54 protein-coding genes (2 of these 54 running past the window's edge) are annotated in these 56649 nt (G+C 60.5%); 21 read left to right on the top strand and 33 right to left on the bottom strand.

Translation table 11 applies throughout. From position 1 onward, the window contains the following. The 7 genes from O3S81_RS09695 to O3S81_RS09665 form a co-directional block, all read right to left on the bottom strand. A protein-coding gene (locus O3S81_RS09695; protein WP_269342715.1) for an ABC transporter substrate-binding protein crosses the window boundary here: on the bottom strand, positions 1 to 116 show its 5' end (the start). The gene continues 820 nt to the left of window position 1, outside the view; the window shows 116 of its 936 coding nt (coding positions 1–116); the start codon lies at positions 114 to 116; its stop codon lies off the left edge, out of view. Positions 117 to 240: 124 nt separating this feature from the next. Beyond that, on the bottom strand, positions 241 to 1179 hold the full coding sequence (locus O3S81_RS09690; RefSeq protein ID WP_269342714.1) for an ABC transporter substrate-binding protein: 939 nt from the start codon (positions 1177 to 1179) through the stop codon (positions 241 to 243). Between the two features lie 22 nt (positions 1180 to 1201). After that, positions 1202 to 3013: an amino acid ABC transporter permease/ATP-binding protein gene (locus O3S81_RS09685; protein WP_269342713.1), complete on the bottom strand. Its 1812-nt coding sequence runs from the start codon at positions 3011 to 3013 to the stop codon at positions 1202 to 1204. Positions 3014 to 3026: 13 nt separating this feature from the next. Continuing rightward, the gene (locus O3S81_RS09680) at positions 3027 to 3572 is read right to left on the bottom strand and encodes a GNAT family N-acetyltransferase (protein WP_269342712.1); all 546 of its coding nucleotides are present in this window, start codon (positions 3570 to 3572) and stop codon (positions 3027 to 3029) included. A 21-nt stretch (positions 3573 to 3593) separates the two neighbouring features. Continuing rightward, entirely contained in the window at positions 3594 to 4781 is a 1188-nt protein-coding gene (locus O3S81_RS09675) for a M20 aminoacylase family protein (RefSeq protein ID WP_269342710.1), read from the bottom strand. 83 nt (positions 4782 to 4864) lie between these two features. Further along, entirely contained in the window at positions 4865 to 6205 is a 1341-nt protein-coding gene (locus O3S81_RS09670; protein WP_269342709.1) for an LLM class flavin-dependent oxidoreductase, read from the bottom strand. Between the two features lie 23 nt (positions 6206 to 6228). Beyond that, a complete protein-coding gene (locus O3S81_RS09665; protein WP_269342707.1) occupies positions 6229 to 7230 on the bottom strand; it encodes an LLM class flavin-dependent oxidoreductase in 1002 nt (333 codons plus the stop codon). A 306-nt stretch (positions 7231 to 7536) separates the two neighbouring features. Between O3S81_RS09665 and O3S81_RS09660 the strand changes: the two genes are divergently transcribed. Beyond that, positions 7537 to 7986 carry an RrF2 family transcriptional regulator gene (locus O3S81_RS09660; protein ID WP_269342705.1) on the top strand — a complete coding sequence of 150 codons (450 nt, stop codon included), beginning with the start codon at positions 7537 to 7539 and terminating at the stop codon, positions 7984 to 7986. A gap of 37 nt (positions 7987 to 8023) precedes the next feature. Here O3S81_RS09660 and O3S81_RS09655 read toward each other — a convergent pair whose 3' ends face one another. From O3S81_RS09655 to O3S81_RS09640, 4 genes are all read right to left on the bottom strand, one after another. Next, positions 8024 to 8968 (bottom strand): acyl-CoA dehydrogenase family protein, encoded by a 945-nt coding sequence (locus O3S81_RS09655; RefSeq protein WP_269342704.1) that lies wholly within the window; start codon positions 8966 to 8968, stop codon positions 8024 to 8026. Positions 8969 to 9019: 51 nt separating this feature from the next. After that, a complete protein-coding gene (locus tag O3S81_RS09650; RefSeq protein ID WP_269342702.1) occupies positions 9020 to 9565 on the bottom strand; it encodes a flavin reductase family protein in 546 nt (181 codons plus the stop codon). A gap of 318 nt (positions 9566 to 9883) precedes the next feature. Then, a complete protein-coding gene (locus tag O3S81_RS09645) occupies positions 9884 to 10081 on the bottom strand; it encodes a hypothetical protein (RefSeq protein ID WP_269342700.1) in 198 nt (65 codons plus the stop codon). A 141-nt stretch (positions 10082 to 10222) separates the two neighbouring features. Next, positions 10223 to 10840: an alpha/beta hydrolase gene (locus tag O3S81_RS09640; RefSeq protein WP_269342698.1), complete on the bottom strand. Its 618-nt coding sequence runs from the start codon at positions 10838 to 10840 to the stop codon at positions 10223 to 10225. A gap of 386 nt (positions 10841 to 11226) precedes the next feature. Between O3S81_RS09640 and O3S81_RS09635 the strand changes: the two genes are divergently transcribed. After that, positions 11227 to 12297 (top strand): LLM class flavin-dependent oxidoreductase, encoded by a 1071-nt coding sequence (locus O3S81_RS09635; protein ID WP_269342696.1) that lies wholly within the window; start codon positions 11227 to 11229, stop codon positions 12295 to 12297. A gap of 57 nt (positions 12298 to 12354) precedes the next feature. On the opposite strand, the gene O3S81_RS09630 is transcribed toward O3S81_RS09635, so the two are convergent. From O3S81_RS09630 to O3S81_RS09620, 3 genes are all read right to left on the bottom strand, one after another. Continuing rightward, positions 12355 to 13533, bottom strand: a complete 1179-nt coding sequence (locus tag O3S81_RS09630) for an acyl-CoA dehydrogenase family protein (protein WP_269342695.1) — start codon at positions 13531 to 13533, stop codon at positions 12355 to 12357. Beyond that, a complete protein-coding gene (locus O3S81_RS09625) occupies positions 13530 to 14561 on the bottom strand; it encodes an ABC transporter substrate-binding protein (protein WP_269342694.1) in 1032 nt (343 codons plus the stop codon). Before O3S81_RS09625 ends, O3S81_RS09630 begins: the two co-directional genes overlap by 4 nt. A gap of 69 nt (positions 14562 to 14630) precedes the next feature. Further along, positions 14631 to 16238 (bottom strand): ABC transporter substrate-binding protein, encoded by a 1608-nt coding sequence (locus O3S81_RS09620; RefSeq protein WP_269342693.1) that lies wholly within the window; start codon positions 16236 to 16238, stop codon positions 14631 to 14633. A gap of 269 nt (positions 16239 to 16507) precedes the next feature. Here O3S81_RS09620 and O3S81_RS09615 point away from each other — a divergent pair, with 269 nt between their 5' ends. The 7 genes from O3S81_RS09615 to O3S81_RS09585 all read left to right on the top strand — a co-directional run bounded on the left by O3S81_RS09615 (position 16508) and on the right by O3S81_RS09585 (position 23787). Then, complete coding sequence (locus O3S81_RS09615; RefSeq protein ID WP_269342692.1) at positions 16508 to 17497, top strand: ABC transporter permease; 990 nt, start codon at positions 16508 to 16510, stop codon at positions 17495 to 17497. Continuing rightward, a complete protein-coding gene (locus O3S81_RS09610) occupies positions 17494 to 18489 on the top strand; it encodes an ABC transporter permease (RefSeq protein ID WP_269342690.1) in 996 nt (331 codons plus the stop codon). The genes O3S81_RS09615 and O3S81_RS09610 overlap by 4 nt, the downstream gene beginning before the upstream one ends. Beyond that, positions 18486 to 19484, top strand: coding sequence for an ABC transporter ATP-binding protein (locus O3S81_RS09605; protein ID WP_269342688.1), 999 nt, complete (start codon positions 18486 to 18488; stop codon positions 19482 to 19484). Before O3S81_RS09610 ends, O3S81_RS09605 begins: the two co-directional genes overlap by 4 nt. Continuing rightward, positions 19462 to 20397, top strand: coding sequence for an ABC transporter ATP-binding protein (locus tag O3S81_RS09600; protein WP_269342687.1), 936 nt, complete (start codon positions 19462 to 19464; stop codon positions 20395 to 20397). The genes O3S81_RS09605 and O3S81_RS09600 overlap by 23 nt, the downstream gene beginning before the upstream one ends. 18 nt (positions 20398 to 20415) lie before the next feature. Continuing rightward, positions 20416 to 21471, top strand: coding sequence for an aldo/keto reductase (locus O3S81_RS09595; protein ID WP_003524705.1), 1056 nt, complete (start codon positions 20416 to 20418; stop codon positions 21469 to 21471). 68 nt (positions 21472 to 21539) lie between these two features. Beyond that, complete coding sequence (locus O3S81_RS09590) at positions 21540 to 22778, top strand: acyl-CoA dehydrogenase family protein (protein ID WP_269342684.1); 1239 nt, start codon at positions 21540 to 21542, stop codon at positions 22776 to 22778. Positions 22779 to 22815: 37 nt separating this feature from the next. Beyond that, complete coding sequence (locus O3S81_RS09585) at positions 22816 to 23787, top strand: LysR substrate-binding domain-containing protein (protein WP_269342682.1); 972 nt, start codon at positions 22816 to 22818, stop codon at positions 23785 to 23787. A gap of 16 nt (positions 23788 to 23803) precedes the next feature. Here the strand turns inward: O3S81_RS09585 and O3S81_RS09580 are convergent, their stop codons facing one another. The 8 genes from O3S81_RS09580 to O3S81_RS09545 form a co-directional block, all read right to left on the bottom strand. Further along, positions 23804 to 25156: an LLM class flavin-dependent oxidoreductase gene (locus tag O3S81_RS09580; RefSeq protein WP_269342680.1), complete on the bottom strand. Its 1353-nt coding sequence runs from the start codon at positions 25154 to 25156 to the stop codon at positions 23804 to 23806. 52 nt (positions 25157 to 25208) lie between these two features. After that, entirely contained in the window at positions 25209 to 26804 is a 1596-nt protein-coding gene (locus tag O3S81_RS09575; RefSeq protein ID WP_269342678.1) for an ABC transporter substrate-binding protein, read from the bottom strand. 39 nt (positions 26805 to 26843) lie between these two features. After that, positions 26844 to 27194 carry a DUF3088 domain-containing protein gene (locus O3S81_RS09570; protein WP_269343496.1) on the bottom strand — a complete coding sequence of 117 codons (351 nt, stop codon included), beginning with the start codon at positions 27192 to 27194 and terminating at the stop codon, positions 26844 to 26846. Between the two features lie 431 nt (positions 27195 to 27625). Further along, the gene (locus O3S81_RS09565) at positions 27626 to 29215 is read right to left on the bottom strand and encodes an ABC transporter substrate-binding protein (RefSeq protein ID WP_269342677.1); all 1590 of its coding nucleotides are present in this window, start codon (positions 29213 to 29215) and stop codon (positions 27626 to 27628) included. Between the two features lie 34 nt (positions 29216 to 29249). Next, positions 29250 to 30449, bottom strand: coding sequence for a M20 aminoacylase family protein (locus O3S81_RS09560; protein ID WP_269342674.1), 1200 nt, complete (start codon positions 30447 to 30449; stop codon positions 29250 to 29252). A gap of 90 nt (positions 30450 to 30539) precedes the next feature. Then, the gene (locus O3S81_RS09555) at positions 30540 to 31709 is read right to left on the bottom strand and encodes an LLM class flavin-dependent oxidoreductase (RefSeq protein WP_269342672.1); all 1170 of its coding nucleotides are present in this window, start codon (positions 31707 to 31709) and stop codon (positions 30540 to 30542) included. Continuing rightward, a complete protein-coding gene (locus O3S81_RS09550; RefSeq protein WP_269342671.1) occupies positions 31700 to 32593 on the bottom strand; it encodes an NmrA family NAD(P)-binding protein in 894 nt (297 codons plus the stop codon). Before O3S81_RS09550 ends, O3S81_RS09555 begins: the two co-directional genes overlap by 10 nt. A gap of 7 nt (positions 32594 to 32600) precedes the next feature. Further along, complete coding sequence (locus O3S81_RS09545; RefSeq protein WP_269342670.1) at positions 32601 to 33668, bottom strand: ABC transporter substrate-binding protein; 1068 nt, start codon at positions 33666 to 33668, stop codon at positions 32601 to 32603. A gap of 349 nt (positions 33669 to 34017) precedes the next feature. On the opposite strand from O3S81_RS09545, the gene O3S81_RS09540 reads away from it, so the two are divergent. The 4 genes from O3S81_RS09540 to O3S81_RS09525 all read left to right on the top strand — a co-directional run bounded on the left by O3S81_RS09540 (position 34018) and on the right by O3S81_RS09525 (position 39352). Further along, the gene (locus O3S81_RS09540) at positions 34018 to 35325 is read left to right on the top strand and encodes an NtaA/DmoA family FMN-dependent monooxygenase (protein WP_269342669.1); all 1308 of its coding nucleotides are present in this window, start codon (positions 34018 to 34020) and stop codon (positions 35323 to 35325) included. A gap of 562 nt (positions 35326 to 35887) precedes the next feature. Then, complete coding sequence (locus O3S81_RS09535; protein ID WP_035221218.1) at positions 35888 to 37036, top strand: mandelate racemase family protein; 1149 nt, start codon at positions 35888 to 35890, stop codon at positions 37034 to 37036. Between the two features lie 6 nt (positions 37037 to 37042). Continuing rightward, positions 37043 to 37672 carry an SGNH/GDSL hydrolase family protein gene (locus O3S81_RS09530; protein WP_269342665.1) on the top strand — a complete coding sequence of 210 codons (630 nt, stop codon included), beginning with the start codon at positions 37043 to 37045 and terminating at the stop codon, positions 37670 to 37672. Between the two features lie 81 nt (positions 37673 to 37753). Continuing rightward, the gene (locus O3S81_RS09525; RefSeq protein WP_269342663.1) at positions 37754 to 39352 is read left to right on the top strand and encodes an ABC transporter substrate-binding protein; all 1599 of its coding nucleotides are present in this window, start codon (positions 37754 to 37756) and stop codon (positions 39350 to 39352) included. Between the two features lie 278 nt (positions 39353 to 39630). Here the strand turns inward: O3S81_RS09525 and O3S81_RS09520 are convergent, their stop codons facing one another. The 4 genes from O3S81_RS09520 to O3S81_RS09505 are packed head-to-tail and all read right to left on the bottom strand — an operon-like array spanning position 39631 to position 43139. After that, entirely contained in the window at positions 39631 to 40389 is a 759-nt protein-coding gene (locus O3S81_RS09520) for an ABC transporter ATP-binding protein (RefSeq protein ID WP_269342662.1), read from the bottom strand. Continuing rightward, complete coding sequence (locus O3S81_RS09515; RefSeq protein ID WP_269342661.1) at positions 40389 to 41225, bottom strand: ABC transporter ATP-binding protein; 837 nt, start codon at positions 41223 to 41225, stop codon at positions 40389 to 40391. Before O3S81_RS09515 ends, O3S81_RS09520 begins: the two co-directional genes overlap by 1 nt. Positions 41226 to 41229: 4 nt before the next feature. Continuing rightward, the gene (locus tag O3S81_RS09510) at positions 41230 to 42117 is read right to left on the bottom strand and encodes an ABC transporter permease (protein ID WP_269342659.1); all 888 of its coding nucleotides are present in this window, start codon (positions 42115 to 42117) and stop codon (positions 41230 to 41232) included. Further along, positions 42117 to 43139 (bottom strand): ABC transporter permease, encoded by a 1023-nt coding sequence (locus O3S81_RS09505; protein WP_080829574.1) that lies wholly within the window; start codon positions 43137 to 43139, stop codon positions 42117 to 42119. Before O3S81_RS09505 ends, O3S81_RS09510 begins: the two co-directional genes overlap by 1 nt. Positions 43140 to 43439: 300 nt before the next feature. On the opposite strand from O3S81_RS09505, the gene O3S81_RS09500 reads away from it, so the two are divergent. Further along, positions 43440 to 44075 (top strand): LysE family translocator, encoded by a 636-nt coding sequence (locus tag O3S81_RS09500; RefSeq protein WP_269342657.1) that lies wholly within the window; start codon positions 43440 to 43442, stop codon positions 44073 to 44075. A gap of 27 nt (positions 44076 to 44102) precedes the next feature. On the opposite strand, the gene O3S81_RS09495 is transcribed toward O3S81_RS09500, so the two are convergent. Further along, positions 44103 to 44831: a FadR/GntR family transcriptional regulator gene (locus tag O3S81_RS09495; protein WP_269342655.1), complete on the bottom strand. Its 729-nt coding sequence runs from the start codon at positions 44829 to 44831 to the stop codon at positions 44103 to 44105. 101 nt (positions 44832 to 44932) lie between these two features. Continuing rightward, positions 44933 to 45916: a GlxA family transcriptional regulator gene (locus tag O3S81_RS09490; RefSeq protein ID WP_269342653.1), complete on the bottom strand. Its 984-nt coding sequence runs from the start codon at positions 45914 to 45916 to the stop codon at positions 44933 to 44935. Positions 45917 to 46044: 128 nt separating this feature from the next. On the opposite strand from O3S81_RS09490, the gene O3S81_RS09485 reads away from it, so the two are divergent. The 7 genes from O3S81_RS09485 (at position 46045) to O3S81_RS09455 (ending at position 50849) form a co-directional block, all read left to right on the top strand. After that, positions 46045 to 46872, top strand: a complete 828-nt coding sequence (locus tag O3S81_RS09485) for an alpha/beta fold hydrolase (RefSeq protein WP_269342651.1) — start codon at positions 46045 to 46047, stop codon at positions 46870 to 46872. 26 nt (positions 46873 to 46898) lie between these two features. Beyond that, complete coding sequence (locus O3S81_RS09480; protein ID WP_269342649.1) at positions 46899 to 47690, top strand: SDR family NAD(P)-dependent oxidoreductase; 792 nt, start codon at positions 46899 to 46901, stop codon at positions 47688 to 47690. Positions 47691 to 47701: 11 nt separating this feature from the next. Next, positions 47702 to 48187, top strand: a complete 486-nt coding sequence (locus tag O3S81_RS09475; protein ID WP_269342646.1) for a hypothetical protein — start codon at positions 47702 to 47704, stop codon at positions 48185 to 48187. Between the two features lie 181 nt (positions 48188 to 48368). Continuing rightward, positions 48369 to 49664 (top strand): bifunctional sulfur transferase/dioxygenase Blh, encoded by a 1296-nt coding sequence (gene blh / locus O3S81_RS09470; RefSeq protein ID WP_269342644.1) that lies wholly within the window; start codon positions 48369 to 48371, stop codon positions 49662 to 49664. Then, positions 49658 to 50011 (top strand): sulfite-sensing transcriptional repressor BigR, encoded by a 354-nt coding sequence (gene bigR, locus O3S81_RS09465; RefSeq protein ID WP_269342642.1) that lies wholly within the window; start codon positions 49658 to 49660, stop codon positions 50009 to 50011. The genes blh and bigR overlap by 7 nt, the downstream gene beginning before the upstream one ends. Next, complete coding sequence (locus O3S81_RS09460; RefSeq protein ID WP_269342641.1) at positions 50008 to 50415, top strand: YeeE/YedE family protein; 408 nt, start codon at positions 50008 to 50010, stop codon at positions 50413 to 50415. Before bigR ends, O3S81_RS09460 begins: the two co-directional genes overlap by 4 nt. Next, positions 50412 to 50849, top strand: coding sequence for a YeeE/YedE family protein (locus tag O3S81_RS09455; protein WP_269342640.1), 438 nt, complete (start codon positions 50412 to 50414; stop codon positions 50847 to 50849). Before O3S81_RS09460 ends, O3S81_RS09455 begins: the two co-directional genes overlap by 4 nt. Positions 50850 to 50917: 68 nt before the next feature. Here O3S81_RS09455 and gpmI read toward each other — a convergent pair whose 3' ends face one another. The 5 genes from gpmI to O3S81_RS09430 all read right to left on the bottom strand — a co-directional run. After that, positions 50918 to 52435 carry a 2,3-bisphosphoglycerate-independent phosphoglycerate mutase gene (gene gpmI / locus O3S81_RS09450; RefSeq protein WP_269342639.1) on the bottom strand — a complete coding sequence of 506 codons (1518 nt, stop codon included), beginning with the start codon at positions 52433 to 52435 and terminating at the stop codon, positions 50918 to 50920. 266 nt (positions 52436 to 52701) lie between these two features. After that, the gene (locus O3S81_RS09445; RefSeq protein WP_269342637.1) at positions 52702 to 53985 is read right to left on the bottom strand and encodes a dihydrolipoamide acetyltransferase family protein; all 1284 of its coding nucleotides are present in this window, start codon (positions 53983 to 53985) and stop codon (positions 52702 to 52704) included. A gap of 2 nt (positions 53986 to 53987) precedes the next feature. Continuing rightward, the gene (locus tag O3S81_RS09440) at positions 53988 to 55001 is read right to left on the bottom strand and encodes an alpha-ketoacid dehydrogenase subunit beta (RefSeq protein ID WP_269342635.1); all 1014 of its coding nucleotides are present in this window, start codon (positions 54999 to 55001) and stop codon (positions 53988 to 53990) included. Between the two features lie 3 nt (positions 55002 to 55004). Continuing rightward, positions 55005 to 56243: a 3-methyl-2-oxobutanoate dehydrogenase (2-methylpropanoyl-transferring) subunit alpha gene (locus O3S81_RS09435; RefSeq protein ID WP_269342633.1), complete on the bottom strand. Its 1239-nt coding sequence runs from the start codon at positions 56241 to 56243 to the stop codon at positions 55005 to 55007. Positions 56244 to 56287: 44 nt separating this feature from the next. Then, positions 56288 to 56649 carry the end of an acyl-CoA dehydrogenase family protein gene (locus O3S81_RS09430; RefSeq protein WP_269342631.1) on the bottom strand. It continues 766 nt past the right edge of the window, so 362 of the gene's 1128 nt are visible here — the last part of the coding sequence; its start codon lies beyond the right edge, outside the window; the stop codon is at positions 56288 to 56290.

The following is a 56649-nucleotide window of genomic DNA, read 5'->3' as shown; positions in this document are numbered from 1 at the left end:
CGGCCGGGCTGATCCGGCGACAGATCGAAGACATCACTGGCGGAAGCCGAGTCGAAACCGGCAACCGAAAGAAAAGCGCCGAGCGTGACCGTGGCGAAACGAGAGATGAAGGTCATTGTGTGCTTCCCGATTAGGATTGCGGGACAGAGGGTAGCGCGGGCGGGAGGATGCCCGCGCTACCGGCTGAGTGATGTCCACCTTCAACTCAGCATTTGACAGTTCAGCTTTTGGGCTTCGCGCTCAGCTCTTCGGCAGGCCGGGCGGGTTGGTGCGGGATTCCGTGATGGCTTCCGAGCCGAGGTTCCAGCGGGCAAGAACCTTGCCGTAATTACCATTCTTGATCTGCGCGTTCAGTGCCGCCGTGATGGCTTCGGCAATGCCGGCGTCTTTTTTCGAGGCGACGGCGATTTCCGCCGCTTCCGGCCAGCCGCCCGAGAAGGTGCCGACAAGCCTTGTCTTCTTCTGGCTTGCCGCCTGGAAGGCCGAAGTGGCGTTGGGACCGAGATAGGCGTCCGCACGGCCGGATTGCAGGGCGACGTCAAGCACGGCCTGATCGTCGTAATATTGCACATCGGTATCGGCCAGTCCCTTCGCCTTGTTCTCCTTGATCCATTTCAAGAGGATCTGCTCCTGATTGGTGGCGGCGCCGACGATGACCTTCAGCCCGGCGACGTCCTCGGGCTTGCCGATTGATGTGACCTTGCTGTTATTGCCCACATAAAAACCGAGCAGGTCGTTGCGATAGCTGGAAAAATCGAATTTCTGCTTGCGCTCTTCCGTAACGGTGATGTTGGAGGTAACGGCATCATATTTGCCGGAAGAGAGACCAAGCGGCCAGTCGGCCCAGGCGATCGGAACCAGCTGCAGCTCCAGCCCAAGGCTGTCGGCGACCAGCTGGGCAATATCCGGCTCAACGCCGATCGGTGTTTTGGTATCGCTCGCATAATCCACCAGCGGCAGGCGGAACGGCACGGTCGCAACCGTCAGCTTTCCATTGGCGATGAATTTATGACCTGCGGGCAGAAGCTTGATCGCCTCTTCCACCTTTTCGGCGCGCACCCGGCCCTTCTGCTCCGGCGACAGGTCCACCTCCTGCGCATGCGCGGCCGGGACAAGGGAGGCGGTGGCGGTGAAAAGACCAGCCGCGAGCAGGGATAATAATTTCGATGAAAATGCCATGTGAGTGTTTCCTTGTTTTTGATTAGAGAACTTTTGCGAGGAATTCGGCGGTGCGGGGATGATCCGGACTGTTGAACAGCTTTTCCGGCGTGCCCGTTTCGAGAACGCGGCCCTGCTCCATGAAGACGACGCTGTCGGAGACTTCGCGGGCAAAACCGATTTCATGGGTGACGATGATGAGGGTGACGCCGGAGCGAGACAGTTCCTTGATGACATCCAGCACCTCGTTGACCAGCTCAGGGTCGAGCGCCGATGTCGGTTCGTCGAAGAGCAGCACCTTCGGCCGGAGCGCCAAGGCCCGGGCAATCGCCACGCGCTGCTGCTGCCCACCGGAAAGCTGGCGGGGATAGGCCCCGGCCTTGTCGGCAAGGCCAACACGGGCCAGAAGATCACGCGCCTCGGCCTCGGCCTGTTCTTTCGAGATGCCGCGAACCGCGACCGGCGCTTCCATGACGTTTTCAAGTGCGGTCAGATGCGGGAAGAGATTGAAGCTCTGGAACACCATGCCAACTTCGGCGCGGCGCTTGAGGATTTCGCGCTCCTTCAATTCGTAGAGTGTGTCGCCCTTCTGGCGATAACCGACCAACTCGCCATCGATGGCGATGAAACCATCATCCACGCGTTCCAGATGGTTGATGGAGCGCAGCAATGTCGACTTGCCGGAGCCGGACTGGCCGAGAATGGTGGTGACGCTGCCTGCCGGAATGGAGAGGCTGATATCGTCAAGCACCTTCAGCGATCCGAAGGATTTCGAAACCCCGTGGATATTGACCGAACCGCCGCGATTGCCGAGCTGGAAGCTCGCGGCGGGAGCCGGTGTCGTACGCTCGGGCTTGGCAGTGACCGTTTCCACCGCCTCAGGCGCGGATTTGCGCGGCAGGAAGGTGCGGAAGATCGTGACAAACAGCGAGGGTGGCGGATTGCGCAGCGCACCACGCGAGAAATGTCGTTCGATATGATGCTGGACGATGGAAAGCGCGGTCAGGATCACCAGGTACCAGACGGTCGCGACCATCAGGAGCGGGATCACTTCCAGATTGCGGCGATAGATGATCTGGATCGTGTAGAACAGTTCCGGCAGCGCGAGGATATAGACCTGCGACGTGCCCTTGGCGAGGCCGATGATATCGTTGAAGGCCGTCGGCAGAATGGAGCGCATCGCCTGCGGCAGAACAATGCGGGAAGCCTGTCGCCGGCGTGGCAGGCCGAGTGCGGCAGCCGCCTCAAGCTGGCCCTGATCGACCGAGAGAATACCACCACGCACGATCTCGGATGCAAAGGCGGCCTGATTGAGCGTCAGCCCCAGAACGGCAGCCGCAAAAGGCGTCATCAGCTGCGTGGTATTCCAGCTGAAGAAATTGATGCCGGTATAGGGCACGCCGATCGTTACGGTCTCATAGAGATAACCGAGATTGTTGAGGATCAGCAGAAGCACGATCAGCGGGATAGACCGGAAAATCCAGATATAGGTCCAGGAGACGGCAACCAGCAATGGCGAGCGGGAAACGCGGGCAAGCGCCAGCAGCGTTCCCAGCACGAAACCAAAAAGGGCGCCAAGCGCGGTGAGCAGCAGCGTCCGGCCAAGGCCGACCAGCACGGGTTCGGCGAAGAACCATTCGGCAAACACGTCCCAGCCCCAGCGCGGATTGCCGAAAACCGAATGCAGGACGGCGGCGATGATGAGAACGGAGAAAACCGTGCCCACCGTCCGCAGCGGATACCGGGCCGGGACGATGCGGAAATGGGAATAACCGCCTTTGGCCAGCCCGCTCTCAACCGGAGCGGCCTTCGGTTCGTTCAATGCAACATGCGGAAAATCAGAGGCTATTGTCATTGGAACGGGCCTTTCAGGGGTGGGCCGGGGAAGGTTGTGACCGGGCAGCCGGTATCGACGCTCCGTCCAGAACCGTATCGGAAAGCCATTTTTCGAAGGGCAGAGACTTGATCGTCTCGGGGTCGGCCGCCGTATCGAAGAGCGCGCGGTAACCATTGGTGAGATAAAGACCGACCGCCTCCGGCTGGCGGAAACCCGTGGTCAGATAGACGCGGGCATAACCCTGCCGGACCGCCTGCTCTTCCAGTTCGCGCAGCACGCGTTTTGCAAGCCCCTGCCGGCGATGAGCGGAATGGGTCCAGACCCGCTTGAACTCGGCGGTCTCATCGTCGTAGCGCATGAAGGCACCGCCGGCGATCGGCTTGCCGTCCCGCAGGAGCAGCAGGAAATTGCCCGAAGGCGGACTGAAGGCCTCCGGCGGATATTTGTTCAGCTCGGCTCGCGCCCCTTCCGCGTTGAAAAAGGTGCCGTAACGGCTGTCATATTCGAACAGCAACTCGTCCAGAAGCGGGGTTGCGAGCGGATCCGTGACCGATGTGTAGAGAAAACTGTCGCTCATGTCCTTGTCCTCAATTTTGCGTCAGGAGAGGTAGGCTTCGGCCAGGCGCACCCAGAAGCGTGCTGCCGGTGCGATGATCGCGTCGTTGAAATCATAGTGGGGGCTGTGCAGCGGCGCGCTTTCGCCATTGCCGACAAAGAGATAGGAACCGGGCCGCTCCTGCAGCATGAAGGCAAAATCCTCGCTCGCCGTCCGAGGCTGAAAGGCGTCGGCGATCTGTGCAGCAGGAAAATGCCGTCTGGCGACATCGCGGGCGAAAGCCGTTTGCTGGGCGTGATTGATGACCGGCGGGAAACCACGCGAATAGGAGACATCCGCCGTTGCACCAAAACTTTCCGCCTGTGCTCTGGCAAGGGCCGGAAGCCGCTCCTCCAGCCTGTCGCGCACGGCAGGTGAAAAGGCACGCGCGGTAATTTGCAGCTCCACGCTTTCGGGAATGACGTTGGAGGCGGTTCCCCCATGGATGGAACCGACCGTCAGCACCGCCATCTCACGCGGATCGACATTGCGCGAGACGATGCTTTGAAGCGCGGTAACGAAGCTCGCCGAGGCGAGAACCGGATCGACCGTCTCATGTGGTGCGGCGCCGTGGCCGCCCTTGCCGACGATCCGCACCTGCGCCTTGTCGACCGATGCCATGGCCGGGCCTTCGACAAAGCCGAACTGGCCGGTTTCGACACCCGGCCAATTGTGCAGGCCGAAGACGGCATCGACGGGAAAGCGCTCGAACAGCCGGTCCTTTATCATCGCCCTCGCACCGGCACCGATTTCCTCGGCGGGCTGGAAGATCAGCGTCAGCGTGCCGGAAAAATTCGAAGTTTCGGCAAGATAACGGGCGGCAGCGAGCAGGATCACCGTGTGGCCATCGTGACCGCAGGCATGCATGACGCCCGGTGTTTCGCTGGCATAGGCAAGGCCGGTCTCTTCATGGATCGGCAGCGCGTCGATATCGGCGCGGATACCGAGACGTTTTTCACCATGGCCACGTTTCAGCGTGGCGACAACGCCATGGCCGCCGACCCCCTCCGTCACCTCATATCCAAAAGACAGGAGATAACGGGCGATGAGCGCCGCCGTGCGCGTCTCCTTGAGTGAAAGCTCCGGATGCCGGTGAAGATCGTGCCGGATCGCGATGCTTTCCTCGATGAAGGCAAGGATTCCCCGTTCGGCGTCGTCCTGCGGACGCGCGCCGTCAATGCGGATATTCATGGTTCTGTCTCCTGCGCAGCGCCTTTTCGCGCCGCGTCTTGAAATCTGCGCCGGGCCGCGATCACCGCCGCCCGGCCACGACCTTATGCGATGGCTTTGTCCGCGCTGGATTCGCCGCCGGAATAGACACTTTCCTTGAAAGGCAGGCCAAGATGATCGCGCAGCGTCGCGCCTTCCAGATGCGGATCGAAATAACCGCGCCGTTGCAGCACCGGGATGACGAGGCGGATGAAATCATCCAGCCCCTCGGCAATGACCGGGAAACCGAGAATGAAGCCATCAGCCGCATCATGTTCCACCCAGCGGATGATTTCGTCCGCCACCTTGTCCGGCGTACCGATGAAACCTTCGCGCGGCGTTGCGGCCTCCAGTGCCGCTTCCCTGAGCGTCTGGTTCTTTTCCTTCGCCCGCCGCTTGATGCGGTCTGTCGTCGAGCGGAAACTGTTCTTGCCGATCTCGCCGAGCTCGGGGAACGGCTCATCCAGCGGATAGACGCTGAAATCGTGATGATCGAAGAAGCGGCCGAGATAGGCGAGCGCATCCTCGATGGTAATGAGGTTGCGGATGACGTCGTATTTCGCCTCCGCCTCCTCCTGCGTTTCGCCGACAATCGGGCCAATGCCGGGGAAAATCTTCACGTCACTCGCGGATCTGCCCTGCGCGACGGCGCTCTGCTTCACCCGCTTCAGGAAGGTCTGATTTTCCTCCAGCGAGGCGGAATTGGTGAAGACGGCATCCGCATGTTTGCCCGCAAGGCCGATGCCGGCATCGGAGGAACCGGCCTGGAACACCACCGGCTGCCCCTGCTGCGAACGCTGGATGTTGAGCGGGCCTTCCACCTGGAAGAAACGGCCCTTGTGGCCGAGCGTGTGGAGTTTGGCGCGGTCGAAAAATTGCCCCGTCTCGCGGTTGCGCACGAAGGCGTCGTCGTCCCAGCTATCCCACAGCCCCTTGATGACTTCGAGATATTCGTCGGCGATTTCGTAACGCAGCGCATGTTCGGGGTGGTTGCGGCTGTAGTTTTTCGCCGTGCCTTCAAGCGGCGTCGTCACCGCATTCCATCCGGCCCGGCCGCCGCTCAGAAGGTCGAGCGAGGCGAACTGGCGGGCAATCGTGAAGGGATCGCTATAGGAAGTGGAAACTGTACCCGCGAGGCCGATCTTCGAGGTGACGGCAGCGAGCGCGGAGAGGATGGTCAGCGGCTCGAAGCGGTTGAGGAAATGCGGAATGGATTTGTCGTTGATATAGAGCCCGTCCGCCACGAAAGCGAAGGCGATGCCGGCCGCTTCGGCCTTCAGCGCGGTCTTCTTGAAGAAGTCGAAATTGACGCTGGCATCCACCGGGCTCTTGGGGTGCCGCCAGGCGTTCATGTGCCCACCAGGGCCCTGAAGCATGATTCCGAAACGGATTTTCTTTCTCGTCATGTCATTTTCTCCTGAGGACAAAATCACGCCGCCCGGGACAGGCGATGCGTGGCCAAGAGTTCGATAGAGGCAAGCCGCTGATCGGCGCCGACATGCGGCGGTTCGATGATGAATTCCTCAATGCCATGTTCTTCCGAAAGCGCGCGCAGCGCCCGGTGAATATCCTCCGGCCCGCCATGCAGGACATTGGGCTTGCGCTCCTCGATGCGATAATCGCTGTCGCCGGACTGGCGGGCGAATTCTTCCGCCTGCTCCCGGCGACCGAGATTGAAGGCCCTGCCATCGCTCAGAAATACCCGGTAGATGCGCTGGCCCTCGACCTCTCTTGCCGCGTGATCCGGATCGCTGGCTGCGAAGGCGGACAAAGCGAGGATCGGGGCGTTTCCGCCACTTTCTTCGCGAAAAGCCGACAGGCTGAGGCGAAGAACCTCCGGGTCACCATTAAGGTGGCCGGCAAAAACGAAATTCCACCCTCTCGAAGCCGCAAGCCTTGCGCTTTGCGGGCTCGCACCGAGCAGAAATCTCTCCGCCGCAACCGGCGGCGCGGGCGTTGCCTGCAAGCCGGGCTGGGCATGGCCCTGCGGCGCGGCGCCGGCGAGGAATGTCGTGAGCTCACCGAAGGCCGTTTCGAAATCCGGCTTGCGGGCGGGATCATAGGCCTGCTGCAAGGCCGAAGTTGCCAGCGGCAACCCACCCGGCGTCTTGCCGATACCAAGATCGACCCGACCGGGTGCCAGCGAGGCAAGGACGTTAAAAACCTCGGCAACCTTGTAGGGGCTATAATGCTGCAGCATGACACCGCCCGAGCCGACACGGATACGGGAGGTCTTCGCCAGAATCCATGCCACCAGCGCCTCTGGCGCGGAACTGGCAAGCTCCGGCGAATTGTGATGTTCAGCCACCCAGAAGCGGTGGTAACCCAGTTCTTCGGCGCGTCTGGCAAGATTGATCGTGTCGCGGAATGCGCTCGCCGCATCCTCACCCGCCGGCACCGGGCTCTTATCCAGCAAACTGAGCGTATACATCGTCACCTCGCGTGTCTTTAATGCATACTTTGTCTACTGATTTTATATTCTAATAAAGAACGTTCGTTCCACGTTGCGAGGCGATGAGAGAAAATATTGTTTTCCCTCCCGCTTTCAGAGGGTGTGGCGGGTAAAGCAATCCACAATGGAGACATACAAGCCGGAAATAACCGGATCGAAACCGTTCTCGGCGCGCAACCGGCACGAAACGGGCTTGCGTTGGAATTCGGTAAAAACTACTTAGTAAGTTGAAAACACCATCATCCGGCAGTGTAAACCTGCCGACTCTTTTTTTCGGATCAGGCGATGTTGACCAAAAAAGGCAAATACGGATTGAAGGCTCTTGTCGATCTGGCGCAGCTGCCCCAGGGAGAGACCGCCTTTGTGACGGAGATTGCCAAGCGCAACAATATTCCGAAAAAATTCCTGGATACTATCCTTCTGGAGCTGCGCAACAGCGGCATATTGCGCTCCAAGAAGGGGCCGAATGGCGGTTATTCGCTTTCGAAAATGCCGTCCGAGATCATGATCGGACAGGTCATCCGCACGCTCGATGGGCCTCTGGCCCCCATTCGCTGCGCAAGCCGCACGGCTTTTGAAGCCTGCGACGATTGCGAGGATCCAGAAAACTGTCAGGTCAGGGTTTCGATGACCGACGTGCGCGACGCCATCGCGACCATTCTGGACAATATGACACTCGCGCAATTCGTGGCCAAGGGCGGGCAGGACGCCCGCTTCATTCCGGCCGGCGAATAGGATTTCGCACCGCCCATGTTACCGGGCGGCGCAAAGCTTACTGCCGGCGCAGATCGTCGCCCAATGATGCGATCAACCCGGATTCGCTGACGCCTTCGATGAGACCAAGGCGCGCCATCAGGATTTCAAGCGTGATGGCATTGTTGCGAACCGAACGGAAGGTGACGTTTTCCGACCCCACCTGCGCCGCATCGATATTGGTCGCAAGGCTGGAGATTTGCGCCTTCAGCAGTTCAATGGTGAGGAATATTTCTCCTATGACGGGCCGCGTCGCGCCTTCATCGGCGAGCCTGTCGATCAGAAGCGCTGAAAGCTCCCGCTGCTTCTGCCCAAGGGCCACAGCAGCTTTCAACAGGGTGGAGACGGAAGCAGCCAGATTTCCGGCGCCCTGGGCAAGGAACACCACCTGATCGGCACGCAACAGGCCCTCCCATGAGGTATTCGGGCGATTGCGCAGCACGATAAGCAAGGGTTGCCCCGCAGTGTTGACGGCCGGCACGACGATCCAGTCCGCATCGGCCCTGACCGATCGTGCTACGTCATCGGGGAGCCGCAGGGCGTAGTCGTCATCCGTCACCAGAACCGCATGGTCCGGACCCGCGCCGGGCGATGCCAGCGCGAAGGTCTCGCCAAGATCGAGACGGGCAAAAAGGCTCCTGCGCTGGTCCTCGCTGCCCGCATTCCGGATGAATTCAAGCGCGGTGAAATGTTCGACGAGATCATTTGCCGCCCCGGCATCGGCTGCGGAAATGATCGAAAGCGCCTGTGAGAGAACATCATTGGTGATATCCGCCCCACCCAGTTCCGTTGGAACCGAGAGAGCGAGAAGACCGGAGCGGGCAATGCGCGCATGGATTTGCCCGACACTTTCAACGGCGCATTTTTCGGCGATCGTCCGGGCAACGGCCAATACATCGACATCCGCGCCGAGGCGTGGAGGAACGAAACGAAGTCTTTCGCCGAGAGGCGTGACGGATCCCATGCTCAACTCCCTCAAAGAATGACAAAGTGAAAGCGCCGGAACGACCGACGCTCAGTCCAGCGAATGATAACGACCGTTTTGATAGAGCAGCGAATGGCCGGAGCCGATACGGATCGCCTCCACCTTGCCGATGACGATGACATGGCTATGCCGCTCGATCGCCTCTTCGATAGTGCAATCGATCGCCGCCACGGCGTCTTCAAGAATAGGCGCACCGCTAGACAGCCGCGTCCATTCCGCTCCACGATACCTGTCCGGGCCTTTCAGACCACCGATACCGGCAAACTGGTTGGCAACGAACTGATGGTTCGCGCCGATGATATTGACGGCGAGATGACCGAAACGCTGCACCACCGGCCATGTGGACGAGGAACGGTTGAGCGCCACCAGAATTCGTGGCGGATCGACTGAAAGGGCGGTGGCCGAGGTTACCGTCGCGCCGGTGCGCTCGTCCCCCTCGCCCGCCGTGATTACGCTGACACCGCCGCCCAGCGTCCTGAGCGCCGCTTTCAGGCTGTCGGCATCCGCCGCCTTGCCGGAAACCGGATCGCGCAGATTGATGAATTGTTGATCCTTGGCCGCATATTGCAATGTCATCGGGTCACTCCTGAAAACGGCTGAATTGTTCAATAGCTAGCAGCGGCGGCGGGGTGTGAAACAGGCATCGTTTTTCATAATGCTGATAGTCTATAGAAATAATGTTTTATTGCCCTGTACCTTGCTTTTGGAACCCGGCCTGGTTCTCATCCACGCCGCAGGCCGAAGGTGCGACTGACCGGAATGCCGACGATGAAAGCCTAACCAATTCCACCGCATATTTAAGAAATTTCGTTCCAATTTCCCTGCGGCAAGGAGTGTTTATCTCCACCTATCGGCCTTGGGCGCAGGGAAACGGAAATCCCCTGCCACCCGGCATCAGAAGACCGGATAGAGGCCGAACATCGCAAAGTTCATTTCGCAAATCTCTTCGCGTTCAAGCTCGAGATCGCTTTTCTCCGGCCTGATCCGCGCGGAATGATCCAGCGGATAAAGATGAAGCTGTTCTTCTTCACGGGGCTGACGCCTGGTCAAACCGAACAGATCGAAAGTAAACGCATGAAGTCCCTGCGGCATGTGCGCCTCCTTTGCTCAACTCTCCCTTATCCTCCGGCGATCGACAAAAATCGTCAATATTTTCCATAAAATTACTATTCTATAATTGATGCATCGTGGGCAAAGGTGGACCAAGGATGCGGCGGCAGGAAAAATTCCGTTTCAGAGCGCGCCAGCGTCACCCTGAAGATGCGCACCATGTATCGCGGACAATCCGTGCACTCTCGATCCGGTCGTGGTCTTTTCAGCCGTCGCTTTCAGACGGTCGAAAAGCGCATAGCCGCCGGGCCACCTGCCAAAGCCCGCGGCAATGTTGATGTGCCCGACGGAGCCGAGATTGACGAGGTCGCTTCCCCAGTTGGCGGCGGTGTGGGCCAGCTCTTCAGGGTTCATATAGGGATCGTTCATGCTGCCCACGACGAGACTGGGAAATGCTAGCGGTTGCTGCGGAAACGCGCCGAACCGGACGATACAGGGATGCATCGCCTCCACGCGATCAAGATGGGCGGGGGCAACCAGAAGCGCGCCCTTGATTTTGGCAGCCGAAGGTCGTGACGCCATATTCGCCACGAGCAGACAACCGAGGCTGTGGGCAACGATATAGGCGCTTTCCTCCGCGGCCAACGCTACCTCAAGACGGTCAACCCAGTCTTCGAGAACCGGGCATTGCCAATTGTCCTGATCGACCAGCTGAGCCTGAGGATCATCCAGCAACCAGTGCCGCTGCCAATGCCCCTCATCCGAACCGTTCAGACCGGGAACAATCAAGGTGGTACACATGCCTACTCCGTAGTTTGCGGGCGGTGTGTACCAAGAATGGTGAATTACGCGATTCCCGTCGACTATTGCCTTGCTCACCTTTGCTAGCCTTCGGAAAAATCAACCCACCTAATGCTGGAAGCGTAGAAAATGGGTTCTCATAGGCTTTTGCATCGTCCCAAAAACGGAATCTTTTATCTCAATTTTTTACATGGAAAATATGTGCAATATAGGCCGCGTCTGAGCAAAGCTTTTCCGCCGTCGTACGCCAAAAGAAACGCCGCTGCTTGGCCGCGACGACGCAGCTTTGCCATTCTCCTGCCATCGGAGGTTTTCGCCTCCCAAACCGGACGTTGCGACGGCGGCCCCCTCCTCCGCGCGACAAACCGACAATTCAGGCGGATGATGTGAGCAGCACGAGTGAATTTCTCTGGTATATTCCCAATGACGTCAAAGCCGGCCATCGCGGCGATGCCGTCAGCGACGACCATAACAGCCTCGATACATTGACCAGCCACGCCAGGGCGCTGGAAAATCATGGCTGGAAGGGCGCGCTGATCGGTACCGGCTGGGGCCGGCCCGACACCTTTACGGTGGCGGCCGCCCTTGCGGCGCGTACCACCACATTCGAGCCGCTGATTGCCATCCGCCCCGGTTACTGGAAACCGGCCAACCTCGCCTCGGCCGCCGCCACGCTCGATCAGCTTTCCGGTGGGCGGGTAAGGATCAATGTTGTCTCCGGCAGGGACGAACTTGCAGCCTATGGCGACGAGGAAGGTGACCAGGCGCAGCGTTATGCCCGCACCAAAGAGTTCATGCGGCTGGTGCGCCGGCTCTGGACGGAGGAAAATGTCACCTTTGACGGCGAGCATTTCCGGGTGAAAAATTCCACCGTCCTGCCTCGTATCGACGCACGCGCCGACCGGCCGCATCCCAGGCTTTATTTCGGCGGCGCCTCCGAAGCGGCCGAACAGGTCGCCGCAACCGAGGCCGATGTGCAATTGTTCTGGGGAGAGCCGCTCGCTGGCGTGCGCGAAAGGATAGAAAGGCTCAGGCATTTCAGCAAAACGCTTGGCCGCGACCTGCCGCCGCTGCAATTCGGCCTGCGGATTACCACGCTGGTGCGTGAGACGACGGCCGAGGCGTGGCGCGACGCCGAAGCGAAGGTCGCCGAAATGGCTGCAAATAACGGCGTGCGCTGGAACGACCATCTGCAAGGCGTGGCGGTCGGCCAGCGGCGACTGCTGGATTTGCACCACCAGAGCGATGTGCTGGACGACAACCTTTACACGGCGCCCGGCAAATTCGGCGGCGGCGGTGCCGCAACGACATGGCTGGTGGGTTCGGCGGAGGATGTCGCCGCGTCGCTTCGCAAATACCGCGCGCTTGGCATCACCCATTTCGTGCTTTCCGACACGCCCTATCTGAAGGAGATTGAGCGGCAGGGCGACAGGCTGCTGCCGCTGCTGCGGGATTAATGAGGAGACTATGCCGGGCGCTCTTGCCGAGACAAGGCCGCCCGGCGTTTTAACCGATCAGCCGCCTGCCGCCTTGATGCTTTGGCGGCCGAGAATCGTGCGGATCATGTGGCTTTGCGGCGCATGCGCCCTTGCCGTAATGGCATCACGGTGATGGCGTTCGAGATTGTAATCCCGCCGCAGACCGCGATTGCCACCGAGTTCCAGCGCGAGATCGGTCACGGCCACGGCATTGTCGATCACCACATGGCGAACGGCCAGCGCATCCGTGCCCACCCTCTCTCCCGCATCGATATCCCGGGCGACGGAAAGAAGCAGACGACGGTTTGCAGCCAGCAGCACCTCGATCTGGCCGAGACCCTCCTGGATACGCGGAATGGAGGAGAGCGGCGCACCGAGGCTTGCCGGAACATGGCCATTCAGATGACGCAGCAGATCATCCCGCGCCGAAAGTGCCACACCGTGATAAACGGATGCCAGCAGCACGAAGAAATTATAACCATCGGCCTCATCACGCCGCAGCGGCTCATCCGCCGGCTGTTCGGCAACGATGTCGGCAAGCGGTACCCTCACCTCCTCCAGGATAAGATCATGGCTCGCGGTAGCGTACATGCCGGTCGCCTCCCATGCCTTTTCCTGGCCGATGCCCGGCGCGTCGAGCGGCACCAGAAGCTGGATGAGGCGTGGCGTTTCTTCTGTCGTCACGGCAAGCACGATCGCCCATTTCAGCCCCGGCAGGCCGGTGACGAAACTCTTGCGGCCATTGACCACCCAGACATCGCCCTCGATCCGGGCCGTCGTTTCTGGCAGGCCGCCGTGGGCGGGTGAACCGATACCCGGTTCCGCCTGCGCATTATTCAAAAGCGCCGGCTCCCTGTTATTGGCGGCCAGCACCTTTGCTGAAAGAGCGGCTGGCCACTTGCCGCGCCGAATTGCGGCATGAACGCTGTAATGCATGGCAAGGATGAGTGCGGTGGACGGATCGCCCTTGGCAATGGCCGCGATGACGGCATGCGCCGTTTCCATGCCCTCGCCCCAGCCGCCATCTTTCTCGGCCGTCACAAGGCCGAGCAGACCCGACCTGAAAAGCGCTTCGAAATTGCCGGCGGCGAATTCGCCGCTTTTGTCATGTTCGGCCGCCGTCTGGCTAAAATCTTCGGCCAGCGCGGTTGCTATGGCCACGGGGCTGGATTGCTGTCCCGGCGGGCGCGAAACGGCAGACAGAGCACCACTCATGCCACCGCCCTCTCACTTGCCGTCACGAAACGGGCGTCGATCCACGCAGCGAGATCGAAGTCGTTTTCAAGGAAACCCCATTGATGCAGGAAATCCTTGTAATGGCCGACAGCGGCCACAAGGTCCGCATCAAGGCCGAGGCCAAGGTGGCGGTGAACCTCCGGCCCATTGGCGGCCAGAACCTGTTCTTCCGTGGCGCCCGCCTCTCGCGCGATGAAACGACGTGTCTCTTCCGGATGCTGCTCCGCCCAGAGCGAGGCTTTGCCAATGGCGCCAACCAGCCGTTCCACCAGATCGGGACGTTCATCGGCAAGCCGTCCGTCCACCGTCAGCACCCGGGGCGAACCGGAATTGATGCGTATTTTCGGATCGGGGTGAAAACCGAATTCCACCACCTGCACCGCACCGATCAGATTGGCGGCGGCAATACCCGCCGTTCCCTTGACGAAGATCGCATCGACCTCGCCCCGCAGCAGCGCGATGATCTCCTCACCGAAGGATTGCCGGCGCTTCAGGCCGAAAAGGGACGGCCCCTCCTGCGAGGCCAGCACCGAATCCTTGATGACGATATCCGTCAACTCGACATCCTTAACCGTCAGCCCTTCCAGCGAAAGTGCGGAGACGATGCCCTTCAGCGCCGTCGCCCGCATGAAATCGACGATGCCTTCCGGCCGGCGCGGCACACCGAAACGACGGCCAACAAGATCGGCAAGCGAGCGGATACCGGTCTCCGGCAGGGTGATGATCGCCTGAAATTCATCCGTCCAGGTAATACCGACAAGACGTGTACTGCGCCCTTCCGAGCGGGCACGGATGGGCGGCACATTGCCACCATGGCGGAAGGACCATTCCAGCGTGTGGTTGAAATGGCTCTGGCGAACCGAGCGATCCGGAGAATCGATGATGGATTTCAGCGATATGCCGACCTCCTCGAAGGTCTCGCCGAGATAACCCAGCTGCGCCGCCAGCCCCACGGGGGTCGGCACCGGGCAGCGCGTGTACCAGATTTCAGAAAGTGTCGTGCTCATGGCTTTGGCCTCGATGAAAGGGAAAGGGGCCGGCCCGCCGCAAAGGGCGAACCGGGTCTGGCGAGGCGATCAGGACGCGGCGATATGCGCGAAGGCGAGGCTTCCCGCCACACCTTCGGCACCGATGGTGTGATCGGCGATACGCTTGTTGAAGATGGTGATCTCCGGTGCCGCGACGATGTCGATGGCCGGCACGTCCTCAACGAGGATCTGCTGGATTTCCTTCCATTGCGCCACGCGCTTGTCCGGATCGATCTCGATGGCGGCGGCTTCGAGAAGCGCATCCACCTTCGGATTGCTGTAAGCCGCACCATTGGAGAAAGGCACGCCCTTCTTGAAGTTCTTCGACCAGTAAAGCCGCTGCACGCCGACAGTCGGATCGAAGAGATTGCTCATGCCCTCATAGGCAAAATCGAAATCGCGATCCGTGTAGATGCGTTTGGTATAGGTGGCGAAATCCTGCGTGCGCACCGTCACATCCACACCAACCTTTGCCAGCGCCTGGCGGATATAATCCGCACCGCGCGGATAGGCCTCCGTGCTCGGCACGTAATCCAGATTGAGCTTGAAACGGATGCCATCGGCACCGCGCTTGTATCCGGCCTCGTCGAGCAGCGCTTCGGCAGCCTTCAGATCGATCGGATAGGTCTTCAGATCATCCACGAACCATTTCGTCAGCTTCGGATTGATCGGACCGGTGATCGTCGCGCCATAACCGAAATTGACCGTGTTGAAGATGACGTTGCGGTCAATCACATGCGCGAAGGCACGCCGGACGCGCACATCCTTGAAGACATCCTTTTCGAGGTTGAACTCCACGCGGCTGATTGAATTGGTATATTGATAGCCGTTGGTCTCGAAGCCGAGGCTCGGCAGCTGCTTCAGACGGTCGAGATCGCTATAGGCAACCGGCGTGCTCGGCGCGAGATCGATCTCGCCGGTTTCAATGGCAATCGCGCGGGCCGACGCATCCGGAATAAAACGGACGATCAGCTTGTCGAGATATGGGCGAGGCGCATCCCAATAATCGGCATTGCGCTCAAAAACGATATGGCTGCCGCGCACCCACTCCTTGAACCTGAACGGGCCGGTGCCGATGGGCGCGAGATTGACCGGATTTTCGGTCACTTTCGTGCCTTCATAGAGATGTTTGGGCACGATGGGCGTTTCGGCGGCGGCAAGTGCCGTGATCAGGTATGGCGCGGGCTTGGAAAGAACCAGTACCGCCGTCAGCTCATCCGGCGTCTCGACGGCGGTAAGGTTCAGGAATGTATTGCGACCGCGCGGATGCACTTCCTTGATGGTGTTGATGGAAAAAGCCACGTCGGCGGATGTGAAGGGCTTGCCGTCATGCCACTTTACGCCGGGTCGCAGCTTGAAGGTATAACGCAGGCCATCCGCGCTCACTTCCCATGATTTGGCGAGAAGCGGCTTGGGATTGAGATCAAAATCATAGGTCAACAGACCTTCGGTGACCTTTGGCGATATATAGACGGAATTATAGGCCGTATGTGCGATCGTCGTCAGCACCGGCGGTTCCGATGAGATGAGCAGGGTGGCCGTGCCGCCGCTTGCAGGCTCCGCCGCCTGCAGCTTCAGCCCCGGCAACGACACCACGCCGAGCGCCACCGACGCCAGCAGAAATCCGCGCCGCGTCGTCTGGTTGAAAATAGTCATGCGATACCCTCTCCTTGATTGAACCGGCGACGAACCGGCGAAACTGAATGGCTGCGCTTAGGAAGAAGTTTGTTCTGCAGACGAGAGCGAGATTGGGATGAAGCACCAATCATTCTCAAAGTCAGGAATTATCTTTTCTTTAAGGCGCATAATTCGGTAAATTTCAGAAAATAATTCTATTACTCTTTGACAAATTCCATAAAATTAGTCAACTAATGTCCATGCCTTCACCGGCGGATTTATGTTTTCACGATTGCGGACTGGAGCCGATGTCAAATTCGAAAAGGATTTTATCGCAGGCGAAACGGGTGGCCATTCAGGCCGTCCCGACGGTTCTCGGTATCGTCATCCTGAACTTCTTCCTGCTGCAGCTGGCGCCCGGCGACGCGGCCGACGTGCTGGCGGCGGAAGCGGGTTCGGCGACCGTCGAGACCATGGCCGAAATCCGCTCCCGCTTTGGGCTCGATCTGCCGGTTCTGCACCAGCTGATGAATTATCTCAGCAATCTGGCCCAGTTCAGCCTCGGCTTTTCACCGCGCTACGGCATGCCGGTCGCAGACCTTATCGGCCAGCGGCTGCCGGGCACGCTTGCGCTGATGGGAGCAGCCCTTGGCATCGCAATCTTCGTCGGTGTGTTCCTCGGCTCCATCATGGCGCTCTTTTCCGGCAAGCTGCCGGACCGGATCATTTCGATCGGCTCGCTGATCTTTTATTCCGTGCCGGGTTTCTGGATCGGCCTGATGCTGATCCTGACCTTTTCGGTCAAGCTCGGCTGGCTCCCGTCCGGTGGTGACAGCACCATCGGCAGCAGCCTTACCGGCTTTTCAGCCTTTCTCGACAGGTTGCGCTACATCGTTCTCCCCGCCCTGTCGCTGGCGCTCTATTTTCTGGCCATCTATGCCCGCCTCACCCGCGCGGCAATGCTGGAAGTGAAATCGCAGGACTATGTGCGCACGGCACGCGCCAAGGGCGTTTCACCAATCAGGCTGACCACGCGCCACATCCTGCGCAACGCGCTCATCCCCATCACCACCATGGCCGGCATGCATATTGGCGGCCTGCTCGGCGGCGCAGTCGTCGTCGAAACCGTCTTCAGTTGGCCGGGCCTCGGCCGTCTCGCCTTCGAAGCCGTGATGGCGCGGGATTTCAGCGTGCTGCTCGGCATACTGCTTCTCTCTTCCCTCGTCGTCATCATCGTCAATGCGGCCGTGGACCTGTTGCAGGCATGGCTTGACCCCCGCATCGGAGAAAGCCGATGAATTCCTCCCATACATCAGCAATTCTCGACACGGCCGAACTCGGCGCTGAAGAGACCAATCCCAAACCGAAGAAGCCTGAAGAAAAGGCCTGGCCCTATATCCATGCACCGGACGCGCTTTCAGCCCGTTCCGTCTCCGTGCCACGGCGCGGCCTGCGACGCGAACTGAAAATCTTCCTCACCAATCCCAACGCCATCGTCGGCCTGCTGTTTCTCGCGACCGTCATCGTCACCGCACTGATCGCCCCCTTGATCTATCCGGGCGATCCCCTGGAAATGGTGGCCCGCCCGTTCCTGTGGCCGGGCCAGAATGCGGCCTATCCGCTCGGCACCGATTCCATGGGCCGGGATGTTCTGGCCGGTATCGTGCACGGCGCGCGCATCTCGCTCACCGTCGGTGTCGTGGCGACGCTGATCGGCCTGACGATCGGTATCGCTGTTGGCGCCTTCGCCGGTTATTTCGGCGGCGTCATTGACGATATTCTCGTCAAGCTGATCGAAATCTTTCAGACCTTGCCGAATTTCGTGCTGCTGGTGGTGCTCGTCGCCATCGCGCAACCATCCGTCACCACGGTTACCTCAGCCATCGGCATCATCACCTGGCCGCTGGTCGCCCGCCTCACCCGTGCGGAATTCCGCGCCATCCGCGAGAAGGATTATGTGCTCGCCGCGCGTAGCCTGGGTTACGGCCATGCCCGCATCGTGTTTCAGGAAATCCTGCCCAATGCGCTGCCACCGATCATCGTCACCTCATCCGTCATGGTGGCGGGAGCGATCCTCATGGAAGCAGCGCTGTCCTTCATGGGCCTTGGCGATCCCAACCGTGTCTCCTGGGGTTCGATGATCGGTTCCGGCCGTGATGTCATCCGCACCGCCTGGTATCTGACCGCCCTTCCCGGCCTTGCCATCGTCTTCACCGTCATTTCGCTGAACCTCATCAGCGATGGTCTCAACGATGCGCTCAACCCCCGTTTTTCGGAGGAACGCCGATGAGTAAACTGATCGAAGTCCATGATCTCTCCGTCAGCTTCGGCTCCGCCCAGCCGGTGAAAGGCGTCAGTTTTGATGTCAGCCCCGGCGAAATGCTGGCGATCGTTGGCGAGAGCGGCTCCGGCAAGTCGCTGACGGCGCTTGGCCTGATTGGCCTTCTGCCCTCCCATGCCAAGACCGGAGGGCGGGTTCTGCTCGAGGGACGCGACCTGCTGCCGCTTTCCGAGCGTCAATGGCGCGGCATTCGCGGCCGGGATATCGGCATGATCTTTCAGGAGCCGATGACCTCGCTCAACCCGGTGCTGACGGTCGGCGAGCAGATCATCGAGGTGCTGCGCATCCATGAGAAAATCGACCGGCACCAGGCGCGCAAACGCGCCATCGAGCTGCTGGACCTCGTCAACATCCCCGATGCCGGCCGCCGGGTGGATGATTATCCGCACCAGCTTTCCGGCGGCATGCGCCAGCGTGTGATGATCGCCATCGGCGTTGCCTGCAATCCGAAACTGCTGATCGCCGACGAGGCGACGACCGCGCTCGACGTGACGATACAGGCGCAGATCCTGCAACTGCTCGACAATCTGCGCCGCGATCTCAACATGGCCGTCATCCTCATCACCCACGATCTTGGCATCGTCGCGCAATGGGCGGACCGGGTGATGGTCATGTATGCCGGTCGCAAGGTGGAAGAGGGGTTGCCGGAGCCGGTTTTCTCCAATCCCTACCATCCCTATACGCGCGGCCTGCTTGCCGCTTCGCCGCGGGCGGAAGATGGCCAGCATTATCGCGACGGACCGCTCATTGAAATTCCCGGTTCCATCGTTTCCGCCACCGGGGAACGCGGCTGCGCTTTCCGACCGCGCTGTCCGAGCGCCCGTGGCTTCTGCGGGCAATATGTACCGCCGCTAAGGCAGGTTTCAGACGGCCGTTATGCCGCCTGCCCCTTCGTTGCTCCCACATCCCAGGAGGTACCCAATGGCGCTCTTGTCGGTGCATAGTCTTTCCACCCATTATACGGGCGGACGCGGCACGGTTCGCGCCGTCGATGATGTCTCGCTCGATATCGAGGCGGGCGAGACCGTTGCACTGGTGGGCGAATCCGGCTGCGGCAAATCCTCGCTCGGCAAATCGCTGATGCGGCTGGTCGAACCGTCTTCCGGCAGGATCACCTTCAAGGGCGCTGACGTCACGGCAATGACGGCATCGGAACTGCGCGGCATCCGCCGCCGCATCCAGATGATCTTTCAGGACCCATTCGCCTCGCTCAATCCGCGCCAGACGGTGCGCACCATCCTTACCGGGCCGCTGAAGGTACACGGCATCGGAGACAGGGCACGCCAGCGGGAGATTGTTGAAGCCATCGTCGCGCAGGTGGGCCTGCCGGCGGATTCGCTCGACCGTTATCCGCATGAATTTTCCGGCGGTCAGCGCCAGCGTATCGGCATTGCCCGCGCGCTGGTTCTGGAACCGGAACTGGTGGTCTGCGACGAACCGGTCTCGGCGCTCGATCTTTCGATACAGGCGCAGATTCTCAACCTTCTGGTGGAGATGAAGAAGCAGCTTTCGCTCTCCTATCTCTTCGTTTCTCACGACCTTTCCGTGGTACGTTATTTCTCCGACCGCGTGCTGGTCATGTATCTCGGCAAGATCGTCGAAAGCGCACCGACATCCGAACTCTGGGCTTCTCCGAAGCATCCTTACACTCGCGCGCTTCTTGCTGCCGTTCCGGATCCCGCCCGCCGCAAGCAGGCGGCACCGATTTCCGGCGATCTGCCGAGCCCGCACGATCCACCATCCGGCTGCCGGTTTCACACACGCTGCCCACTCGCCACCGATCTCTGTCGCGAAAAAGCGCCGGATTACACCCTTTTCGGCAGGAACCACGCCGTGGCCTGCCACCATGCCCAATAACTTGAAGGAGCAACCATAATGGTCGACTATCGCTATCTCGGACGCAGCGCGTTGAAGGTTTCGCCGCTGAGCCTCGGCACGATGATGTTCGGAGGCCCGACGCCGGATGACGTGGCCTTCCGCATCATCGACAAGGCGCGCGAGCAGGGCATCAACTTCATCGATACGGCCGATGTCTATCACGACGGCAAGTCGGAAGAAGTCGTCGGTCGCGGCATCAAGGCCAGCCGCGATCACTGGGTTCTGGCCACGAAATTCGTCAATTCCCATACCAAGGGGCCGAACCTTGGCGGCCATTCCCGCAAATGGGTGATCGAGACGGTCGAAAATTCGCTGCGCCGCCTCAACACTGACTATATCGACATCCTCTATTTCCACCGCGCCGTCTTCGATGCGCCGCTGGAAGAACCGGTGCGCGCCATTGCCGATCTCATCCGCGCCGGCAAGCTGCGCTATTTCGGCGTGTCGAATTTCCGTGGCTGGCGCATCGCCGAAATTTCGCATCTGGCCGACCAGCTAGGCATCGACCGGCCCGTTGCCAGCCAGCCGCTTTACAACATCGTCAACCGCACGGCCGAAGCTGAGCAGCTGCCGGCGGCCAACCATTATGGCCTTGGTGTCGTGTCCTATTCGCCGCTCGCACGCGGCGTGCTGACGGGCAAATATCAGCCGGGCGAACAGCCGGGCGCCGATACCCGCGTCGGCCGTGGCGACAAGCGTGTTCTGGAAACGGAATGGCGTCCGGAATCTGTCGAGATCGCCCAGAAGGTCGCGGCCCATGCCGCTTCGAAGGGCGTTTCGGCAGCGGATTTCGCGCTCGCCTGGGTGCTGAACAACAAGTTCGTCACCGCCGCCATCACCGGCCCGCGCACCGAAGAGCATTGGGACGGATATATCCGCGCGCTCGATGTGAAGATCGATGCAGAGGATGAAGCGCTGGTCGATAGCCTCGTCACGACCGGTCACCCCTCTACACCCGGTTTCAACGATCCGAGCCACCCCGTCGAGGGCCGCGTGCCGCGCAATCTCGAACCCGCACACCGGCCGGCGCTCAAGCCGCGCGCGGTCGCCTGATCATCCAGAAGAACATGCCTGCGGCGCGCCGTGCCGCAGGCCCTCATATCCGCTCAGGGAAAACCGCAATGTCCAATCCGAAACTGCAGACAACCACCACCGACAATTCCGGCGTACCGAGCCGGGACGAGATCCTGGCCCGGGCAAAGGACATTGCGGCTATCGCGGCAAAGGATGCCGCCCGCCGCGAGCGCCAGCGGGAACTGCCCTTCGACATCTTCGCCCTTATCAAGGAGGCAAAGATCGGCACGTTGCGCGTTCCCGAAGCAAAGGGCGGACCGGGCGGCTCGATTTCCGATTATATCGAGGTCCTGATGATCCTCGGCGAAGCCGACAGCAATATTCCGCACGCGCTTCGCAGCCATTTCAATTTCACCGAAAACCTCGCTCTCGCCCCCATTGAGCTGGAGGACCGGCGGCATCTCGAACATGTTCTCGCCGGCAAGCTCTTTGCGGGTGCCAGCACCGAACAGGGCACCAAGCGCCCCGGTGAAATCACCACGCGGCTGAGTGCCGATGGTGACCGCTACCGGCTGAACGGTCGCAAATGGTATGCGACCGGCACCGCCTTTGCCGATTTCGGCACCTTCAGCGCCATTGGCGATGACGAGCAGCCGATCGGCGTGCTCATTCCGCTTGATCGCGCAGGCATCACCATTCTCGACGACTGGGACAGCATGGGCCAGCGCATGACGGCGAGCGGCGGTGTGCTGCTTGAGAATGTCGAGGTGCTGCCGCATGAGCTGACGACCCGCAAGCTCGGTACCCAGATCGGCCGTCACAGTTCTGCGATGCGGCAGTTGCATCTCGCCGCGTCCGCTGCCGGCGCCGTTCAGGGCGCGCTGAATGACGGCGTGGAGTATGTTCTGCGTCAGGCACGCACAACGCTTCACAGCAGCGCCGAAACCGCCAATCAGGACCCCTTCGTGCAGAAAATCCTCGGCGAAATCAGCGCCGGCGCCTTCGCGGTGAAAACCCTGATCCGCGAAGCTGCTCGAACACTCGACCGCACCGCCGCCGCCTTCGCCACCGGCGATGAAGAGGCGATCGAAGCGGCCCTGCTGGAAGGTTCTCTGGCCACCGCCCGAACCCAGATCATCGCTTCACAGCTTTCGCTCACGGTCGCCACCAATCTCTATGAACTCGGCGGCGGCTCGGCGACATCGAGCGACCGGAATTTCGACCGCCACTGGCGCAATATCCGCACGGTCTACAATCACAATCCGCTTGCCCACAAGGCGCGCGTCATCGGTGACTATTACCTGAACGGCACCACGACGCATCTCAGAGAAGGCCGGGTGTTCTGACCGTGTGAAAGATGCAGGCGGCAAAGGAGGAACAGCAATGAGAACGGAATTTGCCGCTCCCGCCGCGAGCCGGGCGGCTTTTCGCCTGCCCACACTTTCCCGGCTGCCGCCGCTGACGGCCCTGCGCGCCTTTGTCGTGGCCGCCCGCCATGCCAGCTTTTCGCGGGCGGCGGAGGAACTACATGTCTCGACCGCCGCCATCGGCCAGCAGGTCCGCATTCTCGAAACCCATCTCGGCCAACCGCTCTTCAGCCGCCAGCGCGGTGAATTGCTGCTGACAGACGCTGGCAGCGCGCTTTATCCCGGTCTTGCCGATGCTTTCGAGACCATGATCGGCAGTCTTTCCGATCTGATGGTTTCGAACGCCCGGCCGCAGCTTAAGGTACTGGCCGAGGGCTGTTTTGCGGCCCGCTGGCTGGCGCCACGGCTGGGCAGCATCGTTCCGGCGCTCGGAGACGTTGAGCTTTCCATCGAATCCCTCGAAAGCGAAACCATCGACCTCACCCATTTCGATGCCGATTGCGCCATCGTTGCAACCCACACGCAAATTCCGGGCTTCATTCACGAGCCGCTTTTCGCCGATACCGTCAGCGCCGTCTGCACTCCGGAATTCGCAGCCCGCCATGCGCTTGCAGGCGAGCCCGCCCAATTGCGGGATCTCGGTTTTACGATGTTGCGCGGCAATGGCCTGGACCCGGCCTTCGAATGGGCAAACTGGCTGCGTGCCTGCCGCATTCCGCTCCGGCTTTCAGCGACAGGCCCGCGTTTTTCACGGCAGACGGCGTTGATAGAAGCAATCTCATCCGGCCACGGCATCGGTCTCGCGCGCCATTCGCTGATTTCGGAAGAACTGAAAAACGGCCGCCTGATCGCTCCCTTTGGCGCACCGCAGCCGACCGCCAGCCGTTACCACCTGCTGACCAGTCCTGACAGGCGGCGGCTGCCGGAAGTCGCATCTCTACTCGCTTTGTTGCGCGAGGATATGCGCTCTCTCGTGGCCGCCGCCTGAACACGCCCGTCCCACCTCAGGCGCGTTCCCTTTGCAACTCTCTGGCCGCGTAGATATTGTCCGGTCGTGGCAGGCCATAATGGTCGCGCAGCGTATCGCCTTCGTAATCCTCACGGAACAGGCCGCGCCGTCTCAGGATCGGCACCACCTCGTCCACGAAGATATCGAACCCGCCGTTCAGCCATGGCGGCATGATGTTGAACCCGTCGGCCGCGCCCTCGCGGAACCAGGTCTCGATCCAGTCTGCCACCTGTTCCGGCGTTCCGGAAATCACCTTGTGGCCACGCCCGCCGGCAAGCCGGTGTAGCAATTGCCGGATCGTCGGGTTTTCCCGGTCGATGACATCGAGGACCAGCTGATGACGGCTGCTATCCGCCTGCGCCCGCGTCGCTTCAACGGCCTCCTGCGGCAGTGGCTGGTCGAGATCGGCCGATGACAGGTCTATGCCGGTGATGCGCTGCAATTGCCCGAGCGAAAAGGCCGGCTGGATGAGATCGTTGAAGGACGCTTCCAGCCTGCGTGCCTCCTCTTCCGTGGAAGCGATGAATGGACTGATGCCCGGCAGGATTTTCACATGGGCGGGATTGCGCCCTGTGGCCGCCACGCGCCGCTTGATATCGGAATAAAAAGACCGCGCACTCTCCAGAGTCTGATGCGCGGTAAAGATCGCCTCGGCATATTGGGCGGCAAAGCCGCGCCCCTCCTCCGAGGAGCCGGCCTGAACATAGACCGGCCGGCCCTGCGGTGAACGCGGCACGTTCAGCGCGCCGCGCACCCGATAAAACTCGCCGTCGTGATTGGCGGGATGGATGCGGTCGGTCTCGGCAAACAGACCGCTTTCCTTGTCTGCGATGATGGCGTCATCTTCCCAGCTATCCCAGAGCTTCGTCACCACATCGACGAATTCGATCGCCTGACGGTAACGGTCGGCATGCGGCGGGTGCTTCTGGAGATTGAAGTTGCCGGCCGCCGCATCGGCCGAAGTCGTGACGATGTTCCAGCCCACCCGGCCGCCGCTGATGTGATCGACGGAAGCGAACAGCCGCGCGAGATTATAAGGCTCGTAATAGGTGGTGGAAGCCGTGGCGATGAAACCGATCTTTTCCGTGACGGCGGCAAGCGCCGCCAGCATGGTGATTGGTTCCAGCCGGTGGCGGGCGGCATAGCGGATATTGGCATCCAGCACCGGTGCGTCGGCAAAGAAGATGGCATCCAGCTTCGCCGCTTCGGCCTTGCGGGCAATATCCTGATACAGCTTTATATCGGTGACGCGATGCGGCTCCGAATCCCGATGCCGCCAGGCTGCCTCATGATGTCCGCCCGGATAAATGAAGGCGTTGAGAACCAGCTTTTCGGATTTTCTGCTCATGGAAATGACCTCTTCTTCGCTCTGACGCGCTTGAACCCGAAAGTGAGGAGGCTCACGCCTCCTTCGTCACCCAGGCCTTGGCGAGATTGCCGCTGAGCCCCTCCGCGCCGGTCGCATAATCCTTGATGCGCACGCTGCCGACGACCGGCTGGATGGGAGAGACGAGATTGATGACGGGAAGATCCTTGGCGACGACGGCCTGAAATTCCTTGAAGAAGGCGGCGCGTTTTTCGATATCCGGCTCCACCGCCGCCGCTTCCAGCAGCCGGTCGACCTCCGGATTTGAATAGTGGCTGGCATTGGAGAAGGGCAGGCCGATCTTGAAGTTCTTGCTCCAGTAGACACGCTGCACACCCGCGGTCGGGTCGAAGGTGTTGGAAAGGGATTCCACCGAAAGGTCCCAGGCACGGTCGGTATAGACCACCTTCACATAGGTGCCGAAATCGAATTTCTGGATATCCGCCTCGATGCCGATCTTCGAAAGCGCCTGCGCGATGAAATCCGAATAGGTCTGCGGATTGAACGGGTTGGTGGTGACGCGGAGCTTGAAGCGCTTACCGCCGTCCTTGCGCGGGAAGCCCGCCTCATCCAGCAATTTTTCCGCCTGCGCGACGTCGAACTTGGCAAAACCGATATCCGCATTGTGGAACTTCGCAAGACCGGGACTGATCGGCGTCGGCGATGGTACGGCATAACCGTAAAGCACGGTATCGATGAGCGCCGGAACATCGATGGCGTGGGCGATGGCCTGCCTGACCTTCAATTCCTTGAGATATTCGTTCTCCAGATTGATCACCAGCTGGTTCTGCTGGCCGGCATAGGCATAGATGCGGTCATCCACCTTCAGTGTGGGGATGGATTTCAGCCGTTCCAGATCGGCAAGAGCGACCGGGTTGGGGCCAATGTCGCCTTCGCTGGTTTCCAGCGCGGCCGCACGGGCGCCCGCATCGTTGATGAGGCGGATGATGACGCGGTCGAGATAAGGGCGCGGCGCGTCCCAGTAATCCGCATTTTTCTCCAGCAGGATATGGCTACCGGGCACCCATTCCTTCAGCACGAAGGGGCCGCTGCCGATGATCTGGGCGGGTTTGGGATTATCGGTCGGCTTGAAGGTCTCGAAAATGTGTTTTGGCACAACAGGCGATTCCGAGGAGGCCAGCGCAGTGATAAGGCCCGGCGCGGGTTTGGAGAGCTTCACCTTCGCGACCAGCAGATCGGAGGTATCGACACTCTCGACATTCGCGAACGTCGCCCGGCCGCGCGGATGGGCCTCCTTCAGCCGCAGGATCGAAAACTCCACATCCGCCGATGTCACCGGTTTGCCGTCATGGAATTTCGCATTCGGCTGCAGATGGAAGACATATTCCAGCCCGTCGGCCGAAACGCTCCATTCTTTCGCAAGGCTCGACTTGGGTGAAAGCTCGTAATCATAGGTCAAAAGCCCATCGTAAATCTTCGAACCAATGAACTGCGGGCCGCCAGCACTGGTGTTGATGGCCACGAGCTGCGTCGGTTCGGGGAAATAAACGATCTTGAGCGTGCCGCCCGAGACGGGTTCTTCGGCAGCGGCAAAAGAACCGCCCGGCAGCGCCACGAAAGCGCCGGCGGCGAGGGCAATTTTATGAAACTGGCGTCTGGAACGGGTCATGTCTGTCTCCGAAAAAATCCGATGTGCGGGTGCGGCAGCTCAATGCAGCTGCGGGAACCCGTGGCGCTCGGCGAGGATTTGCAAAATGCGTTGGGTGTCCTGAATGAAGTGGGTGTCGCCTTGGGTTGCCGCATCGGCGGGCGCATCGCTGGCAAAGATGAAGAGCGGCAGCGACTGGTTTTCCTCCCCCACGGCGGCAATGACCGCCTCACGCGGGCGCTGAAAACTGACACGGTGAACATCAATACCGGCGGCAAGATCCGGAAAGGCGGCGAGCAGGCCTTCGATCTGGTTACAATGCGGGCAGACGAACCGGACACCGGGGTGCTTGGGGTCCTCAAAACCGGGGGCGATCAAAAAAAGCGTATCCTTGGCCATGGCATCCATCATTTGCAGGTGAGATTTCCAGCTCACAGTGCAGGCGGCCAAAGCGTGGGTCCAGAAAGCAATTCTTGCTTTGAAGCGAAGAAATGCTTTGCGTTAAATTATTGATGAAACTGAATTTTTCAGAATTCAGCCAACAGGGACCACTGTTCTGAGCGACTTGTCTCACGAGCAATGTTTTTCCCGAAAACGAGCTTGGCGCGCGAAGGCACAAAACGGGCTGGCGGCCGTTTCAACAATAAAAAAACCGGCAGAATTGCCGGTTTTGTGTTGGTTCTGGCGGAGCTCTCCTCCGTCATGCCGGCTTTGAGCCGGCATCCAGCCACGGCGCGTCTGCACCGTGAAAAAAGTCGCTCGCGATCAAGTCCTTGATCGCACTGGACCCCGGATCTAGTCCGGGGTGACGGGGGCGTAAATTACACCGCTTTGCCAAATACTCACTCGCTTTTCCACGCCGTCGCCAGATCACCATAGGCAATATCGATAGTCGTCACGAGGGACTTCAAACTGGTGTTGCGCAGGATAACGGTCGGCAAAGCGACGATCGAGAAATTCGGCAGGTCATCGCCGACGACTTTCTGGATTTCGTGGAACTGCCCTGCCCGTTTCTTTTCATCCACCTCGATGGCAGCCGCACGGAAAAGATCGTCAACTTTCGGATTGTTGTAATGCGCGGCGTTGACATAGGGGGCCGGGTTTTTGATACCATCGGACCAATAGAGGCGCTGTACGCCTGCCGTCGGATCGAACAGCCGGCTGATGCCGTTCACCGTCAGGTCAAAACCACGCTCCGTATAGACGCGCTTGATGAAGGTGGCGAGATCGCCTTCGACGATATCCACCTTCACGCCGAGCTTGCCGAAGGAAGAGCGCAGATATTCAGCGGTCTTGCGGAAGACATCGGATGGCAGAAAGGCCAGTCGCAGCGAAAAACGGGTGCCATCGGCGCCTTTCGGATAACCGGCCTTGTCCAGAAGTTCGTCCGCCTTGGCGAGATCGAAGGGATAGGTGAATGACTTTTCGTCATTATAGGCGGTGAAGACCGCTGGAATGTTCGAGCCGGCGGGTTTGGCCGTGCCGAAGAAGATGGCGTCGTTGATGAAATCCCGGTCGATGGCATGGGCCAGCGCATGGCGGACCTCTTTCTTCGCCAGGATCGGGTTCTCCAGATTGAACTCGAATATCGCGGCATTGTTGAGATAGGCGTCGGTATAGACCTCCACCGCGAGCTTCGGATTTTGCCGGAGACGCTCCAGATCGCTGTAGGAAACATCGGCGGTATAATCCGCCTCCCCCGTTTCAACCGAAATGGTGGTGGAGGCCGCGTCCGCAACAAAGCGCGCCACGAAACCGTCGAGATAGGGCAGATCGGCCTGCCAGTAATTGGGGTTCTTCTTCAGCTTCACATAGCTGCCGCGTTTCCATTCCTCGAAGACGAAGGGGCCGGTGCCGATGGGGGCGTTGCCGTTCGGGCTCTCATTGAAGTTCTCCGAAGGATAGGCGTGGGCCGGCAGGATCGGTGTCTCGCCGCCGGTCAGCGCCCGCAGAAGATAGGGTGCGGGCTTGGAAAGCACCACCACCGCCGTCAATGGATCGGGCGTTTCGATATCGGCGATATTGGCGAAAGTGATGCGCCCGCGCGGGCCGGCCTTCTTAAAGGCGAGCAGCGAAAATTTCACGTCCTGCGAGGTGAAATCCTTGCCGTCGTGCCATTTAACACCCTTGCGCAGTCTGAATGTGTGGCGCAGCCCGTCGGCAGAGGTCTCCCAGCTTTCAGCGAGAACCGGATGCGGTTTGAACTCGCTGTCGAACCGCACCAGCCCTTCGAGGATTTTCGTGGAAATGGCACGGGTGCGCGTGTTGGAGTCTGAAAGCGGCACCAGCGTCGTCGGTTCGCCAAGACCCGCAAGGGTGACGATGCCGCCCTTCTTGGGCGTTTCCGATGCCAGAGCGGGCATTGACGGCAACAGCATGGCCCCGGCCAGGGCAGCACTCAAAAGCAATGTCTTACGTCTTGTAATATCCATGGATGTTTCCCTTTGCGAATTTGTTTTCAAATACTCAGGCAGCCTTCAGCCGGGTTTCCACCAGACGGGCAAACAGGGTTGCGCCAACCGGAAGGATGGCGTCGTCAACGATAAAACCGGGATTATGGGCCGGAACGGTGCCGGAATGGCCGAGCGTGAAAAATGCGCCGGGCGCATGTTTCAGGAGATCGGCGAAATCCTCGCTGCCCATGAAGCGGCCGGGCTCAGTGGAAACGCGCTCGTCTCCGAGAACCTCGCGCGCTACTCCGGCAACGATATCCACCGATGCATCATCGTTGGTCAGAACCGAGAATATGTCGCGAATATCCACCTCGGCGGTCAGGCCATGGGCGGCGGCAATGTGATCGGAAATCGTGCGGATGCGCTCCCGGATGGTTTCACGCACGCTGTCGGAAAAGGCCCGCACTGTTCCGGCAATCGCAGCCGTTTCCGGGATGACGTTATAGGCAGATCCCGCCTCAATGCGGGTGATCGACAGCACGGCGGGATCGGTTGGTAACACGTTGCGGCTGACGATGGTCTGCAAGGCCTGGATGAGTTCCCCCGTCGCCGGCACCGGGTCGCGCGAGACATCCGGATGGGCGGCGTGTGCGCCCCGGCCCTTCAGCCGGACATCGAAGAAATCCGCCCCCGCCAGAATGGTGCCGGGCGAAACCTTCAGATGATTGGGCGCGGCGTGGGTGGAATTGTGCAGCCCATAAATCTCGTCAACCGGAAAATCCCTGAACAGCCCGTCGGCAATCATGGCGCGCGCGCCGCCGAGACCTTCCTCGGCCGGCTGGAAAATGAACACCACCGTACCGGCAAAATCACGGGTTTCGGCCAGATAACGGGCGGTGCCGAGCAGGATGGTGGTGTGCACATCATGCCCACAGCCATGGAATTTGCCAGGATAGACCGACGCATAGGGCAACCCGGTCTCCTCGGGCATCGGCAGGGCATCCATATCGGCCCGCAGCCCGATGGAGCGATTGCCCGCATGTCGGCCGTGCAGCACGCCGACCACACCGGTCTTGCCGTAACCGCGATGCACCTCGATGCCCCAGGAGGCGAGTTTTTCGGCGACGATGCCGGACGTGCGCACTTCCTCGAAACCGATTTCCGGATGCTGGTGCAGATCGTGGCGGATGGAGACGAGTTCGGGAACATAGGTCCCGATCCGGTCGATGATTTGAGGTGCTGGTGTTTTGACGGGATCGACGGCGATATTCACGGTATCTCCTCAAGGCAAAGAACATCGTTTTCGCAATCGGGCGATTGCGAAGGGCGGGTTTCGGGGCTGGAAAATGCGGCAGGAAAGGCGTCAGAGCCTCAGGCCCGCCTCCTTCATCAAGGGTAGAATGCGTTCGGCGAAATAATCGAGGTCTTCGCGGAAATCGTAGAAATTCAGCTGCACGCCATCGATGCCGGCCTTCTTCAAACCGACAAGCTGCTCAACCACCTGTTCCGGTGAGCCGATGATTTCGATATTGCCGCCAAGATTGCGCCCCTGCTTGTGACGCGCATCACCGCGGCCGCGCCAGGCATGGGCGTCGCTGTCGTAATTATTGGTGGCGAAAGCGCGCGTGCCGGGCTGCGGTTTTCCAGCCTCGATGGCATCGGCATAAGCGATCGCTTCCTTCTCCGTATCGCGGCTGACGATGATCGGGTTGATGAGCGTCTTCACCTGCCGGCCATAGGCCTTGGCGCGGTTCTTGATGGTGGCGATATGATCGGGCAGCGTTTCCAGCGCGCTGTCTATATGCGCGCCGCCGGGCGAGGTGACAAAAACCAGATCGGAATGGCGGGCGGCGAAATCGATACCGGCGGGCGAACCGGTCGCCGTCACCAGCGGCGGGCGGCCAAAGGCGGGCTTGGGCGTGATCCAGCCATTGTTGATCGCCCACGGGTTGAGCTTGCCCTCATAGGAAAAATTCTCAGTCTCGCCCCAAAGGCGGTGAAGCACATCGAACAATTCCCCGGCCATATCGTAACGCTTGTCATGATCGATCCGCTGCCAGCCGAACATTTCATGCTCGATGGCGCGGTGGCCGGTGACGATGTTGATGCCCCAGCGCCCCTTGGCGATATGGTCCAGCGTCGCGCCATATTTGGCGAGATGCAAAGGGTGCAGGGGCCCATAAAGCACATGGATGGTGGAGATCAGCAGAATGCTCTTCGTAACCGCCGCCATCGCGCCAAGCGCGATGAAACTGTCGAGAGAGGATTCCCCGTCATAACCGCCCTTGGGCAGCCACTGTGTACGGCTGAAGGCGATTTCGAAACCAAGCTCCTCCGCACGCTTCACGAGTTCAACATTGTAATCAAAGGTCCAGCTATTGCTGGTCGGCAGGCTGGAAAAATTGATATCCTGCAGATTGAGGAACAGGCCCAGCATCAACGGCTGTCTTGCCGCCCGGCTGAGCGGGCTTTCCGCGAAATCGGCAGGGCCTCGCAGCTCGAGCCCATCGGGCAAAGCAACGGTCAGCGCCATGTCTTTTCTCCTTCGGAATGATCGCCCTGCGGGGCGGCGGCCAACCGGGCGCGCAGATAATTCTCCACGCTGCGGGGCGGGCGGCCGATAATCTGTTGAACAGCACCTGTGGTGGACGCCGCGAGACCTTCGCCGATCAGCTGCCCGAATTCGGCGATGGCCTTCTGTTCGAACGCGCCGATATGCGCCGGAAAGGTCGAAGCAACCTTGTGCGAAACTCCGACCGGGCGATGCAGGATACGGGCCGCGATGCGGGCGATTTCCAGCACCGCCAGAGCTTCGCCGCCGGTCAGCACCAAGGGACCGGCAGGCGGCGCGCCGGCAGTCAGCGCCTGAACCGCGACATCGGCGATATCATCGGCATCGAGGAAGGAGACGGCGGCATTTCCGAAACGGGCGGGCACATCCTCGCCGTTGCGCAAGGCGGCAACAACGGGCTCCAGCGCCACCTGCATCCAGGCATTCGGTCGTAGCACGGTATGGGCTATGCCGCTTTCCGCCAGATGCTTTTCCACCGCGGCATGGGCGGCACCCGAGATCGAGCGTACCGCATTTTTAATGGTCCAGTCTGAGCCGGATATTTTCACGAGCCGCGAAACACCGGCGGAGAGAGCCGCGTCAATAACCGCATTCTGGTCCGCCGCCAGCGTTTCGCCGATGGGGGAAAGCAGGAAGACCCTGTCTATACCGCGTGAGGCCTCTTTCAGGCTCGCCGGATCGGAGAAATTTCCCTCGGCAATATCGACCCTGTCGCCCCAGAGCTTCAGCGCATCCTCGCGCCTGCGGGTCAGTACCCGAACCTTTGCCTGTTTCTGCAAAAGACGGTTGACGACACGCTGACCAAGCTTGCCGGTTGCGCCCGTTACGAGAATGGTGGTTGTCATGGCACCCTCACTTTCCCGCATCGTCTTGTGCGGCATCTTGCAATGAAGAAAGGGCGCGTGGATCGGCCCAGTCCCGCACATCGAAATCTTCGGGGATGAATTTCCATTCCAGCAGGAAATCCTTGAAATGGCTGAGCGCATCCAGCTCGGCCGGATCGAGGTCGAGCCTCAGATTGCGGTGCACATCCGCGCCATTGGCGGCAAGAACCGCCTCCTCGCTGACGCCAATTTCACGCGCGATGAAACGCACGGCTTCCGCCGGATTGTCATTCGCCCATCGGGCAACCCGCTGGACCGTGGCCACCAGTTCAGCAACCAGATCGGGCCGCTCATCGGCAAAGGTGGCGTCCACCGTCAAGGGACGCGGCGTGCCATTATTAATGCGGATTTTCGGATCGGGGTGAAACCCCGTCGACACAACGACCTGCGCACCGATCAGGTTGGCGACCGTCACACCTTCCGCACCCTTGACGAAAAACGCATCGATCTGCCCCCGGTGCAGTGCTGCAATTTCCTCGCCATAGGGAAGTCGCCGGCGCAGACCATGGAACCGCTCGTCCTTCGGGCCAAGCAGCACCGGCTCTCTTGCCGTCAGATCGACAAGCTCGACATCTGTAACGGAGAGGCCCGAGACGGTGAGCGCCGACACGATGCCCTTGAGCGATGTCGCCCGCTGGAAATCGATGGTTTCATTCGGCCGTTTCGGCAGGCCGATGCGCCGCCCCTTCAGATCGCCGCCCTTGCTTATGCCGCTTGCGGGCAGCGCTATGACCGCCTGAAACTCATCGGTCCTCGTCAGCCCCACCAGCCGCGTTTGCCGGCCACCGGATTTCGCCCAGATGGGGGGAATATTGCCGCCCTGGCGGAACGACCAGTCCAGCCGGTGATCGAAATGGCTTTGCCTGATGGCCGGATCGGCGGAATCACGAATGGAGGAAACGGAAATACCATGGCCGGCGAAACGCTCCTCTATCCAGCCGAGCTGCACCGCGACGGAAAGCGGCGTCGGCGCCGGGCAGCGTGTGTACCACAGGGTTACCGGTTGGGTTACCTGGCGAAGGGCAGCATCGGCCATAGTGTTCGTCCTCGAAATTGCGATCTGGACGGCACGCTACACGCCATAGGATATTTTCTATAGATAAAGTGTACTATTTGAGACGCGATTGAGGAAATTCGTTTCCATCCAGCTATCGCCTGAGCGTGGTGACGGAATTTCCTTTCGAGAACTGCGGGATTTTGGGTCGGATCGTCACCCTCAATTCTTATCGCCTCCTCCATTCGGCTGCGCATCGCACTGAAAGTTTTTCTTCTCCGGACAGCAAGGATTTTTAACTCGCGACCGCAACCCCGGCTGTTAGGTTTTCGGACAATTGCACCGGCCGCAGGCCGGAGATCCCACGCGGACCGAAAAGAAAAGTAGAAGCATGAGCAAGACCAGACGCCGGCTCAATCTCAATGTCGGAATCAACACGACGGGATATCTTCCCAATGCCTGGAAATACAGGAGCGGAGACCGGCACGATATCAATGATATCGGCTATTACCGGCGGCTGACGGAACTGGCCCACAAGGGCCGGTTCGACGCTGTTTTCCTGTCCGATCACCCCGCACTGCTGACCGATCCGGCCAGCCGTCCGTTTCACACCATCGATCCGCTCATCCTCTCCACGTCGCTTGCGGCGCAGGTGCCGGATATCGGTTTTGTGGCGACGGTGTCTTCCACCTATAATTCGCCCTATAATTTTGCGCGACGGACGCAATCCATCGACGTGGTCACGGGCGGCCGGCTGATCGTCAACATCGTCTCCTCCTTCAATCCCAATGTCGCGGCCAATTTCGGCAACGACCCGCTGCCGCCGCGCAGCGAAAGATACGCCAAGGCCACCGAATTTCTCGATGTCGCGAAAAAGCTCTGGTCGAGCTGGGATCTGCGCCGGGAGGGCGAGGTGCCGGAAAACCGTTTCTGGGATGCGGCGACGGCCGAAACCATCGACCATGAAGGAGAGTATTTTCACGTCAAAGGCCCGCTCAACGTTCCGCGCGGGCCGCAGGGACATCCCGTCATCGCGCAGGCAGGCGCATCCGAAGGCGGCATTGATCTCGCCGCGCGCCATGGCGAGATCATCTATTGCAACATCCTCTCCCGCCCGGCAGGTCAGGCCTTCGGCAAAAAGGTGCGTGACCGCGCCGTCTCTTTCGGTCGCGATCCCTCCGGCATCCGCATCGTTCCCGGCCTTGTCGTCATTCTCGGAGAGACCCGCGAAGAAGCGCTGCGCAAACATGAACTCTACAGCGGAACCAGCTCGGAAGACGGCCTTCTGGCGCGTTTCGCCAAAGAGAATGGCATCGATCCGCGCGATTTCGACCCCGATGCGAAACTCGAAGGCGAACGCTTCATTCCCGACCAGAACCGGCAATGGGCGGTTGGCATGGGGCTCGGCCTTTCCGAGCTGCTGACCCATGAAAAGCTCACGGCCCGCGAGGCGGTGCGCCGCTCGGAGGGGCACCACCGGCTGCTGCTTGGCACACCGGAAGAAGTGGCGGATGGTATCATCGATCTCTGGCAGGATGGCACGGTGGATGGCTACACCCTGCAGCCACCGCGCGCGCCCGACGATATTGCCGAATTTGTCGAAAAGGTCGTGCCGGTACTGCAGGATCGCGGCGTTTATCCACGTGAATACGAAGGCGCGACGATCCGCGACCGTTATGGTCTGCCTTATCCCGATTGAACCGCAGATATGACGCAATTGAAGGGCAGCGAATCCCTCCCCCGCAATTTCCCACTACATATGGGAGTAACGGGCGTCAGGCATATTATTGACCCGTCGCCGCTTTCCAAGGGTACGCCCCGTTCCAGATGATGCTGGCGAACCCAGGCGCTATGATAACCCCCCGCCTCCCCGGTTTCGAAAAGCTGCCGGGTCTCCTCCATTCCCCGTTCAGGGTCGTCATCGTGATAATTGCCGGGAACCAGAAAGGTGAGCGGCTGTCCTCCTGTGTGGCCCGGCATGGCCTCTTATAGTGCCGGCGATTGTTGAAAGATCGTTGCGCAGCTCATTCCGCGACGGTTGACATTGTTCATGCGCCTCCTCTCCCTTGATGTGAAGCCGCCCCTCGCCCGGCCAAGGACGCACGCTCCCAACAAGGACGTCATATCGCGTTCCGAGCAAATACCCTTGATTTCTCCACTAAACATGTAATACAGATTATCATACATGTTGACAAATAGTGCAAACATGTATGACATTGCAGCAACCATGAATGCTGCGACATCCGCATGAGGGAGAAATTATGATCATCACCGACGTTGAGGTCCGTGTTTTCCGCACGACGACCCGTCGGCACTCGGACAGTGCCGGGCACGCGCATCCGGGGCCGGCGCATCAGGTGGAACAGGCCATGCTGACCATTCGCACCGAAGATGGGCAGGAAGGTCACTCCTTCACCGCACCGGAGATCGTTCGCCCGCATGTGATCGAGAAATTCGTCAAGAAGGTCCTGATCGGCGAGGACCATCGGGACCGGGAACGCCTGTGGCAGGACCTTGCCCACTGGCAGCGCGGTTCAGCCGCGCAATTGACGGATCGCACGCTGGCGGTGGTGGATTGCGCGCTGTGGGACCTTGCCGGACGCTCGCTGAATCAACCTGTATACAAGTTGATCGGCGGTTACCGCGACAAGGTGCTGGCCTATGGCTCCATCATGTGCGGCGACGAGCTGGAAGGTGGGCTGGCGACGCCTGAAGATTACGGCCGCTTTGCCGAAACGCTCGTGAAGCGTGGTTACAAGGGCATCAAGCTGCACACCTGGATGCCGCCGGTCAGCTGGGCGCCGGACGTGAAGATGGACCTCAAGGCCTGCGCGGCTGTGCGTGAAGCGGTCGGCCCCGATATTCGTCTGATGATCGACGCCTTCCACTGGTATTCCCGCACCGATGCATTGGCGCTGGGGCGTGGCCTCGAAAAACTCGGTTTCGACTGGATCGAAGAGCCGATGGATGAACAATCACTGTCCTCCTACAAATGGCTTTCTGACAATCTCGATATTCCCGTCGTCGGCCCGGAAAGTGCGGCCGGCAAACATTGGCACCGTGCCGAATGGATCAAGGCCGGTGCCTGCGATATTCTACGCACCGGCGTCAATGATGTCGGCGGCATCACCCCGGCGTTGAAGACCATGCATCTGGCCGAAGCCTTCGGCATGGAGTGCGAAGTGCATGGCAATACCGCCATGAACCTGCATGTGGTTGCCGCCACCAAAAATTGCCGCTGGTATGAGCGCGGGCTCTTGCACCCCTTCCTCGAATATGATGACGGCCACGATTATCTGAAGTCGCTGTCCGACCCGATGGATCGCGACGGTTTCGTCCATGTTCCTGATCGGCCGGGTCTTGGCGAGGACATCGATTTTACCTTCATCGACAACAACCGGGTGAGGTAACGGGCGATGAAAACGGTGCTCGCCTTCGGAGACAGCCTCACCTGGGGTGCCGACCCGGCCACGGGTCTGAGGCACCCGGTCGAGCATCGCTGGCCGGAAGTGCTGGAGGCCGAGCTTGCCGGAAAGGCAAAGGTCCACCCCGAAGGGCTCGGCGGGCGCACCACCTGTTACGACGACCATGCCGGCCCCGCCTGCCGCAATGGCGCACGGGCGCTTGAAATCGCGCTGTCCTGCCACATGCCGCTCGATCTCGTCATCGTCATGCTCGGCACCAACGATATCAAACCGGTGCATGGCGGGCGCGCGGAAGCCGCGGTTTCCGGCATGCGGCGGCTGGCGCAGATTGTCGAAACCTTCATCTACAAACCGCGAGAGGCAGTGCCGAAGCTGCTGATCGTCGCGCCGCCGCCCTGCGTTGTTGGTCCTGGCGGAGAACCGGCGGGCGGGCGGGATATCGGGCAATCGCTCAGGCTTGCGCCGCTTTACCGCAAACTCGCGGCAGAACTCGGGCATGCCTTTTTCGATGCCGGATCGATCGCCAGCGCCTCACCGGTGGATGGCGTGCATCTGGATGCGCCGGCAACGGCGGCAATCGGCCGGGCGCTTACAGCACCGGTCAGAGACATTCTTGGCTGATCACGCGCAGCCTGAGGAGGAACCAGGCGCGTGGATCAAAACGTGGAAAGGCCGTATGAAGCGGCCCTATTGGGAGGAAAGATGAAACATTTTCTTGCAACCGCAGCGCTTGGCGCGCTGCTGATCGGCGCCATGCCGCTCAGCAGCTTCGCGGAAACGCCGAAGGACCAGCTCATCGTCGCCACGACCATGAGCAACATCCTGACCCTCGATCCCGCCGCCATCACCGGCCGCGAGACCGTGCAGGTTCTGAACAACGTCTATGACACGCTGGTTGTGCTTTCACCGAAAGATCGCAGCGTCCAGCCGCGCCTTGCCGAACGCTGGGAGATCGCAGAGGACCGGAAATCGATCCGCTTCCATCTGCGCGGTGATGCCAAATTTGCTTCTGGCAATCCCGTGACGGCAAAGGATGTGGCGTGGACCCTGAAGCGCCTGCTTGCCCGCAATCTGGCGCAATCGTCTTTCCTGAAAACCCGTGGTTTCAAGCTGGAAGAGGCCGACAAGCTCTTCGTCGCCGAAAATGATCAGACCTTCGTGCTGAATATTCCAAAGCCCGATGACCCCAACCTGCTGCTGATGATCCTTGCGCAGAACGGCCCTGGCTCGATCATCGACAGCAAGACCGCGCTTGAGAATGAAAAAGACGGCGATCTGGGCGGCGCATGGCTGACGCTGAATTCCGCCGGCTCCGGCCCCTTCAAGCTGACACAATGGAAGTCCAACGAATATATCATCCTCACCCGCAATGACGACTATTGGGGTGAGAAGGCCAAGATGAAACGCATCCTGATGCGCCATCTGCCGGAATCGCAATCGCAGCGCCTGATGCTGGAAAAGGGCGATATCGATGTTGCCTATTCCCTGCAGGCGCCGGACCTGAAATCGCTTGAGGCCGACAAGGCCGTCACCATTGAATCCACCCCCGGCTCCGGTTTTTATTACCTCAGCGTTTCGATGAAGGACGAGAAATTCGCGAACAAGAAGGTGCGCGAGGCGCTGCGTTACCTGATCGACTACGAAGGTCTCGACAAGGCGGTCATGCCCTATTACGGCAAGCTGCATCAGCGCTCCCTCAGCACGGGCGTGATGGGATCGTTGCCGGATCAGGGCTACAAGCTCGATGTGGCTAAAGCCAAGGCGCTTCTGGCTGAGGCCGGTTATCCCAACGGCTTCAAGACGACGCTGCGCGTGCTTTCGGAAGACCCCTTCATGAAGGCGGCAACGGCGATCCAGAACACGCTGGCGCAGGCCGGTATTCAGGCCGAACTGATCAGCGGCTCCGGCGACCAGATTTACGGCGCGATGCGCGAGCGGAACTTCGAACTGCTGCTCGGCCGCGGCGGCGGCGGCCAGCAGCCGCATCCGGACAACAACCTGCGTTCCATCGCCTATAATCCCAATAATGCTGATGACGCCAAGCTCACCAATTACCAGAGCTGGCGCACCAGTTTCTTCGATGAAAAGCTGAACAAGATGATCGAGGCAGCGCTGGTAGAGCGCGACGTGGCGAAACAGACGAAGCTTTATGAGGACTTGCAGGGCTATATGGACGAGATCGTCATGTCGATCCAGCCCTTCTCCGAAGTCATCGATACGGCCGCCTTCCGCAGCGATATCAAGGGCATGATCGTCAGCCCCTGGCTTTCGCGATTTGAAGAGGTGAGCAAGGAGCGGTGATGCATCCCGTATCCCGTCATCCTCGGGCTTGACCCGAGGATCCATGGCTTCAACCGCTTATGGATCCTCGCCTCAAGGGCGAGGATGACGGCGGGGGAAGCGAATATGGTAGTGGAATTTCGTCTGTAATCCCTGAGGCGCGGCTAACCCCGCGCCTTTTCTTTTTCTACCAACGCTCGGCATCATCACAAAAAAATGCCCGGCAGGGAGGCCGGGCAAGCAAGGAGGATGTTATTATCCGCAACGCCCCGGAGTAGGACGCTCACGTTTGGGAGCCGTCATACGCCTTCATATTCCAGCGAGGCGCCGATCAGTTCGCGCGCATAGGCATGCGTCGCGCCATTGCCGGCGATGGCCTCGCGCGGCAGGATTTCGGTGATTTCACCGCGCAGCATCACCGCGAAGCGGTCGCACATGTGATCGACTACGGCGAGATCATGCGTCACCATGATATAGGTGAAGCCGCGCTCTTCGCGCAGGCGCTGCAACAGATTGAGAATTTCCGCCTGCACCGAAACGTCGAGCGCCGAGGTCGGCTCATCGAGCAGAAGCAGCGACGGTTCGAGGATCAGCGCCCTCGCAATCGCCACGCGCTGCCGCTGGCCGCCGGAAAGCTGATGCGGAAAGCGGTCCAGAAACGACACGGGCAGGCCGACATCGGTGATGACCTTGCGCATACGCTCTTCACGGTCGTCGAGCCTGTGGATCGCAAGCGATTCCGAAAGCACGGTGCGCACCGACTGGCGCGGATGCAGCGAACCATAGGGGTCCTGAAACACCATCTGCAGCGTGCGGCACCGCTCGATCAGCGGCATGTCACGCACCGACCTGCCGTCGATGAGGATGTCGCCCGTCCAGAAATCATTGAGCATGGAGACGCAGCGAAGCACGGTGGATTTGCCCGAGCCGCTTTCGCCGACCAGACCGAAACATTCGCCCGGCTCGACGCGGAAGGATACCGAAGGCAGCACTTTCAGCGCCGTATGGCCGCTGCCGAAGGTGATGGAGAGATCGCGGGTTTCGACGGAAACGGCCATTATACGTTCTCCTCCAGCCATTCGGGGCGGCGATCCAGCACCGCAAGCGGCGCGCGTGTGCCGCCGATACGCGGCTGCGCCGCCAGAAGGCCGCGCGTATAGGGATGCTGCGCCTGATCGAGATCACGCGCCGCCAGCGTTTCCACCACCCGGCCGGAATACATGATGAGCACCCGGTCGCAGAAATTCCGCACCAGATTAAGGTCGTGGCTGATCATGATGAGGCCGATGCCGCGATCACGCACCAGACCATCGAGAATATTCAGTACCTGCAACCGCACCGTCACATCCAGCGCCGAGGTCGGTTCATCGGCAATGACAAGATCGGGATCGGCAAGCAGCATCATCGCGATCATGACACGCTGGCCCATGCCGCCGGAGATTTCATGCGGATATTGCTCATAGACACGCTCCGCATCGCGGATTTTCACCGCATCGAGCATGGCCAGCGCCTTTTCCCGGGCTTCGGTCTTCGAAACCTTGAAGTGGCGCAGATAGGTTTCCGCCACCTGATCGCCGACACGGCGGATGGGATTGAGGGAGAATTTCGGATCCTGAAGGATCATCGACATGCGCCGGCCGCGAACCTTCAGCATCTCCTTCTCATCGAGGGAGAGAAGATCGAGGCCATCGAAATCCAGCCTGTCCGCAGTGATCGTCGCCGATGGCAGGAGGCGCAGCAGCGCGCGACCGACAGTGGATTTTCCCGAACCGCTTTCACCGACGATGCCGAGCCGTTCCCGGCCAAGCGTGAAGGAGATGCCGCGCACGGCCTCGGTGGGCGAGCCACCATAACGGATGCGAAGATTTTCGACGTCAAGGATTGGTTTTTCCATGGTCCTATCTCCGGTTCATCTGCTTCGGATCGAGCGCATCCCGCAACCCATCGCCTAAAAGGTTGAAGGCAAGGCTGACGGAGAGGATCGCGATGCCGGGGAAGGTCACCAGCCACCAACTGTCCAGCATGTAACGCCGGCCGGTGGCGATCATCGCCCCCCATTCCGGCAGCGGCGGCTGCGCGCCGAGACCGAGGAAACCGAGGCCGGCGGCGGTGAGGATGACGGTCGCCATGTTCAGCGTCAGGCGAATGAGAACCGATGGCAGGCACATGGGCATGATCGATTTGACGATGATGCGCAGCGGCGACGCCCCCTGAAGCCGTGCGGCGGCAATGTAATCCGCTTTGCGGAAGGTCATGGCTTCGGCGCGGGCAAGACGCGCGATCGGCGGCCAGGAGGTGAGCGCAATGGCGATGATCGCATTGTTGAGGCTCGGCCCGAGTGCTGCGACGAAGGCGAGCGACAGGATGAGGCTGGGGAAAGACAGGAAGATATCCGTGATGCGCATCATCACCGTATCGAACTTGCCGCCGAGATAACCGGATGCCGTGCCGACCAGAAGGCCGACGGGGCCAACGATGATTGATACCAGCGAGATGATGGTGAGCGTGATGCGTGCGCCCCAGAGAAGGCGGCTGTAGATATCGCGTCCCAGCTCATCCGTGCCGAAGACGTGGCCATTACCCGGCGCCTTCAGCGTGTTGGCGAGATCCTGCGCATAGGGGTCGTGCGTCGCAAGCCAGGGCGCGAAAATCGCGGCGATGACGAGGAGCAGCAGGACAGCCAGGCCGAAAGCCGATGTCGGGCTTTTCAGCAGAAAGACAATGATGTTCTTCAGCGCGTTCAGGGGCACCGGAAGGCGGAAGGAGGTTTCTGCACGAGCCGTCATCAGCGGGTCCTCGGATCGAAAAAGCGGTAGAGAATGTCGGACAGGAGATTGAGCCCGATGAAGATGACACCGACGATGAGCACGCAGGTCATCACGGCATTCATATCCCCAATGATAAGATTGCTGGTGAGATATTGCCCGAAACCCGGCCAGGCGAAGACGGTCTCAATAAGCACCGCCCCTTCCAGCAGCGAACCATAGGCAAGGGCGATGATGGTGACGAGCTGCACGCGGATATTGCCGAAAGCATGCAGCCACACCGTCTGCCGCTGCGACAGACCCTTGACGCGGGCGGTCGTCACATATTCCTGGCCGAGCTGGTCCAGCATGAAGCTGCGCGTCATGCGGGTGATATAGGCCGAGGAGGAATAACCGAGCAGGGCGGCGGGAAGGATGAGGTGGTTGATGGCCGACCAGAACACTTCCATATCGCCGGCAAGCAGGCTGTCGATCAGCAGAAAACCAGTCCGCTCCTCCACCAGACCGATATAGAACTGGTCCATGCGGCCGCCCCCGCCGACAAGGCCGAGATGGGCGTAAAAAACGATCAGCGCGATCATGCCGGTCCAGAAGATCGGCATGGAATGGCCGAACAGGCTGAGCACGCGCACCAGATGGTCCTGCCAGCGGTCTTTGTTCACGGCGGCATAAACGCCCATGGGAATGCCGAGGCCGGCGCCGATCAGGATGGCGAAGGTCGCAAGTTCCATCGTGGCCGGCATAACCCGGATGATATCCTCGATAACCGGACGGCCGGTGCGGATCGAGGTTCCGAAATCGCCGGTGAAGACATCACCGAGATAATAGATGAACTGCTGCCACAGCGGCCGATCGAAACCGAGCGCATGATAGACCTGTTCATAGGTTTCGCGGGTTGCGTCCTCGCCGACGATAGCCCGCACCGGATCGGCGGGCATCAGGCGACCGATAAAAAAGGTCAGCAGCAGCAATCCAAGCAGCGTAACCGCAATGCTTCCGATCTGGCCGGAGAGGCCATACAGCGAAAGGCGTCTTCTTGACATGATTCCTCCCTTGCCAGAGATCGACTGCGCAAGTGATGAAGGCACAATCCTGTCTGACAACTATTCGCAAGTTGTCACAGGTGTTGGAGGCTGTCAAGCATGTGCCGCCAAAATCGATAGTGCCAGTGGCAGCGAAATGCATGCACCGCGCTGTTTCGGGCCGCGGTTGCGGCACCCTTGTTTCACAGAAAAATCACCCGCATTGCCGCAAATCGAAAAGCCTGTATTCTCCCGCTTCACAAGAGGCGGACATGGAAGCTTGCGGCGATAATGTCAGCCACCTCGGGGGGGGAGGAAAATATGATCGACGTGACACTTCTGGCCTTTGCCGTGGTCGCCTTTATCGGCATTGCGACACCCGGCCCCACCGTTTTGCTCGCGCTTGCCAATGGCTCGAAATTCGGCGTGCGTCGCGCCATGATCGGCATGGCTGGCGCTGTCCTTTCCGATTTCGTCCTGATCGGCGCGGTTGCGCTGGGATTGGGGGCTCTCCTCGCCGCCTCGGAATTCTGGTTCGGCGTCGTCAAATGGGTGGGTGTTTGTTACCTGGTTTTCCTCGGCATCATGCTTTTGCGCTCAAGAGGAACGCTTGACGGCGCTCTTGGCTCGGCAGAAGTGAACGGGGCCGCATCGGCGCGCTCGATCTTTCTGAAAAGCTTTCTCGTCGCCGTGACCAACCCCAAGGGATATCTGTTCTTTTCAGCCTTCCTGCCGCAATTCATCGATCCCGCCGCGCCGCAAATCCAGCAATATGCCGTGCTTGCGCTGGTCTTTGCCGGCATCGATTTCATGGTGATGTTCGGATACGCGCTGCTGGGTGCGCAGGCGGTCAGGATTTTGCGCAAGTCCGGCGCCCTGTGGCTCGACCGCATCTGCGGCGGCGCGTTGCTGACGCTCGCCGCTTCCCTTGCCCTTTACCGACGGGCCAGCGCATAAGCCATTGCCGTTTCTGCTATTTCCGCCTCACTCGGCCGTGGTGCGGGAACGCAGGAGCACCTTGTAGCGTTCAAGACTGCCGCGCAGATGCGCCGCCATATGTTGACGCGCAGCATCCGCGTCCCCCTCGATGATGGCATCGACGATCCTCGCATGCTCCTCCTGGAGATGCAGATTGTAGTCCTTGGGACGCGATCCGGGTGCAGCACCCTGCAATTCGCCACGGGGAATGATGCCGGAGCGGATAAGCTGGAGAAACTCAGGAAACCGCCGGTTCTGGGTCGCCTGCGCAATGGCCAGGTGGAATTCGAAATCCGCGTCCCGCGTCGGCAAACCTGCGGAAAGACAGTCCCCCACGCGCCGATGCGCATCGACAATCGCTTCCACCTGCACGGCGGAACGGCGCGAGGCCGCAAGGCCGGCGGATTCGACCTCAAACACCGTGCGCAATTCCAGGAGTTCGATGACAGAGGAAATCCGCCCCACCGCCAGATCGTTGAAAGGCACTTCCTTGGCCGGTTTCGCCTCCACGGCAAAAACCCCTGCCCCCTTGCGGGCTTCCACCAGGCCATCGGCGCGAAGAATGGCGATGGCCTCGCGCACAACCGTGCGGCTAACGGAATATTCCCGCGTCAATTCGCTTTCGCTCGGAAGCCGGTCACCGGGGCGGAACACACCTTCCGCCAGATCCCGCCGCAAGGCCGAACTGATTTTCGCCGCAAGCGATACTTGCTTGGTGCTGCTTTCAACGTCCATTCCGGCCCACCTGTTTCAAACCTGTCTGGCATGTTAGCAAACACCCGCCACATTGCAAGGGCCAGCGTCGGCGTCGGCGCTGTCGAAGCCGCGGGTGAGGCTCAGGCAGCCGCCATGGCCGAGCTGCTGGAAAAGCGGCTTCTATATTCACCTGGCGAAAGCCCGAGAATGCGGTGAAACACGCGACGGAAGGCCGCCGCATCCTCATAACCCACCGACCAGGCGATCTGGTCGACCGAACGGCGGGTGAATTCCAGAAGTTCCCTCGCCTTGCCGACCCGCAGATGCTGGACATATTCGATGGGCTTCATGTTGGTCGCCGCCTTGAAGCGACGCAGGAAGGTTCGCTCCTCCAGCCCGGCATGGCCGGCCATGTCGGTCACACTCGTCGCACGCCCGGCACGTGCCTGCAACCAGTGCTGCACTTTCAGGATCGGCTCGTCGCCATGCGTCAGCCTCGGTGCGAAACTGCTATAATGGCGCTGTTCCCGCCCGGAAGGGTCGATCAGCAGGAATTTACCGGTCTCGATCATGACCGAAGGGCCGAGCAGCCGGTCGACAATGCGCAGGCCAAGATCGGTCCATGCCATCAGCCCGCCGGCGGTGATGATGTCGCCGTCTTCGATGACGATCTTGTCTATTTCCAGCCGCACATCGGGAAAACGCTCGCGAAACCGTTCGGCAAACAGCCAGTGGGTCGTGGCCGGGCGGGTGGCCAGAAGCCCGGTCGCGGCGATCATGAAGGAGCCGCCGCAACTGGCGGCCAGCGTCGCGCCCTGCGCATGCCTGTCCAGCAGCCAGCGGGCATAAGGCTCGGCCTCCTCGATTTCGGCGGGTCCGGTCAAACGGCCGGGCACAACGAAGATATCGGGCTGCCCCGGACCTGGATCGGTATCATGACAGCGGGAGAATTCACCGCCCTCGCCCATGCTCCAGTGGCTGACCCGCAATTTCGGCCCGCCGCGATCCTGCGAAAATACCGATGCGATGGCGAAAAGATCGGTAATGCCATGCACCATGGCCACCTGACAGTCCCGATAGAGAACCAGACCGACTTCCAGCGCACTTCCCGTTACACCCGCCATGCCCATTCCCCTGTTTTGTCAGTTTTGGCTCGTTTTCTGTCAGAAGCGCCAATCCAGCCCCGGCTGCCTCCAGAGTATCTCTATTCCCACGGGACGCAAGCAAGCTCCCTGCAACAGGAGAGAGAGCCATGACAACGATCACCACCAGAGACGGAACACATATCTTCTACAAGGACTGGGGCCCGAAGGACGGCCAGCCCATCATCTTTTCCCATGGCTGGCCGCTCAGCGCCGATACCTGGGATGCGCAGATGGTGTTCTTCGCCAATCACGGTTTCCGCACCATCGCCCATGATCGCCGCAGCCATGGCCGCTCCGATCAGGTCTGGCACAACAATACCATGGATCAATATGCCGACGACCTGGCAGAGCTGATCGAACAGCTCGATCTTCACGACATTATTCTGGTCGGCCATTCCACCGGCGGTGGCGAAGTCACCCGTTATGTTGGCCGCCACGGCACGGCCCGCGTTGCCAAGATCGCCCTCATCGGTGCGGTGCCACCGCTGATGCTGAAGACGGAAAGCAATACAATCGGCCTGCCGATCGATGTCTTCGATGGCATCCGCAAGGGCACCTATGACAATCGCAGCCAGTTCTTCAAGGACCTGACCATTCCCTTCTACGGCTACAACCGCGAAGGTGCGGTGATTTCGGAAGGCATTCGTGAGGAATTCTGGCGGGAGGGCATGATGGGCGGTCTCAAGGGCCAGCTCGACAGCATTCGCGCCTTCTCGGAAAGCGATTTTCACCAGGACCTGAAGGCCTTCGACAAGCCGACGCTGGTGCTGCATGGCGATGACGACCAGATCGTGCCGGTCGGCGCTTCAGCGCTCTCCACGGTCAAGATCGTCAAACACGCCGTCCTCAAAATCTACGAGGGCGCCGACCATGGCCTGACGCAAACCCATCAGGACCGGTTCAACGCTGACCTCCTCACCTTCATCAACGCCTGAAACCAAGAGATAGCGGAGCCAAGGACATGACACAGAATACGTTTCTCATCACCGGCGCATCCGATGGTATCGGTGCCGTTTATGCCGAACGCCTCGCAAGGCGCGGCCACGATCTCATCCTCGTGGCGCGGCGCGCCGAGAAGCTGAAGGCATTGGCAGCGCAGTTGGAAAAGGACCACGGCATCGCTGTCGAGGTTCTCAGTGCCGATCTTTCCAGGGCGGAGGACCTCGAAAAGGTCGAGGCCCGGCTGCGCGACGACCGGCACATCACCGGCCTTGTCAACAACGCCGGCATTGCCGGGGAAGGTGGGATCACGGCGCTGGACCCGGCCTATGTGACGACGATGATCAACCTCAACATTCTTGCCGTCACCCGGCTTGCGGCGGCCATCGCGCCCCGCCTTGCCGTCGAAGGCAAAGGTACGATCATCAACATCACCTCGGTCACGGCACTGATGCCGGCGGCGTTTACCGCCGTCTATCCGGCCACAAAGGCCTTCGTGCTCGCCTTCACCGAGGCGCTGCAGGCGCAACTTTCGCCTTCCGGCGTGCGGGTTCAGGCCGTCCTGCCCGGCATCACCCGCACGGCAATCTGGGAAGAGGAAAGGCTCGAGGCCATTCCGGCGGCTATGGTCATGGATGTTCACGAGATGGTGGATGCGGCCCTTGCCGGCCTCGATCTTGGCGAGACGCTGACCATTCCTTCCCTGCCGGATACGGCCGATCTCGAAAATTTCCTTGCAGCGCGCGCGGCGTTGAGGCCCAATCTGTCGCATGCACTTGCCGCCAGCCGGTATCGTGCAGGCAAAACCGAATAGAGGGACGTATCATGATCCTTGGACTGACCATTCCCCAATTCACGGCACTGCATGTGGGCCTGAGCTTCATCGGCATTGCAACCGGACTGATCGCCCTGCCCGCTTATGCGGCGGGGCGGTGGATGCCGCGCATGATGGCGGTTTTTCTCGTCACCACGCTCGCCACCACACTCACCGGCTTCCTGTTTCCCATCGGGAATTTCACCCCGGCACTTGGTGTCGGCATCATCTCGACCCTCGTTCTGGCGATCGCGCTGGTCGCGCTTTACGGATATGGCCTCAACGGCAGGGCGCGCATCATTTATACGATCACCGCCACGATCAGCCTTTATCTCAACATGTTCGTGCTGATCGTTCAGGCCTTCCTCAAGGTCGAAACCCTCAACAACCTTGCCCCGAACGGCAACGAACCGCCCTTCGTCGTCGCCCAGACGGTCCTGCTTATTGCGGCAATCTGTCTTGGCTGGAAGGCCACCCGCCGCAGGCTGGCCGTCTGAAGCACGCCGGAATTCGCGCCGGCTTCCGGGAAAACGCCTTGTGCCAGAATAGTTTCGGGCACAAGGCGTCTTTGCGTGCCAGGCAGAAGGCCATTCGGCACAAAACGCTCTCCACCCCTTGCGGGAAAACAATATACATTATATAATATTATATATTAATTTACAACAACAGGAGATGCTGATGAATGCCGTGAAGATCAACGAGCATCTGACAGTCGCGGGCCAGCCGGCGATTGCCGATTTCCCATCGCTCTCCGCTCAGGGCTTTAAAAGCATCATCAATGCCCGACCCGATGGCGAAGAGCCCGACCAACCGGGCAATGCGCAGGAAAAAAGCGCCGCCGGCGCTGCCGATATGGATTACGGCTTCATCCCGGTCAGTGGCCCCACCATCACCGAGGCCGATATCCGCGCCTTTCAGCAGAAGATGGCCGAGGCCAAAGGTCCCGTTTTCGCTCATTGCAAGGGCGGCACCCGGGCATTGACGCTTTATGTTCTCGGCGAAGCGCTCGACGGGCGCGTGCAGCCGGAGGATATCGAGGCTTTCGGCAAGACACATGGTTTTGACCTTTCCGGCGCCACGCGCTGGCTGGCACGGCGGGCCGCGGCCGTGCCACACGTCAAGGCATTCTTCGATCCACGCACCTGGAGCGTGCAATATGTCGTTTCCGACCCCGCGACCGGCGGCTGCGCCATCATCGATCCGGTTTATGATTTCGATGAAAAATCCGGCGCGACCGGAACGATGAATGCCGATGCCATTCTGGATTATGTGAAGAGCCGGGGGCTTTCGGTGGAATGGATACTCGATACCCATCCCCATGCCGACCATTTTTCCGCCGCCCATTATCTGAAGCAGAAGACTGGCGCAAAGACGGCCATCGGCGCCAGGGTCACGGGCGTGCAGAAGCTCTGGCAGGAAAAATACAATTGGCCTGATCTCGAGACCGACGGTTCGCAATGGGACCGGTTGTTCGAGGCCGGCGATCGGTTCAGCATCGGTTCGCTGGAGGCCCGCGTGCTGTTTTCACCCGGCCATACGCTGGCTTCCGTGACCTATGTGGTGGGTGATGCCGCCTTTGTGCACGATACGCTTTTCATGCCGGACTCCGGCACCGCTCGCGCCGATTTCCCGGGTGGCAGCGCCAGAGAGCTTTGGGCATCGCTTCAGGACATTCTCGCCCTTCCCGACGATACACGGCTTTTCACCGGCCATGATTATCAGCCCGGCGGCCGCGCCCCGAAATGGGAAAGCACGGTGGGCGAACAAAAGCGCAGCAATCCGCATCTGGCCGGCATGACGGAGGAGGGCTTCATCCGTCTCAGGGAAGCGCGGGATCGCACACTGCCCATGCCGAAGCTCATTCTCCACGCCCTGCAGGTCAATATTCGCGGCGGCCGCCTGCCGGAGCCGGAGGCGAACGGCAAGCGCTATCTGAAATTCCCGCTCGATGTGCTGGAGGGCAGCATATGGTGAGGGAGAACACGCTGGAAAAAGCACCGCATGTCAGCGAAATTCCCCTTCCCGCCATGGAAGAGCGCGCCGTCGAAGTTGCTATACTTTTAAAGACGCTGGCCCATCCCGCCCGGCTGATGCTCGCCTGCACGCTGGCGCAGGGGGAATTTTCCGTCGGCGAATTGGAAGCCAAGCTGGATATCCGCCAGCCGACGCTCTCCCAGCAACTCGGTGTGTTGCGGGAAGCCGGCGTCGTCGAAACGCGGCGCGAGGCCAAACAAATCTTCTACCGGCTGGCGGAAGACAAGGCGGCGCGGCTGATAGAGGCTCTTTATGCCATTTTCTGCGCGCCGGAGGAAAACCCATGACGCTCTACTGGCCTTCTCTTTTCGGCGGCATGCTGCTCGGTCTCGCCAGCATTCTGCTGTTCCTGTTCAACGGCCGCATCGCCGGCATCAGCGGCATTCTGGGCAAGGCGCTCGGCAGGGAGCGGCGCCTGGCCGATCTCGCTTTCGTGGTCGGCTTGCTGGCCGGACCTTACCTTTATGCCGTCGCCTTCGGCCGGCTTCCCGCCGTCACCATGGCAACGTCATGGCCGCTGGTCGTCATTGCCGGGCTATTGGTGGGTTTCGGCACACGCATGGGCTCCGGTTGCACATCCGGTCACGGCATCATGGGGCTGGCGCGATTTTCCCACCGCTCGATCGCCGCCACGGCGACCTTCCTGATCACCGGCATTTGTGCCGCAACGATAATGGGAGCCCTGTCATGAAACATCCGGTCATGGCGCGCCTTATCCTGGCGCTCGCCGCCGGGGCGCTGTTCGGCTTCGGCCTCTCGCTCTCCGGCATGGTCGATCCGGCCCGCGTTTCAGGTTTTCTCGATGTGGCGAGCGGCCATTGGGATCCGAGCCTGATCTTCGTTCTCGGCGGCGCGATCATGGTGGCCGTGCCGGGCGTCCTGCTCAGCCGTTTGCTAACCAGACCGATCCTCGCCGAAGATTTCAGCCTGCCCGCGAAAACCCGCATCGACCGGCCGCTCATCGTCGGTTCGGCGATTTTCGGCCTGGGCTGGGGGCTTGCCGGTTTCTGCCCCGGCCCGGCACTCTCGGCTTTCGCCCTAGGGCTTATGCCCGTCATCCTCTTCGTCTGCGCCATGATCGCCGGCATGCTCGTTCACGACCGGCTCTACGCAAAAGAGCCATAACGCCGACGCTTGCTCGATGGACAAAACGAACGGTCGCGCGGGCAAAACATCCGCGCGACCGCGTTTGATTACAGGTCGATCAGGCTCTTGCCCGTCATTTCCGGGGGCAACGGCACATTCATCAATTGCAGCAGGGTGGGCGCCACATCGGCGAGAATGCCGTCATGCACCTTTGCGCCTTCCGGGCCACCAAACAGGATGACCGGTACCGGGTTGGTCGTGTGGGCCGTGTGCGGGCCGCCGGTGACGGGGTCGACCATGGTTTCGCAATTGCCGTGGTCGGCAATCACCAGCATCGCGCCGCCCACTTTCTCCAGAGCGGCAACGACCGCAGCAAGCCCGCGATCCACGGCTTCGCAGGCCTTGATCGCCGCCTGCAGATCGCCAGTATGGCCGACCATGTCAGGATTGGCGTAATTGGTGACAATCAGGTCATAACCCTTGCCGATCACCTCGACGAATTTTTCCGTGACCTCGGCAGCGCTCATTTCCGGCTGCAGGTCATAGGTCGCGACCTTTGGCGATTTCGGCATGAAGCGGTCTTCACCCACTTCCGGCTCTTCCTTGCCACCATTCAGGAAGAAGGTGACATGCGGATATTTTTCCGTTTCGGCGAGGCGGAACTGCGTGAGCCCCTGCTTCGCCACCCAGGCGCCGAGCGTATTGACGATATCGCGCTTGGGGTAAGCCGTTGTCATGAAATCATTGTGGCGAGTGGAATATTCCACCATGCCCAGCAGCGCCGAAAGGACGGGCTTTTCACGCGCAAAACCGTCAAAATCATTCGCGCCGATGGCGAGCAGGATTTCACGCGCACGGTCGGCGCGGAAATTCAGGCAGAACAGCCCATCACCGGCCTTGAACCCTTCATAACCATCGATCACCGTCGGCAGGATGAATTCATCGGTGACGTTGTTTTTATAGCTCTGCGCAACGGCACTCACCGCATCCCGCGCGTGTTCGCCTTTCGCCAGAACCATGGCATCATAGGCTTTCTCGACACGCTCCCAGCGATTGTCGCGGTCCATCGCATAATAACGGCCGATCACCGTGCCGATGCTTGCCCCCTGCGGCAGGCTTGCCACCAGTGCCGCCACAAAATCTTCAGCCGATTGCGGCGCGACATCACGGCCATCGGTGATGGCATGCACGATAACTTTCAGCCCATGGCTGATCATCAGCCTCACCGCCGCCTGGCCGTGAAGAATATGGCCATGGACGCCGCCATCGGACACGACACACATCAGATGCGCCACGCCGCCCGCAGCCTTTACCTTGGCAGCGAAATCGAGCATCGCGGCATTGCGGAAAAAGCTGCCATCCTCGATTGCCAGATCGATCTGGCCGAGATCCATCGCGACGATGCGGCCGGCGCCGATATTGGTGTGGCCGACTTCGGAATTGCCCATCTGCCCGGTGGGCAGACCGACTTTCGGGCCGAATGTGGTCAGCCTCGCATTCGGGCAGGTGGCGAAAAGCCGGTCCATGGTGGGCGTGTTCGCCAGCACCGGCGCATTGCTGGATGTATCCTCACTCAGCCCCCAGCCATCGAGAATAGTCAGGACAACGGGTTTGGGAGTGCGCATGGGAGGACCTTCTTCATTCGGTTGCCGGCGGACAGCGGACCGCCGGGCACCGGAGCGCCCTCGTCCGCCACTATGATCATGATGAGAAAACATGCTTCTCGTTCTTCTCTTCTATACCCGAAGATGACGAACGCAAGCCTATACCGACAGCGAAACAGTTCCATGAAGGTCGAAAACGACCATCATCCGCTCGATGCTCCACCTCCCCCATTCCTGTGTTTGTCACGGGAATGAGGGCATTAAGCGCATCGATCAAGAACGGCCTCTCACTCGATGAAAATCAGCGCCGGCTTCTCCAGCAACGCCTTGACGGCCTGAATGAAGACCGCCGCATCCCAGCCATCGACGACCCGGTGATCGAAGCTCGACGACAGGTTCATCATCTTGCGCGGCACGAAACGCGTGCCGTCCCAGACCGGCCGCGTCACGATCTTGTTGACACCGATGATCGCCACCTCCGGATGGTTGATGATCGGCGTCGAAACGACACCGCCCAAAGCGCCCAGCGAACTGATGGTGATGGTGGAGCCCATCAATTCTTCCCTATGGGCTGTGCCGGTGCGGGCGGCTTCCGCGACGCGCGCAACCTCCTCCGCACAGTCCCAGAGACCGAGCGTTTCCGTGTGGCGCACGACCGGAACCGTCAGGCCCGCCGGCGTTTGCGTGGCGATGCCGATATGAACCGCTTCATAGTGGCTGACGATGCCCTTGTCGTCATCGAAGGTGGCATTCATGCCGGGATGATCGGCCACGGCTTTCACCAGCGCCCGCATCAAAAACGGCAGGATCGTCAGCTTCGGCTGTCCGGAACGGCGGTTGCCGTTCATCGTCGCGCGCAGATCCTCCAGATCCGTCACGTCGATTTCCTCGACATAGGTGATGTGGGGAATCCGGGAAGCGGAAAGCACCATCTTCTCGGCGATCTTGCGCCGCAGCCCCGTTACCTTCACTTCCTCGACCGCGCTATCGTGGGACACGATAGTCTCGGGACGTTCGGGCCGGCCCCGCACGGTTAAAAACCCGTCGAGATCCGCATGGGTGACATGGCCGTCCGGCCCGGTCCCCTTGACCTTGGTGAGATCGATATCGAGATCGTCGGCGCGCTGGCGGACGGCGGGGGATGCCAGCGGTTTATGGTGCAGCTCCGCTGCGGGCGTCGGCGGGGCCTTCTCGGCCGGGCGCGCCGCCGGCTGGGTTTCAACGGGTGGCGGCGCGTCCGTCATGTCGGCGGGCGCTTCCGCTTCCGGCATCTGGGTAGGGGCTTCCGCCTCCGGCACGCTGCCATTGAGAACGACGGCCGCGGCAGCGGCATCGGTTTCGATACGGACCAGCGGTGCTTTGACCGGCACCGTGTTTCCGACCGTCACGGCCAGCCAGGTGACGACACCCGCCACCGGCGAGGGGATTTCCACCGTCGCCTTGTCCGTCATCACCGCGGCGAGCACCATGTCTTCGTGGACGATATCGCCCGGTTTGACGTTCCATTCCACCAGTTCGGCTTCCGCCACACCTTCACCGACATCAGGCATGGTAAGAACATATTCCGCCATGATCAGGCCTCCATGACTTCGACAAGGGCACGCCCGACGCGGGCGGGTCCCGGAAAATAGTCCCATTCCTGCGCATGGGGATAAGGCGTATCCCAACCCGCGACGCGGACGACGGGAGCCTCGAGGTGATAAAAACAATGTTCCTGCACCAGCGACACGACTTCCGCCCCGAAGCCGGAGGTCAGTGTCGCCTCGTGCACCATGACACAACGGCCGGTCTTGGAGACGGACTTCACGATGGTATCGAGATCGAGCGGCAGCAGGCTGCGCAGGTCGATGATCTCGGCGTCCACGCCGGTCTCTTCCGCCGCAGCCAGCGCCACATGCACCATGGTGCCATAAGCGATGACGGTGACATCGTTTCCCGGGCGGCGGATTTCAGCCTTGCCGATGGGGATGGTGTAGTGCCCTTCCGGCACCTCGCCCATCTCGTGTTTGGACCAGGGCGTGACCGGCCGGTCGTGATGGCCGTCGAAAGGGCCGTTATAAAGCCGCTTCGGCTCCAGGAACATCACGGGATCCGGGTCTTCGATGGAGGCGATCAGCAGCCCCTTGGCATCATAGGGGTTGGAGGGAACCACCACCTTCAGCCCGCAGACATGGGTAAAAAGCGCCTCCGGGCTCTGGCTATGCGTCTGCCCGCCAAAAATGCCGCCGCCGGTCGGCATTCTGAGAACGATAGGGCAGGTGAAATCGCCGTTGGAGCGATAACGGATGCGCGCCGCCTCCTGGGTGATCTGGTCATAAGCGGGATACATATAATCGGCGAACTGGATTTCGACACAGGGGCGCAGCCCATAAGCGGCCATGCCGATGGCCGCGCCGACAATGCCGGATTCACTGATCGGCGCGTCGAAACAGCGGGTCTTGCCATATTTCCCCTGCAGCCCCTGCGTGGCGCGGAAGACGCCGCCGAAATAACCCACGTCCTCGCCGAACACCACGACATCGTCGCTGCGTTCCATGGAGACATCCATGGCGCTGCGGACGGCTTCGATCATCGTCATTCTTGTCATGTCTTACCACCCTGCCTTCTGGCGCTGGCGGGCGAGATGCGGCGGCATCTCGGCGTAGACGCCCTCGAAAATATCCTTTTTCGGCGGCTTGCCACCCTCATGCAGCGTGCCGTGGCTTTCCGCCTCGCGTTGCGCTTCCAGCACCTCGTCAGCAATTTCCGCCTCCGCCTGCCGGTGCCGTTCCTCCGACCAGACACCGCGCAGGATGAGGTGTTTCTTGAGCCTCAGGACCGGATCGCCCAAAGGCCATGCCTCGGACTCGGTCTTGGGCCGGTAAGCGCTCGGATCATCGGAGGTGGAATGGGCACCGACACGGTAGGTGACATATTCGATCAGCGTCGGCCCGAGATTGCGGCGCGCCCGCTCCACCGCCCAGCGGGCCACGGCATAAACGGCGAGATAATCATTGCCATCGACCCGAAGCGCCGGAATGCCGAAACCAAGCCCGCGTGCTGCAAAAGTGCCGGAACCACCACGCGCAATGCCCTGAAAGGTGGAAATGGCCCATTGGTTGTTGACGATATTAAGAACGACCGGAGCCTTGTAGGTGGAGGCGAAGACCATCGCCGAGTGAAAATCCGACTCCGCCGTCGAACCGTCGCCGATCCAGGCGGCCGCGATCTTCGTATCGCCCTTGATGGCTGAGGCCATCGCCCAGCCGACCGCCTGCACATATTGCGTGGCAAGGTTGCCGGAGACGGTGAAGAAGCCATGTTCCTTCGAGGAATAAAGCACCGGCAATTGCCGCCCATGCAGCGGGTCGAGCTCGTTGGAATAGATCTGGTTCATCATGGTGACGAGCGGATAATCATCGGCGATCAAAAGACCCGCCTGCCGGTAGGTCGGGAAATTCATGTCCCCCTTGGAGAGCGCCTTGCGGAAGGCGCAACTGACAGCCTCTTCTCCCAGATGCTGCATGTAAAACGAGGTCTTGCCCTGCCGCTGCGCCATCAACATGCGGGCATCGAAAGCCCGAAGCCGCATCATGTTTTTCAGGCCGACCAGCAAATCCTCATCCGAAAGCAGCCCCGCCCATGGCCCCACAGCCTCGCCCTGATGATTGAGCACGCGGATGATCGAATAGGCGAGATCGCGCATGCTTTCCGGCGCTGCATCCACATCGGGGCGCGGCACGGAACCGGCCTTGGGTATCTTCACATTGGAGAAATCCGGCTCCCCGCCGGGCCGCACCGCAGGTTCCGGAACATGCAGGCTGAGATGTGGCGTTTCGGTTATATCCATTCTACTCCTCCCGTCACGATCTCCTCCAGACCGTGAAACAACTCTCAAAGGTTCCGCGCGATCACCATCCGCTGGACATCGCTGGTTCCCTCGTAAATCTGGCAGATGCGCACATCGCGATAGATCCGCTCCACCGGATAATCCGCCATGTAGCCGTAACCGCCGTGAATCTGGATGGCGTCCGAGCAGACGCGCTCGGCCATTTCGGACGCAAAGAGCTTCGCCATAGAGGCTTCCGAAAGACAGGGCTCGCCCGCCTCCTTCAACGCCGCCGCATGCAGCACCAGTTGCCGCGCTGCCTCAATACGCGTCGCCATATCCGCCAGCCGGAACGCTACCGCCTGATGTTCGATGATTGCCTGACCGAAAGCCTTGCGCTCGCGGGCATAATCCCGTGCCACCTCGA

Origin of the sequence: Agrobacterium sp. SOY23, assembly GCF_027212525.1 — a bacterium.
In the GTDB taxonomy this organism is placed as follows: domain Bacteria; phylum Pseudomonadota; class Alphaproteobacteria; order Rhizobiales; family Rhizobiaceae; genus Agrobacterium; species Agrobacterium tumefaciens_I.
This window is presented reverse-complemented; position numbering and strand designations above follow the sequence as displayed.

What these genes read in the sequence shown, in the direction of transcription:
- O3S81_RS09435 (WP_269342633.1), bottom strand. Translation starts at nt 56,243, where the DNA reads ATGGATATAACCGAAACGCCACATCTCAGCCTGCATGTTCCGGAACCT.
- O3S81_RS09515 (WP_269342661.1), bottom strand. Translation starts at nt 41,225, where the DNA reads ATGGAAAAACCAATCCTTGACGTCGAAAATCTTCGCATCCGTTATGGT.
- O3S81_RS09460 (WP_269342641.1), top strand. Translation starts at nt 50,008, where the DNA reads ATGACGCTCTACTGGCCTTCTCTTTTCGGCGGCATGCTGCTCGGTCTC.
- O3S81_RS09500 (WP_269342657.1), top strand. Translation starts at nt 43,440, where the DNA reads ATGATCGACGTGACACTTCTGGCCTTTGCCGTGGTCGCCTTTATCGGC.
- O3S81_RS09550 (WP_269342671.1), bottom strand. Translation starts at nt 32,593, where the DNA reads ATGACAACCACCATTCTCGTAACGGGCGCAACCGGCAAGCTTGGTCAG.
- O3S81_RS09605 (WP_269342688.1), top strand. Translation starts at nt 18,486, where the DNA reads ATGAGTAAACTGATCGAAGTCCATGATCTCTCCGTCAGCTTCGGCTCC.
- O3S81_RS09640 (WP_269342698.1), bottom strand. Translation starts at nt 10,840, where the DNA reads ATGTGTACCACCTTGATTGTTCCCGGTCTGAACGGTTCGGATGAGGGG.
- O3S81_RS09485 (WP_269342651.1), top strand. Translation starts at nt 46,045, where the DNA reads ATGACAACGATCACCACCAGAGACGGAACACATATCTTCTACAAGGAC.
- O3S81_RS09665 (WP_269342707.1), bottom strand. Translation starts at nt 7,230, where the DNA reads ATGTATACGCTCAGTTTGCTGGATAAGAGCCCGGTGCCGGCGGGTGAG.
- O3S81_RS09660 (WP_269342705.1), top strand. Translation starts at nt 7,537, where the DNA reads ATGTTGACCAAAAAAGGCAAATACGGATTGAAGGCTCTTGTCGATCTG.
- bigR (WP_269342642.1), top strand. Translation starts at nt 49,658, where the DNA reads ATGGTGAGGGAGAACACGCTGGAAAAAGCACCGCATGTCAGCGAAATT.
- O3S81_RS09645 (WP_269342700.1), bottom strand. Translation starts at nt 10,081, where the DNA reads ATGCCGCAGGGACTTCATGCGTTTACTTTCGATCTGTTCGGTTTGACC.
- O3S81_RS09620 (WP_269342693.1), bottom strand. Translation starts at nt 16,238, where the DNA reads ATGACTATTTTCAACCAGACGACGCGGCGCGGATTTCTGCTGGCGTCG.
- O3S81_RS09625 (WP_269342694.1), bottom strand. Translation starts at nt 14,561, where the DNA reads ATGAGCACGACACTTTCTGAAATCTGGTACACGCGCTGCCCGGTGCCG.
- O3S81_RS09505 (WP_080829574.1), bottom strand. Translation starts at nt 43,139, where the DNA reads ATGTCAAGAAGACGCCTTTCGCTGTATGGCCTCTCCGGCCAGATCGGA.
- O3S81_RS09595 (WP_003524705.1), top strand. Translation starts at nt 20,416, where the DNA reads ATGGTCGACTATCGCTATCTCGGACGCAGCGCGTTGAAGGTTTCGCCG.
- O3S81_RS09600 (WP_269342687.1), top strand. Translation starts at nt 19,462, where the DNA reads ATGGCGCTCTTGTCGGTGCATAGTCTTTCCACCCATTATACGGGCGGA.
- O3S81_RS09445 (WP_269342637.1), bottom strand. Translation starts at nt 53,985, where the DNA reads ATGGCGGAATATGTTCTTACCATGCCTGATGTCGGTGAAGGTGTGGCG.
- blh (WP_269342644.1), top strand. Translation starts at nt 48,369, where the DNA reads ATGAATGCCGTGAAGATCAACGAGCATCTGACAGTCGCGGGCCAGCCG.
- O3S81_RS09675 (WP_269342710.1), bottom strand. Translation starts at nt 4,781, where the DNA reads ATGAATATCCGCATTGACGGCGCGCGTCCGCAGGACGACGCCGAACGG.
- O3S81_RS09655 (WP_269342704.1), bottom strand. Translation starts at nt 8,968, where the DNA reads ATGGGATCCGTCACGCCTCTCGGCGAAAGACTTCGTTTCGTTCCTCCA.
- O3S81_RS09540 (WP_269342669.1), top strand. Translation starts at nt 34,018, where the DNA reads ATGAGCAAGACCAGACGCCGGCTCAATCTCAATGTCGGAATCAACACG.
- O3S81_RS09590 (WP_269342684.1), top strand. Translation starts at nt 21,540, where the DNA reads ATGTCCAATCCGAAACTGCAGACAACCACCACCGACAATTCCGGCGTA.
- O3S81_RS09565 (WP_269342677.1), bottom strand. Translation starts at nt 29,215, where the DNA reads ATGGATATTACAAGACGTAAGACATTGCTTTTGAGTGCTGCCCTGGCC.
- O3S81_RS09455 (WP_269342640.1), top strand. Translation starts at nt 50,412, where the DNA reads ATGAAACATCCGGTCATGGCGCGCCTTATCCTGGCGCTCGCCGCCGGG.
- O3S81_RS09530 (WP_269342665.1), top strand. Translation starts at nt 37,043, where the DNA reads ATGAAAACGGTGCTCGCCTTCGGAGACAGCCTCACCTGGGGTGCCGAC.
- O3S81_RS09475 (WP_269342646.1), top strand. Translation starts at nt 47,702, where the DNA reads ATGATCCTTGGACTGACCATTCCCCAATTCACGGCACTGCATGTGGGC.
- O3S81_RS09670 (WP_269342709.1), bottom strand. Translation starts at nt 6,205, where the DNA reads ATGACGAGAAAGAAAATCCGTTTCGGAATCATGCTTCAGGGCCCTGGT.
- O3S81_RS09585 (WP_269342682.1), top strand. Translation starts at nt 22,816, where the DNA reads ATGAGAACGGAATTTGCCGCTCCCGCCGCGAGCCGGGCGGCTTTTCGC.
- O3S81_RS09545 (WP_269342670.1), bottom strand. Translation starts at nt 33,668, where the DNA reads ATGGCCGATGCTGCCCTTCGCCAGGTAACCCAACCGGTAACCCTGTGG.
- O3S81_RS09440 (WP_269342635.1), bottom strand. Translation starts at nt 55,001, where the DNA reads ATGACAAGAATGACGATGATCGAAGCCGTCCGCAGCGCCATGGATGTC.
- O3S81_RS09495 (WP_269342655.1), bottom strand. Translation starts at nt 44,831, where the DNA reads ATGGACGTTGAAAGCAGCACCAAGCAAGTATCGCTTGCGGCGAAAATC.
- O3S81_RS09510 (WP_269342659.1), bottom strand. Translation starts at nt 42,117, where the DNA reads ATGACGGCTCGTGCAGAAACCTCCTTCCGCCTTCCGGTGCCCCTGAAC.
- O3S81_RS09525 (WP_269342663.1), top strand. Translation starts at nt 37,754, where the DNA reads ATGAAACATTTTCTTGCAACCGCAGCGCTTGGCGCGCTGCTGATCGGC.
- O3S81_RS09580 (WP_269342680.1), bottom strand. Translation starts at nt 25,156, where the DNA reads ATGAGCAGAAAATCCGAAAAGCTGGTTCTCAACGCCTTCATTTATCCG.
- O3S81_RS09690 (WP_269342714.1), bottom strand. Translation starts at nt 1,179, where the DNA reads ATGGCATTTTCATCGAAATTATTATCCCTGCTCGCGGCTGGTCTTTTC.
- gpmI (WP_269342639.1), bottom strand. Translation starts at nt 52,435, where the DNA reads ATGCGCACTCCCAAACCCGTTGTCCTGACTATTCTCGATGGCTGGGGG.
- O3S81_RS09555 (WP_269342672.1), bottom strand. Translation starts at nt 31,709, where the DNA reads ATGGCGCTGACCGTTGCTTTGCCCGATGGGCTCGAGCTGCGAGGCCCT.
- O3S81_RS09680 (WP_269342712.1), bottom strand. Translation starts at nt 3,572, where the DNA reads ATGAGCGACAGTTTTCTCTACACATCGGTCACGGATCCGCTCGCAACC.
- O3S81_RS09685 (WP_269342713.1), bottom strand. Translation starts at nt 3,013, where the DNA reads ATGACAATAGCCTCTGATTTTCCGCATGTTGCATTGAACGAACCGAAG.
- O3S81_RS09535 (WP_035221218.1), top strand. Translation starts at nt 35,888, where the DNA reads ATGATCATCACCGACGTTGAGGTCCGTGTTTTCCGCACGACGACCCGT.
- O3S81_RS09480 (WP_269342649.1), top strand. Translation starts at nt 46,899, where the DNA reads ATGACACAGAATACGTTTCTCATCACCGGCGCATCCGATGGTATCGGT.
- O3S81_RS09520 (WP_269342662.1), bottom strand. Translation starts at nt 40,389, where the DNA reads ATGGCCGTTTCCGTCGAAACCCGCGATCTCTCCATCACCTTCGGCAGC.
- O3S81_RS09650 (WP_269342702.1), bottom strand. Translation starts at nt 9,565, where the DNA reads ATGACATTGCAATATGCGGCCAAGGATCAACAATTCATCAATCTGCGC.
- O3S81_RS09615 (WP_269342692.1), top strand. Translation starts at nt 16,508, where the DNA reads ATGTCAAATTCGAAAAGGATTTTATCGCAGGCGAAACGGGTGGCCATT.
- O3S81_RS09570 (WP_269343496.1), bottom strand. Translation starts at nt 27,194, where the DNA reads ATGATGGATGCCATGGCCAAGGATACGCTTTTTTTGATCGCCCCCGGT.
- O3S81_RS09630 (WP_269342695.1), bottom strand. Translation starts at nt 13,533, where the DNA reads ATGAGTGGTGCTCTGTCTGCCGTTTCGCGCCCGCCGGGACAGCAATCC.
- O3S81_RS09490 (WP_269342653.1), bottom strand. Translation starts at nt 45,916, where the DNA reads ATGGCGGGTGTAACGGGAAGTGCGCTGGAAGTCGGTCTGGTTCTCTAT.
- O3S81_RS09610 (WP_269342690.1), top strand. Translation starts at nt 17,494, where the DNA reads ATGAATTCCTCCCATACATCAGCAATTCTCGACACGGCCGAACTCGGC.
- O3S81_RS09575 (WP_269342678.1), bottom strand. Translation starts at nt 26,804, where the DNA reads ATGACCCGTTCCAGACGCCAGTTTCATAAAATTGCCCTCGCCGCCGGC.